Origin of the sequence: Paenibacillus sp. RUD330, from assembly GCF_002243345.2 — a bacterium.
Classification (GTDB): Bacteria; Bacillota; Bacilli; order Paenibacillales; family Paenibacillaceae; genus Paenibacillus_O.
In genome coordinates this window covers 2,004,358-2,059,702 of the sequence record NZ_CP022655.2, presented here as the reverse complement: position 1 = coordinate 2,059,702, position 55,345 = coordinate 2,004,358, and the positions used below count along the sequence as shown (strand labels likewise).

Here is a 55,345-nt window from a genome sequence, read left to right as displayed (position 1 = left end):
CGGCCGCAAGGTCATGCTGCTGCGCTCCGGCTTCGGCATGGCCTTCGTCATCGTGCTCATGGGCTTCGCCAACCATCCCTGGCAGCTGCTCGCCCTGCGCCTGCTGAACGGCACGATATCCGGCATGAATCCCGCCGCCGTGTCTCTGATGGGCTCCAGCGCGCCGCCCGAGCGGATGGGCTTCGCCATGGGCACGCTCCAGTCCGGAGGCATCGCCGGCACCATCCTCGGTCCGCTGATCGGCGGGCTGCTGGCCGACGCTGTCGGCTACCGGCCGATCTTCTACATCACCGGAGCGATGCTGTTCACCGCGACGCTGCTCGTCCTGTTCGTCGTCCGCGAGTCGTTCGACCGTGAAAAGGCGGCCAAGGTCATCCAGCCTTCCGTCCTCCAGGGAATGAAGGAGCTGAGCGGAATTCCCCAGCTGATGGCGCTGTTCACCGTCACCCTGCTCATCCAGTTCGCCTTGATGAGCCCATCGAGCCTCATGCCTCTGTATGTGCAGGAGCTGCCGGGGACCAAAGGCAATCTGGCCTTTCTGGCCGGAATGGTGACCTCCGTCACCGGCCTGTCGAACCTGGTCGCCTCTCCCGTGCTCGGCAGGCTGAGCGACCGGATCGGCCAGACCAAGGTGCTCGCCGTATCGCTGCTGGGAGCTGCCGCCATGTTCATTCCGCAGGCTTTCGCCGGATCCGTCTGGGATCTCTTGATCGTCCGCTTCCTGCTCGGCCTGTTCCTCGGCGGCCTCATCCCATCCGTGAACGCGCTGATCCGGGTATATACGCCCGAGGGCAAGGAAAGCCGGGCTTACAGCCTCAACAGCAGCACGCTGGCGCTCGGCAATATGCTGGGGCCGATCGCCGGCGGCCTGCTCAGCGGAGTGATCGGCATCGAAGGCATCTTCCTGCTCAGCTCCGTGCTGCTGTTCGCCAACGCCTACTGGGTATGGCGGATGCTGCTTAAGCCGGGCAGGAAGCCTGCCCGGCTGGATTGAGCGTTCAGGGACGGCATGCGAGGCCAGTGCCGTCGATTGAAGGCGGCATTCGGCGGCCATATGCGGCCGCGTCGACCACCGCCATGACCGGCACGCCTCTCGCATGCGGGAACGCGCGAGGCGCCGGCGGTCAGCCGAGGCCGAGCGGCCCCGGCTGACCGCCGCGAGCGTTGATTGCGCCTACGGATTGACCCGCACGACCGCCAGCCCGTCATACGCGGGCAGGAGCGTTCCGGTCAGCCTATGATCGGAGGCGACCCGCTCGTTGAACTGCCGCATCGTCAGCACGGAAGGTCCGCTCCGCTGAAGATCCGCGACGCGGCCGCGCAGCAGCGTATTGTCGGCTACGATGACCGCGCCGGGATTCGCCAGCCCGATCGCCGCGTCCAGATAGCGGACATAACCGCCCTTGTCGGCGTCGATGAAGAAGAAGTCGTAGCGCCGCCCTTCGGATGTCAGCCGCTCCAGGCTCTCGCCCGCGTCGCCGACGAGATGGGAGACGCGGCTTCCGAGCCCGGCAGCCTCCAGATTCTCCTTCGCTGTGTCCGCATACTCCTGGAGCAGCTCCAGCGAGGTGAGGCTCCCGTCGCCGCCCAGTCCGCGCGCCAGGCAAATGCCGCTGTACCCGCCCAGCGCTCCGATCTCGAGCATCTCCTTCGCGCCGGACATCTGCACGAGCAGCGTGAGCAGCCTGCCGTAGCCGGTAGGGACGGATATTTCGGGCATTCCTTTCGCGCGGATGCTCTCCAGCACCCGCGCGAGATCCTCGTCGGGGGGAAACAAAGCTTCGATATAAGCTTCCATTTCGTTCATTGGGGCTCAATCCCTTCTGTCGGTGTACTTGCTTGCGTTTATCGCCTATACTTGATTGTATGACGACCTGCGGCCGGATACAAATTCCGCGCGCAGGCAAGAGATGGAGTGAACGATAGATTATGCAGCTTGAACTGATTGCCACTTCGCCCATGGGGCTGGAGGCAGTGGTTGCCAGGGAACTGAAGGATCTTGGCTATACCGATGTCAAAACAGAAAACGGCCGCGTCACCTTCAAGGGCGGCCTGGAGGATATCGCAAGGACGAACCTCTGGCTCCGCACGTCGGACCGGGTGCTCGTCAAGATGGCCGAATTCCGCGCCGTGACCTTCGAGGAGCTGTTCGAAGGCGTGCGCGCGCTGGACTGGCCCGACTGGATCCCGGAGGACGGAGAGTTTCCCGTCAATGGACGGTCCCAGAAATCGCAGCTGTCGAGCGTGCCCGCCTGCCAGTCGATCGTCAAGAAAGCGGTCGTCGAGAGGATGAAGGAGCAGTACGGCACGGAATGGTTCCGCGAGGACGGAGCCCGCTACGTCATCGAAGTGAGCCTTCTGAACGACATGGCGCTCATTACGCTGGATACGACGGGACCGAGCCTGCATAAGCGCGGCTACCGCAAGCTCGTCACGGAAGCCCCGATCAAGGAAACGATGGCGGCGGCGATGGTGCTGCTGTCGCGCTGGAGCCCGGAGCGCCCTCTGTACGATCCGTTCTGCGGTTCCGGGACGATTCCGATCGAGGCGGCCATGATCGGCTGGAATGTCGCTCCGGGCCTGCGCAGATCCTTCAGCAGCGACGCCTGGGACATCATGGGAGAGAGCCGCTGGGACCTCGCCCGCGAGGAAGCCTTCGATTCCGTGAAGGATGACGTGAAGCTGGAAATCGCCGGGTCGGATATCGATCCCGAAGCGATCGAGGTCGCCGAGGCCGCGCTCAAAAAAGCCGGCTTCGCCCGCGAGATCAAGCTCCAGACGATGCCGATCGCGCGCGTGCAGCCTCAAGGGCATTACGGCTGCATCATCACAAATCCGCCTTACGGCGAGCGGCTCGGCACGGAGAAGGAGGCCGACAAGGTCATCCGCCAGCTCGGCTTCATCGACGCCGTCAAGAAGGATTGGTCCGTATTCGCTCTCAGCCCTTCCAAGTCGTTCGAGCAGAGCTACGGCCGCAACGCGGACAAGAAGCGCAAGCTGTACAACGGACGCATCGAATGCCAGCTGTACCAGTACCTGGGGCCGCTCCCTCCGAGGCCTCGGCTTGATGGCGCTCCGACCTCCAGCTCCGCCGAATAACGCAAAGCACCCTCTCCCGTTACGGTTCGGGAAGAGGGTGTTTTTTTGCCCGGAAATAAAAAAAGCCGGCGTGCTGGTCCGGGAAGATGACGCTCCTCCCGGACAGCCGCCGGCATTATTATTTCTTGATGTAGGGCTTCACCTTCTCGATGACCTCGTCCTCGGTCGGAGCCGCGATGTAGCGTCCGTTGATGAAGACGAACGCGCGCTTGCCGCATGGGCCGCAGTAGGACTTGCAGCCGATCTTGATGTCGGCGGCCGGATCGAGCTTCTGCAGCTTCGGAATGATCGTTTTCAGGCGCATGAAGTTGCATTTCTCGCAGACTCGGATGTCGTTCTTCGATGCGGGCCTATCCTCCTGCCGGGCGGGCAGCGTCTCAGTGGTCACCGTGGTTTCCTTTGGCCGGATTCGTGACGACGAATCCTTCTTCCGGGGTGTAGAGATAATCGATCTTCACGCCGTCCAGCAGCTCGACGCCCTTCTCGAGCAGCACGTCGATGTCCTTGTCCGTCGATATCAGCTCATCCTTCTCCGTCGGATCGTCGATGCCGAGCCCGTAGTGGGCATGATCTCCGTGGGAGTGGGTGATGTAGACGCGCAGCTTCTTGCCTTCATGCTCGGGCTTGTCCAGCTCCAGCTTCAGCACCTTCGCGGCATTGCGGGTGATTTTGCAATTCATGGCGGTTCCTCCTGGCTATAAAGTAAAGCTTGCCCGCTGCAGGCGCGGCAAGCTTGTCGACTGCATCTCTCTCATCCAGTAATTCTATCGAAAGACGGCCAAAACATCAAGACGCGCCGTATTTGTTTTCCATTCCTTTGGCGAACCAGCTGGCCGCCATCATCGTCACCGCGATGTCGTCCACGGGCATGAACGGCATGACGTCCGGAAGAACCCAGTACAGTCCGACAGGAATAAGGAACAGCAGCTTATCCGTCAGCTTGACGTTCTTGGAGCGCAGCAGCCGGAATACCCGGACAAACACATGTCTCCAATGGTTGAGCGATAAAAGCTTGCGCAAGGCTCATTCCCCCTATGGTTCTATCTTCCCCGGATCGGGCGCGAGCCAAACCCGGCGAAGGGTTATACGAACCGGCAGCCGCAAAGGTTGCGGATCGGAAGCCGCAGCGTTCCCGGCCGGGAGCAATGCCCGCTTCCCGAGGGGGACGTCTCCGAAGCATGTTCCACCTTTCTTTTATCCGGAATAAAGGGTTTGAACCGCAAGGATGGCGAAGTACACACAGTCGCGACGGAGAAGCAGCTCCGCAGGCGCAGAAATGACATTCCGGCAAAGGATGGCCGAAGCGGAAGGAGCGTATCCGGATGGAAATTCGAACTCCCACGAACGAGGAACGGGAAGAAATCATGAGGCTGTCGCCGCAATCCACCTTCGAAGGCACGATGGGCCGGTCCAAGCCGTCCGAAGCGAAAATGAAGCGGATGGTCGGAGAGCTGCTGGCGAAAGGGTCCCGGTTTTTGATTGCGTCGGAAAACCAGGAGGTACGAGGCTGGATTCTGTTCGGAAAGAGAACGGATGAGTTCTCCGACAAGGAGATCGGCTTCATCTACGAGCTCTTTGTCCTTCCGGAATCCAGGGGACAGTCCATTGCCAGCCGCTTGATGGAGCTGGCTATCGAGCAGATGAGGCAGGAGGACTGCTCCGAAATCCGTCTCAACGCGTACGTGGAAAACCGCCATGCGATCCGGCTGTATGAGCGGTTGGGATTCGCAGCCAGAAACATAACGATGAGCTTGCCATTATAAAAAGCAAAGAGCGGCCCGGATGTCCGGCCGCTCTTTGCTTTTTCGGCTTCATTCAGCAGCCGGCAACAACCGGCCGGCCCCGCTCCATTCAGCCGCCGGCCCGAGAATCGCCGGCGTCCATTCCTCTTGATCGGCAGCCTGCACAAGAAATGGCCGGGCACCCACTCCATCCGGCCGCCGTCAGCGGCCGGCCTCCATTTCATCCCGCCGCCGCAGGCGGCTGCCGACTTCCCCTTTCACCATCGGCAACGGAGCCTAGTCTCTCCCCGTCGCGATCCGAAGCACCTCGTCCAGCAGCACGCTCACGCGGGAGTACATGCCGCTCCACTGCTCCAGCGGCAGGGGATTGGCGCCGAGTCCCGCCTCCACCGTAAATCCCGGCCTGCGGAAGCGCCGGATGAACCAGTCCTTGAATCCGGCATCGCTGTCTGTCAGAGCGACAGGAGCGTAACCGCTGGCGGCGCCGAGCCTTGCCGCCATCTCCTCCGCCCCCGGAGGCTCGAAGCCCCGGTAGTTCCAGTAGATCTCTTCCCCTTGGGTGTGCAGGGCGACGACGATATCGAAGGATTCGCGTTCCGTAAGGGAAGCCACCGTTCGGGCTTCCGGCTCGCTGAGCGGACATTCCCCCGAATAATCCCGCGGCCCGGGGCCTGACACTGCGCGGCGCCGGCGCTCCTCCTCCCAGCCGGCCGGAAACTGGTCGTTCAGGTCGACGCCGCGGATATTCGCCTTCCAGCCGCTGAAATCGAGGCTCCCTCCATTCCATTCCAGCAGCTGGCGTCCGTAAGGATGGCCGTCCGTCACGCCTTCGAGCACGAGCTCCACTCCATCCGGATTGACCATCGGCAGCAGCCATACCGTCGTTTCCGCGGCGAAGCGATCTCCCGAGGCTTCACGTGCCGCCAGCGTCTCCGCGTACTTCATCAGAATGAGGCTTGTGATCCATTCATTGGCATGGAAGGAAGCGTTGATCTGGACGTAGCGCGGCCCGCGTCCGAAGCGCAGCGCCTCGATCGGCTTGCCCATGACGCTCGTGCCGGCAGGCACTCTCGGCAAGCAAGGATAGCGCCTCTTCAGCGCATCCAGATCGGCCGCCAATACAGCCGGTCCGTACAGGCACGGCCGTACAATGTCGTTGTCGGGGACATTCATGGAGGATCCCGCCCTTTTATTGATGATACGTCATTGTATGCGGGAACTTGCCCACCTAACACGCTTCCGCTGACGGCGGAAGCGGATGAGGGCTGAAGCCCGAACAGCCCCCTGCCATGAGGCAAGGGGCCGCGCAGTCCGAACCGGCTTTATCCGATCTTCGGAATCTGCCAGACGACCGGGGTCAGCTCGATCTGCTCGCCGAGCCATTGCTGGGCGATCCGCTTGAACATCTTGGGCTCGCCGCTGCAGAAGAACTGGTGGATCGGCAGCTCGGGCCCGTGCGCAAGCTTGCCCGATTCCTGCAGAATCGTGCTCATCTCGCGGGCCGTCTCGTTGTCGGAGCTGATCAGCTTGACGCCGCTCCCCATCACTTCCTGGATCGTCTCCGACAGGAACGGATAGTGGGTGCAGCCGAGGATGAGCGTGTCGAGCGGAATGTCCTTGAGCTTCTCCATCGAATCCCGGACCGTATCCATCGTCTCCCGGGAGCGGAAGTTGCCCTGCTCCACCAAAGGCACGAAGAGCGGACAAGCCAGGCTCACGACATGGATATTGGGATTGAGCCGCTTGAGCGCGTCCTCGTAGGCGCGGCTGCGGACCGTTCCGACCGTCCCGATGACGCCGACGATGCCGGTCTTCGTCTGGTTGATGGCCGCTCTGGCGCCGGGATTGATGACGCCGACGACCGGAACGTCCACCATGGAGCGGATATCCTCAAGCGCCGCGGCCGTAGCCGTATTGCAGGCGATAATGATCATTTTAGGCTTATACTGCATCAAATAGGAGACGATCTCCCGCGTGAACCGGACGACTTCATCGGAGGGACGCGGTCCGTAGGGCGTTCGTGCGGTATCTCCGAAGTAGATGACCTTCTCGCGGGGCAGCTGTCGCATCACTTCCTTGACAACCGTCAGCCCGCCTACTCCGGAATCTAGGATGGCTATGGGTCTTTGCACGTACACACCGCTTTCCATGAACAAAATGAGGGTCCGTTTTTTGACTATGACAGCATATGAATGCCGTCCTGCAAACGTACCTTCATCTTAGCGGATTAGAGAAGCCTGTTCAAGCCGAGGAGCGGCCGGCCTTGCCGGCTGGGCGCTCTCGGCCGGCCTCGCCGGACGCGGGGAGCCCGGCCGCGTCCGGGACAGCGGCAGGGTGACGGTGAAGACGGCTCCTTCCCCGGAATCGTTGTGCGCCGCAATGGCTCCGCCGTGCATCTCCACGATCTTGCGGCTGATGGACAAGCCGAGGCCGCTGCCGCCGCCGGTCCGGGTCCTCGACTGGTCGGCCTTGTAGAAGCGCTCGAAAATATGGGGCAGGCTGGCGTTCGGAATGCCGGTCCCCGTATCCTTGAAGGTGACGACCGCCTCCTCGCCCGTCTTCCGCAAGGCAATCTGGATGGAACCGCCGTCCGGCGTGAACTTGACGGCGTTATGAAGGAGATTGATCCATACCTGATCGAGCAGATCGGCGTCCGCATCCGTTTCGGCAGGATCCATCTGCGCCTCGACCTCCAGGCTTTTGGCGCTCCACTGGGGCTCGCCGGCCAGGATGATCCGCTGCAGCCGCTTGTCGAGCCGGACCGGCACGGGATGGAAGGGATGCTTGTCGGAATCGAGCGAGGCCAGCTTCAGCATGCTGTCCGACAGCCGCGAGAGGCGCACGCTCTCCTGCTCGATGATATCGAGATAATGCTCCCGCTGAAGGGGAGTCAGCTCGCTGTCCTTGAGGACGCGGGCGAAGCCGCTGATCGACGTGAGCGGAGATTGGATCTCGTGGGAGACGTTGGAGATGAACTCCTGGCGGAGAATCTCCATCTTGTCGAGATCGGCGGCCATGCTGTTGATGCCCTGAACAAGATTTTCCATATAGCCTTCGTTCATCTCCCTCGGCATCTCGATCGACACGCGGAAGTCCCCCTTCGCGATCGCGGCCAACGCATCCAGAATCGCTTGAAAGGCTTCCATCTGCTTTCTGCGCGCGAACCGCCCCCATAGGTACAGGATGCATCCGAACAGGATGAAGCCGGCTCCCGATTTCAACAGCTGGCCGACCAGAGGAGCGGGTTCCCATGCAAGCCACTCGAAAAAATAGAACGATGCCGTCCAGCAAAGCACGAGCAGCACGGCGACTCTCGCCATCGTGAAGGCGATCTTGAGCCTGAACCTGCTCTTCGAGCCCAGCCGCTTCATCGGATCTCCTCAAGCCTGTAGCCGAGCCCGCGGATCGTGCGGATCTCCAGATGCTCCGCCTCGGACAGCCGCTCGCGGAGCCTCCTGATATGCACGTCGACCGTACGCTCGTCTCCCTCGTAATCGAAGCCCCAGATCTGCTCGATCAGCGAGTCGCGGCTGAGCGTCTTGCCCGGGTAGCTGGCGAGCAGGAAGAGCAGCTCGAATTCCTTGAGCGGAAGCGTCGCTTCCTTGCCGCCGATCCGGCATTGGAACGTCTTGCGGTCCAGCTCGAGCTCCCCGATCCGGATCTGCTGGGAAGCCGCGATCCGGTAGCGCTTCAGCAGAGCCTTCACCCGCGCGGTCAGCTCCTGGGAATCGAACGGCTTGACGAGATAATCGTCCGTGCCGAGCTCGAACCCCTTGATCTTGTGCATCGTTTCTCCCTTGGCCGTGAGCATCAGGATCGGCATGCCCTCGTAGCTCTCTCCCAGCCGGCGGCACAGCTCCCACCCGTCCATCTCCGGCATCATGATATCCAGCACGACGAGATCGGCTCGCCTGGAGGACAGCTTGAGCAGAGCCTCCCGGCCGTTGGCCGCTTCTTCCGTCGCATAACCTTCCTTGCGGAGCAGATGGGAGACCAGCTCGCGGATATGGCTGTCGTCGTCGACGACAAGTATATGAGTCATGTCGGTTCCGCCTTTCCAATTGCGCATATAGGCATTTTATCGGTTACATTCCCATTCCGTAAACCTGATTGCACCGCATAAGCGGATGGGCTTATCGTAACCGTTCTATATGAACTGAATATGTACGCGGAACCATGACCGAATTCAAAAACAGATCCCCGCCGTTATCGGGGATCTGTCGCTTCAATGGGGGCTTCATCGCTTCCGGCGCTGGCAAGTGACAAGAAACATTCGATGCCATGCAAGGAGCTTGCGCCTTTGCAGTGCCGGCAGCCTGCGGACTGCCGCCTCCATCAGCGGTATTTCGGGAGCCAGTCGCCATGGGCTTCGATCAAGTCGTCGCATAACGCGATGATGTCGTCCATGGACAATTCCGCCGACGTATGCGGATCCAGCATGGCGGCCTGGTAAATATGCTCCTTGCGCCCGGTCACCGCCGCCTCCAGCGTCAGCAGCTGCGTATTGATGCTTGTCCGGTTCAAAGCGGCCAGCTGCGGCGGCAGATTGCCGACATGCGTAGGCTGGACTCCGCCGCGGTCGACGAGGCAAGGCACCTCCACGCACGCCTCGCTCGGCAGGTTCGGGATCAGGCGGCCCGTGTTCATGACGTTGCCTCCGATCCGGAACGGCACGTCGGTTTCGATGGCTTCAATGATATGGGAGGCATATTCATGCGTCCGCTCATGCGCCAGCTCCTGCTTTCCGAGCAGCTCCTCCCGCAGCCGGTTCCAGTCGGCGATCTGATTCACGCAGCGCCGTGGATATTCATCCAGCGGGATGTTGAAGCGCTCGATCAGCTCCGGATAATTCCTTTTGATGAAATAAGGATGGTATTCCGCGTTATGCTCGGAGGATTCCGTCACGTAATAGCCGAATTTCAGCATCAGTTCGTAGCGGACCATGTCATGATGCTTCTCCTTTTGCCGCTCAGCCGCCCTCCGTCTGATCTCCGGATACAGATCCTCCCCGTCGCGGGTCGCTTCCAGCAGCCATGCCATATGGTTGATGCCGGCGATCTTCGTCTTGACGCCTTCGGCGCTGATTCCGAGGTCCTTGAACAAATGGGGCACGCACACCTGGACGCTGTGGCAGAGGCCGACCGTGTTCACCCCGCCGTAGACGTTCATGTAATTGGTCAGCACCGCCATCGGATTCGTGTAGTTCAGGAACAGCGCGTCCGGGCAAACTTCCCGAATGTCTGCGGCGAAGCCATGCATGACCGGGATCGTCCTCAGGTTGCGGAAAATGCCGCCGATGCCGAGCGTGTCCGCGATCGTCTGGCGCAGACCGTACTTCTTCGGAATCTCGAAGTCCGTTATCGTGCAAGGATCGTATCCGCCCACCTGGATGGCGTTGATGACATATTTGGCTCCGCGCAGAGCTTCCTTCCGATCGGAATAAGCCTTGATCCTGCAGCTGCTTCCGCTCGTCGCCCTGATCGCGCCGAGGAGCTGCTCCGATTCCCTCATCCGCTCGGGATCGATGTCGTACAGAGCCAGCTCGAACGATTGCAGAGCCGGCGTCTTCATGACGTCGCCGAGCACGTTTCGCACGAACACGGTGCTGCCTGCGCCGAGGAAGGTGATCTTATCCATAGGTGCATCCTCCTTGAATACGTTCATTTGTGTGCCGTCCAGCCCAGTCCGCCGCCATTCGCCAGCGGTGCGGGGTTCAGGCCCTCAGCCTCGTCACTATTGTAAAAGAACGCTTTCAGATGCGGTATGGAAGGTTGGAGGCAATGCATGGACATTTGTGGTCGTTTCCGCTACTGTGGAATCAAAAGAAGCTGAGGAGGCTTTCGTCACATGCCGGCCACACCGGACCACTACGAATTCCAGGTAAGCGACAATCCCGGTTCTGTGCCTGCGGCAGAATTGACGGTTCTGTTCAGCGGGCAAGGCAGCCCGATTCCAGGCCACGAGAACGGCCCCGGCATTCACGATTACGTCCTGGTCCATACCGTCACAGGGGGCAAAGGAACGTTCCGCAGCGGAGACCATGCAGCCGAGCTGGCTTCGGGAGACAGCTTCACGATTTTTCCAGGCGTCTTGTTCCATTATACGGCGGACATCGAGAATCCCTGGCAGTACAACTGGGTCGCCTTCAGAGGCCATGCCGCCCTGCAGCTTCTCGCCGAGGCCGGGATCACGCCGGAAAATCCCGCCATTCTCGGCCAAGGAAGCGGCAACGCCGCCGAGCTGTACGCCAGGCTGCGGGCTTCCCTCTCGTCGGGAGGCAGCGCTTCTCTGATGGACATGGAGGCGAGCGGCTGGCTCCGGCTGCTGCTGGCCGAGTTCGCCCGCCTGCAGCCGGATGCCGCTCTGCCTTCGGCCCGCTCCACCGCCGCCGCCCGCCGCCAGGCGGAGCAGGCTGCGCGGTGGCTGCAGACCCATTATGCCGAGGCCGTGTCCATCTCGGCGCTGGCGAAAGCTCTCGGCTACCATCGTTCCCATCTGTCCAAGGTGTTCCGGAGCGTCACCGGCCTCTCTCCCATGCAGTATCTCCAAAATATCCGCCTGCGCCGGGCGATGGCGCTGCTCGGCACGGAGCTGAGCGTCGAGCAGGTCGCGGCGTCCTGCGGATTCTCCGATCCGCTCTATTTCTCCCGGCAGTTCAAGCGCAGCGCCGGCTGCTCGCCCTCCGCCTACCGGGAGCGTCTCGCCGGTCCATAAAAAAACGGGAGCCCCGAAGCGCGATCGCTTCGGGGCTCCCTGTCAGGATGCGAAAAGCCGATGCTGCTTGCCGTCCTGCCGGACGGATAACGGCCTTTTCTTGATCGGGTCCTGCTTCTATACCTGCTGGATCTTGATGAGATTGGTCGCTCCGGAGCGTCCGCTCGGCACGCCGGAGGAGATGACGACATAATCGCCTTCATGCAGCAATCCCGTCTTGCTGCCGTCGACGATTGCGGACTGAAGGAGCTCGTCCGTGCTCGTCGCGCGCTCTCCGAGCACGGGAATGACGCCGCGCAGCAGGCACAGCTTGGCCGTTACGCGAGGATCGGGGGTAATGGCGATGATGGGAGCCTTCGGCCGGTATTTCGATACCATGCGCGCCGTGAATCCGGATTCCGTCGGCGTCAGGATCGCTTTGGCGTCGAGATCGATGGAGGAGCCGACGGCCGCCTGGCTGATCACTTCGGTCGTCGTCGTGGCGTGGAGCGCGCGGCGCGACTGGAATTCAAGCCGGTAATTCAGCATGGATTCCGCCTTGACGGCGATCGAGGCCATGCGGCGCACCGATTCCACCGGATACTTGCCGGCAGCCGTCTCGCCGGAGAGCATGATGCAGTCGGTTCCCTGCTGCACGGCGCCGGCGACGTCGCTCACTTCCGCCCGAGTCGGGCGCGGATTGACCTGCATCGACTCCAGCATATGCGTAGCGACGATGACCGGCTTGCCTGCGATGTTGCACTTCGTGATCATTTCCTCCTGCAGGGCGGGCACGTCCTCGACCGGAATCTCCACGCCGAGATCGCCGCGGGCGACCATGATGCCGTCCGATGCCTCGATGATCGCGTCCAGGTTCTCGACGCCTTCATCATTTTCGATTTTGGAGATGATCTGGATATGTCCGGCGCCGTTCTCTTCGAGAATCTGGCGGATCTCCATGATGTCTTCCGCTTTGCGGACGAACGAGGCCGCGATGATGTCCACGTTCTCGCCGATGCCGAAGTGGATATGCTTGACATCGCGCTCCGTGACGCCCGGCAGGCGGGTGCGGACGCCAGGCAGATTGACGCCTTTGCGAGGCTTGAGCATGCCGCCGCTGACGATCTCGCAGCGGATCTCCGAGCCTCCGGATTCCTTCACTCTCAGCTCGATCAGGCCGTCGTCGATCAGAATCGTGCTGCCTTCATGCACATCCTCCGGCAAGCCGGGGTAGTTGACGGAGATGCGGGACGCATCGCCTTCGAGCTCGACCGTGGTCAGCACCAGCTCGGAGCCCGTCTGCAGGTGGACCGATGGAGCGGAAAGCTTGCCGATCCGAACCTCGGGTCCTTTGATATCCATCAGGATGGGAACAAGCTGTCCGCCGACAGCGGCCGAAGCCTCGCGGACCGAACGGATGCGGGCGGCATGGTCCTCCAGCTCCCCGTGAGCCATGTTGATTCGGGCCACGTTCATGCCGGCCTCCATCATTTGCTTGAGGGTGTCGACCGACTCGCTGGCCGGACCGAGCGTACATACGATTTTCGTTTTGCGCAGCATGATTGAAGTCCTCCTAGGTGTTTGCTTCCTCTATTGTACCTGTTGAAGAGGACCAAAACGACGTCCTATAGTATAATAAAAAACCTATAGTACGATAAAAGGAGCCGACTCATGGCGAAATGGCCTAATAATTGGGATATAAACCGGATTCAAGGAAATTCCGAATCCCTGATCAGCCGTCGATCCGACGACCGGAATGTTCTGCTGCTGGCCAGCTACGGAAAGTTCACGCTCGATATAGACGGGGAGCCGCTCGGAACGGCCCGTGGAGACCTCATCTTCATTCCTGCGGCGGCAGAGGCCAGGTCCATCGCTCTGCCGGGGGTGTTTCACGAGATGTACGTCATCTCGTTCAGCATGGATTCCTCCCCGGCCTCCGGCTTCCCCCTGCCAGGGAGATGGGAGTCGATAAGGCCTGCCGCCTATGATCTGCTGCTCGACCGGATCAAGTCGATGCTCGGCGAAAGCAAGGAGGGACTGCCCTACTCGCGCTTGCTAGGAACGGGGCTGCTGCTGGAGATCATGGCGTTATGGGGAAGAGAGCGGTGCAAGGGGGAAGCCAAGGCAGCCGGAAGCCGCCATATCGAGAAGATGAAAGCTTTCCTGCAGGATCATTATCGGGAGCATGTAACCAAGGTAGAGCTTGGCGAATGCATCGGCCGCACGCCGAATTATGCCGCTTCGCTGTTCCGAAGCGGCACCGGGCAGACCATCAGCGGTTATGTCCATTCCTTGCGGATGAAAACGGCGGTGTACATGCTGCAGGAATCGCTGCTCACCGTGGAAGAAATCGCGGCCTATCTCGGCTATGCCGAGGTGTCCTACTTTCAGCGGGTGTTCAAGCGCTCCTACGGAGAGCCGCCGTCTATGTACGCCAGCCGCATCCGCTAGGATGAGCTGGAGGCTCCTCAGATTTTGCCGGAGCCGTCGTCTTCGGCATCGATCGCGTCAAGGCGCTCATCGAGGATGAAATCCGACACGTCGGAATCGCCGGCAGCCGATGCCGATGCGATGACCGCAAGCTCGCGGTCTTCGCTGCGGTCCCAGAACTTGATTCCGGATGCCAGGGTATCGGCCGTCTGAATCGCTTTTTCCTTCAGCGCCGTCGCTCCGGCAGCCGTCTGCCTTGCCGCAGCGGCAGCCTTGTCGCCGATGATCTCGCCGATTTCTACCGCCGTGTCCGCTGCCTTGACGGCATACTCACCGATGTCGGAGCGCAGCTCGCGGCCCGACTTCGGAGCCAGCAGCAGCGCCGTCACCGATCCGACGACACCTCCTGCAATCGCGCCCCATGCAAATCCATATTTCTTCTTCGCCATCTTAATCGCTCCCTTCCTCGTTAGGGTTCCCATTGTTCCGTCCGGAACATGCAGAGATGCCAAGCTTTTCGCGGCGGCTGCGCCAAAACATCCATCCTTCGAGCGCGACTTCGGCGATGCCGATCGCCTGATCGATCTGCTGACGGTATTTGCCGGCCGCCTGCTCCACGCGTACTGCGGCCGATTCGGCCGTGTCCGCAGCCGCATGGGCGATCTTGCGCGCCGCGATCTGCGCATGGTTCGCTGCGTCCTGCAGCTTGAGAGCGGATTCCAGCACCGGACCGAGCAGCATCAGCTGCCGCCTCGCTTCCTCGGCCGCCTCTCTTGCGGGCCGCAGAGCATGGCGCGCATCGCTCAGAAGCCCGTCAAGCTGCTCCAGCGATTTGTTTCCTGACGACTGGGCTTCTTCCATCCACGCTTTCAGACGGCGAAGCACCACGACGAACTGCCATGCGGCCGCAGCGGCCGCGATCGCCGCCACGGCGGCGCCCAGCGCCGCGATCCAAGCTGCCATGCCTCCACCTCCTGCATGTTCCGGTTCCGGGCGGGAGCCCATTGCCTGAGATCAGTAGATGCGGCGTGGGCTTGGCTTGACACTTCGATCTCAAAATAAAAAAGCCGCCCCTCGGAGGGCGGCTTGGAACTTGCAGTCGCGATGTGTCATTGTTCCTTGGCGAGATAGATCTCCACCTGATCCCGGAAGCTTGCCAGCCAGCCGGGCAGCTGGGGCGTGAAAGGATGCAGCTCGCTCCGCGGCCAGTCATAATATTCCTGGACGAGCTTGCGCCGCAGCGACGCCAGCTCCGACAGGCTGCGGGCAAGCCCGGCATCGATGACCTCCTCGCCGCCGATGATCTCGACGATATCCTCGTAGCTGCTCGCGTCCCTCATGATATAGCCGTCGATGAGGCAGCTGCCTACGTCCGTCACGGTCTCGATCGCCAGATGGAGAGCTCTCTCCTGGGCAAGCCCCTGAAGCAGGGTTCCTTGCCAGCCGGACGCCAGCTCCTTGAGCGCCTGCTCAAGCTCCGGCATGGCGCCGAGCCTGAGACGGATGTCTTGCACGTTGACGTAATACATGAAGCGCCTCCGTTATCGGTTATTCTTTTTTCTGCCGCGCCGCTTCAGCCAGACAATCATGATGATGCTGCTGACGATGACGACGAACAGATAGACGATCATCTGGTAAAAATCTTCCCCAAGCGATTCTTCCTGCATACTTACGCACCTTCCTTTGGAAGCCGGAGCTCCTCCTGCTTGTTGGTTCAGCCTATGTAGTCCACGCTCACGGAAGATTCGCGGGCCTCGTTCATGTGCTCGATGACCTTCTGGTGGACCGGATGCACCTGGTATTCTCCAAGAGCTTCCAGGGAATCGAACTTGGTCACGAGAGCGATATCGTACGAACGCTCGGAATGGACGACATCAACGCCTACCTCCAGATGCCGGAGCACCTCGATGCGGCCTTCCATGTCCCGAAGGACCGAGGCCGTGCGCTCCACGCTGTCTGCGCTGCGGTCTTTGAGGCGGAAGAACACGATATGGGTCAGCATAGTAGTGAAAACGCTCCCTCTTGATCAGGAATCGGCGCGGAACTTGCGTCATCTGCATGTCCCGAGCCCTTTTGACCCATAATAACTCAAGCCGCAGCATTCGGCAATGCCAGCAGAAGGGAGCAAGAACAGGTGCGTTATCCCGTCACGATCACCGCGGTCCTGATCAGCCTTGCCCTATGCCTTTTCAGCTCGACGGGGTATGATCCCCATAACTTCTTCTTTTTCATGTTCAGTCCTGTCGCCTGGATCTCGGATGTATTCTACGACATCCACGCCACGTCGGTCTGGATCATGTACGTGCTTACGATCGCCTGTTATGCGGCCATCGGGTACGCCTGCGACCGGATCATCCAAGCCGAGCGCCGCAAAAGGAACGCCTGAGCCAGCCGGAAAAGCCCTGGCGGACACCTGCTTCGAGCAGATGTCCGCCAGGGCTTTTCCGTTCGCCGCCTGGTCCGGGCTCAGGCCGGCTGCAGCCGGCCGTTCTCCAGCTTCAGCACGCGGTCGCAAAACTCCAGCACCCGCTCGTCATGCGTGACCATGACGCCCGCTTTCCGCTGCTCCTTCACGCCGTCCCGGAGCATGCGGACGACATCGCGGCCTCGTTCGGCATCCAGGCTCGCCGTCGGCTCGTCGGCATAGATGACCGACGGATCGTTCATCCATGCCCTCGCGACGGCCGCGCGCTGCCGCTCGCCTCCGGACAGCTTCTCGGGGTAGTATCTCCGGCGATGGCCAAGCCCGAGCCGCTCCAGCAGCTCCCTCGCCCGTTCCGATGCCGCGGCGGCCGGAGTTCCGGACAGCTTCGCGACGAGCAGCAGCTGCTCCTCGACGCGCAGATACGGAATCAGGTTCGCGGACTGAAACACGAAGCCGAGCTTGTTGAGCCGCAGATCCGCCAGCTGTCCGGCGTCCATGCCGCCGAGCGGCTGCCCGTCTACGCTCACCTCTCCCGCGGTCGGAGACAGCAGCGCTCCGGCGATCGAGAGGAAGGTGCTTTTGCCGGAGCCGGAAGGGCCGGTCACGGCGACCAGCTCCCCCTCTCCGACTTCCAGCGACAAGCCGTCCAAAATCGTAACGCTCGATTCGCCGTCCTGAAACGTCTGGGTCACATTTTCCATGATCAATCTCGGTTTCATCATGCCGACCTCCCTATCGCATCCAGCGCGTCGGTGCGCGCCACCTTGATGACTGACAACAACGACCCGACTATCGATGTGAGCAGAAACAAGCCGCAGGTGAAGGCCGTCGTGCCGGCATCGAGCTGGAAAGGAACCGTGGCGGGCATCGCTGCGCGCATGCCCCAGATGAGCAGCAGGCTCCCCGTCAGGCTAGCCGCGGCCAGAAGGAGCACCTGCCAGAGGACGCTTGCCGACAAATAGCCGGTTCTGGAGCCGATCGCCTTCAGGATTCCGAATTGGCTCGTCTTCTGGATGGTCATGACATAAAAGAACACCGCCAGGACGAATGCCGAGATGACGAACAGGAATGCGATCATCATGACCAGCGTGCCCTGCTCCTCGGAATAACCGGGAATCGCCTGGATGATCTGCTTCTTGGCGAGCAGCTCCGTGCCCGGCAGCTTGCCCTGCAGCGCTTCCGCATCGGCCTGGCTGCCGCGGAACGCAATCGCGTTGTAGCCGCTTTCTCGTCCGGACTGCTGCAGCTGGCTCCACTCCGCCGGACTGACGAACGCCGCCGGCGTATGGCTGTAGGATTCATCCTTCACGAAGCCGGCGACGGTCCAGCTGCGGCCCGTCACCGTGTCGGTAAGCTTCGTCCCGAGCCCGACTCCCGATTCCGCCAGCTTCCGGTCCACGACGATGGCGCCAGCGGTCCCTGCGGCCGGCTTCGTCCCCTCGACAACCGGCGGCGCCAGCCATCCTTCCGGCTGCACGGACATGAGCGCGGCATCCAGCTTGGCTCCCGTCGCCTCGTTCTGGAGCGAAGCCATGCGCACGCCAAGCAGCTGAACCGCTTCCTCCCCGGCTGCCTTCTTGGCCGCTGCCGCCTGCTCCGGCGTTATCGCCGAGCGGGCGAGCCGGCTGTCCGAGCCTTGCTGGACAATAAAGTAATCGGCCTTCATATTCACGACCGAGGATGCGTTCGCATAGGACAATCCTTGCGCCAGCCCGGTCACGAACAGCACCAGGAAAGATACGAGCAGCATGATCGTCGTGATCAGCGCGTACTTCAGCTTGGAATGCCTGATTTCCCGCAAAGCCAAAAACATGAACATCTCCTCCTTCTCATGCCTTCAGCTTAGAGATGCTGCGTGAACGGAGCGTGAACCGGAGATTACAAGCGGCCGCACGGCTCCTGCCGGAGCACCGGGAGCAGAGGCGCCTCGCCTCCACGGAAGAACGATCGAATCCGCGCCGGAGGCTCGGCATGCTGCACATCGAAGGCATCCCGGAGCGATCGCGAAAACAGCTGTAACGCAAAAAAAAAGCGTCTCTCCTCAAAAGGAGAAACGCTTTTCCGATGCAGATGCTACTCGACGACGAGCTCGGATACCATGTCCGCATGTCCGGTTCCGCACATGACGGAACAGTGCATTTTGTAACGGCCCGGCTTGTCGAAGGTGACTTCCTGCTCCATCTTGTCGCCTTGCAGGTCGATGCCGAAGTCCTCGATGGCCAGACCGTGCATGCCGCTCTTGTTGTGCAGGACGAGCTTGTACTTCTGGCCGGCCTTGACTTTGTATTCCTTCTGGTCGAACACGAAGTCCTGAGACGCGGTTACCTTCAGCAGCTCGACCCCCTCGGGCAGTCCAGCGCTCTCGTCTTTCGGCGGCAGCGGAAGTCCGAGCGTCAGCATGTACAGTCCCAGCAGGGCTGCGATAATCAGCATTGTAGACATTAAGTATTTCATGCGTTCCTTGCTCCCCTTCATGCTTAGATGAGATGCCCATATTTGACCATGACTGCTTCTATAATACCTAAGAATAGGAAATGATCACAAGCTTTAACCGTTTTCAATTTTATTTTATCCCGAAATGTTTGACAGATTCATGAACATTCCGTGGCGATCATGAATCTTTTTTGCGGAAGATTTCAATGAACGCCTTGATCCTTCCCGGCAGCGGCAAGCCGACCCGGCCGTAATTTTCCGTGATGGACAGCAGCTCGTTGCCCGTATAGAAGAAGATCGTCGCCGTCATGACGGCGTTGCCTCCCATAAGCTCGTCGATCCGATGCGCGATGAGGATGACGAGCAGCGTCAGTCCCTTGCGGGCCAGCCCCCACCAGCCGACGAGACTGCTCAGACGCCTGCCTTCGCGCAGCGAGGCCGCCATTCCGGAAATGTAATCGACCGCCATGCAGACGAGCAGCAGCGTCAGCGATTGATGCCAGGCGCCGAACGCAAATCCTATCATGGAGCCGATGATCGCGACAAGCGAACCCGTGGACGCATCTTTCATCCCCGTTACCCCCTCTATCAGCATTTGATAGATTATCCTATGCCGATAGAAGGAGAATGCGATGGTTGTCCGCCTTTTACGCGACAGCCAGGTTCAGGTGAGGTCGAATTTGCCGGTGTGGACCAGGTCGAAATGAACGAAGACCTTCAGCTGCTCGGAGAGCGGATGCCATTCACCGCTATGGGCCAGCTGCTTCCAGAGCTTGTTGTGGTTCCGGTAGAGCACCTCCTCGAGCTGTAGGATGTCGACCTTCTTGCTGCAGCCGATCCTGTAGGTCCGTTCGATCTCGGCCTTGACCTTCTGCTCGACCTCCCGGGTTATTTCCCGCTCCGTCATCGGTCCGGTCAGCTCGATCAGATGCCCCTTCACATTCACATCCAGCTTGATCTCGGGAATGGCTCCTCCCTTGACGAGATGATAGGAAGGCTTGGAGTAGGTCATATTGACCGTGGCGATGTTCTCCTGCTTGCGGCCGTTCTCGTCCGCCTTCATTCCGGTGTAGATATAATGCTGGTGAAAAGTCGGATCGATCCATCGCATGCCGCTGATTTCGTCCACAGACAGGAACGGCTTCGCCTTTTTCATATAGAAGGGGATGACGCCGTCGTACCGCTGGACCATCATCTTCGACTTCGATTCGTTCCAATCGGTCTCGTCGATGCCGATGACGGGCAGCACGGCCGTAAATCCGGGCTCGTCAAGCGCCTTGACCAGCTCCTGCATCGTAACGGGACGGATCAGGCTGTTCTGCTTGAACTGCGCCCGCGGATTGTACATGATGCTCATGAGCGGCGAGCGGCCGAAAAAGGTGTTCGTATTGAACAGCTTCTCGAACGGCTCCCGCGTGGCGAACACGAGCGATGTGTACCGGGATGCCCTTTGCCGGTTGTTGGCATCCAGGATATCGTCCACATGCGACAGCGCCCGCTCCTGCACGACAAGCACCTTCATATGGTCGAGATTCACCTCGAACTGCGCAGACCTCTGCAGATCGCCGAGCGCCATCAGCATCGTTTTCCCCGTCCCTGTTCCCAGCCATATGCTCGATCCGCTCGAACTGCCCGAGTCCTGGGATTTGGCGACGCTGCTGAACTGCATCAGCTGCACAGTCATAGTATAGTTCCCGTCCGCATAATCAATGCCCATGGCGGACACATAACCTTGATCGGTCAGGTCGACCTCGTCCCAGCATCCCGCAATCAGCATGGACAATGCGGCAAGCATGCCGAGCAACAGCCTGGCTCTCATCAGTATTGGCCTCCTTTTCTCCTCCGCTTGACCCATGGCAGCTGCAGGAACGCCTGCGGCATGAGCCTGAACCTCATCGACGCCAGCGGAGCCATATAAGGTCTTCCGAACGATTCAAGCGAGCACAGGTGGATGACGATGGCGAACATCGAGAGGAAAAAGCCGAGCATGCCCATGAACGAGACCATCACCAGCACCAGGAGCCTCAGCACCGTGACCGTCCCGTTGAGGGTCTGGTTGACGAGGACAAACGTCGAGACCGCCGTCACCGCCGCGATGACAAGCATCGTAGGCGAAGTGAGCCCCGCGTCGATGGCGGCATTTCCGACGATCAGGCCTCCGACGACCGACACGGTCTGCCCGACCGCCCGCGGCAGCCGTACGCCGGCTTCCCGGAACAGCTCGAACATGAGCAGCATGAGGAACATTTCCATCGTCGTCGAGACCGGCAGGCCGTTCCGGGATGTGGAGATGGTCGCGAGCAGATTGAACGGAATCTGGTCGGTATTGAACGAGCAGAGCGCGATCCAGAAGCCCGGCAGGAAGATGCTGAAAAACAGCCCGACGAAGCGCAGCATTCTCTCCAGGGACACATAAAAGTACGGCATGTGCAGATCCTCGGGAGACTTGATGAGGAAAGCCAGGTCGGTCGGTCCCATGATGACGGCGGGATTGCCGTTGACGATGACGATGAACCGCCCCGACAGGAGCGAGGAGGCGGCATAGTCGGGGCGGCCCGTATACGTCACCAAAGGGAACAGGGTGAAGCGCTTGTCCGACATCAGGGATTCGATCTGGGTGCTGCTGTCGATGGACACGACGTTCTCCGCGATTTCCCGCAGCCTGCGCTTCGCTTCGGCGACCATCTCCTCGTCCGCGAGGCTGGCCATGTACATGAAGGCGACCTCGGTTCCCGATCTGGAGCCGATCGTCATGATCTCGCACTGCAGGTCCGGCGTCTTGAGGCGGCGCCTGACCAGGCTGACGTTCACATTGATGCTCTCCACGAAGCCGTCCCGCGGACCTTTGAGCGACACCTCCATGACGGATTCGTCGGGCTGCCGCTCCGTAATATTTCCGATAAAGGAGGCGTAGATTCGGTCCCCTTCCGGCAGTACGATCAGGACCGCGCCGCTGAACAGCATTTCAAAAATGTTCTGGCCCGCATCCGACTCGTCGCTGATCATCATGAGGCTGGTGTCGGACCCGTCCAGCAGCCTTCCTCCATCTTGCTGGAGGGCAGGCAGCAGAGACTGCTGGAGCAAGGACGTATCCACCATCTGGGTGCAGTAGAACAAGGTCGCCGGACAGTGCTCGCCGCTCTCGAGAATGAAGCTGGTCTCGATATGGACGACATCCTGGCAGCCTTGAAGCTTCTCATGCAGCCGCTCCAGCGTCCATCTCGAGTCGGAAGCTCCGGTGGTCCCGTCTTCGGCAGCCGATGAGGACGTCCTGCTGCGAGTGGTGGCGTTATTCTGGGTCTGCTGGCTCATTGGGGTCCTCCATTCCCCTCCGCCGGCACTCCTGCCGCAGAGGATTTCTTGTGGCGGCTGCGGGAATCCAATACCGCCAGCAGCCAGATGACCATGCTGATGGCGACGACGGCCGCCCCCGCGATGGGAAAGTAGTACGTCATGATTTTGCGGTACATCACCATATTGTCGCTGATGATCTGGGACAAGGGGACGAACAGGACCAGGATGAAGATCGCGAACCCCCACTTCTTTCCTTTCGAGCGCAGGGAAATCAGATCGGCGATGAGGAACAGCGACAGCGACAGCCGGATCATCGCTCCGGATATCCATTGGTAGATCGCGAAGAAGTCCAGATGCTCGATGAATTTGCCGATCTGGACGAGCCTCCACTGGGAAAAGGCCGGGTATCTCATCTTTTCGGCTTCGACCGGCCCGAACTGGGTGATCGCTCCCGTCAGCGGCCCCAGCGTCAGCAGCGACAGGATCGTGATCAGCACGACCAGATGGATCCATTTGAATTTCTTCTTCAGATGATGCTGATAGAGGACCAGCGTGTAGAACTCCACCAGCGCGCAGACGGTGAGCAGCGATCCGTACCAGACAGGGGTCCAGCCATGCTCCAGATGCGGCTTCAGAAAGGAATAGTCCTTATGGGGCAGATTCGCCGTCATGACGAAGTCTCCGAGAAGCACGACGAAGGGTAGGAGGATGGCGGAGGCATAGGCGATCGTCCTGAGGCCCGTGCCTACGGCGTACATGACGATGATGATGATGGCGCTCGTGATGATCCAGGTCGGCGTCTTGGGCAGATAGGTCGTCTTCGACCACGAGATCGTATCGACGAGAGTATTCAGCGCGATCCCGAACAGCATCAGCGCAAGCGGCAGCTTGAGCGTCCAGGAGCCGGCTCGGCCGAGCATCCTCTCCAGCATGGACTTCACGGATCCGTTCAGCCGCTTCATCGTGCCGTATACGGGAAAGCTGATCCACAGGATGGCTATGCCCCATCCGATTAGCGGGCACATCCAGCTGTCCCGCTTGGCAACATGCAGAATAAGAGGGACGATGAGGACATGGTTGACCAGCCCGACGGACAGGATTTGGATCATGACAGCCGGAAGAAGGCCGAACAGATTGGTTTTTTTCATTTCCGCACCTCTTTCGAGGATAGATTATCCCTCTGGCGGAAACTTTATCCATCCTGACCCGGACCGCGCTCAAGCCCTTGACTCCGCCGCTTCCCTCCCCGTGCCTGCGGCTCCCCTGGAAAAACGAAAACAGCCGCCCTTCATGACGCTCAGCCGCATCCGGCCGGAGCATCATCGAAGGGCGGCTGCAGCCGATGTCAGTCGATGTAGATCATTTTGCGGGTCATGCCCCCGTCGACCGTCACATTGGTTCCCGTGACGAAATCGTTGTCCGGGTCGGTCAGGTAGAAGCAGGCACGGACGACATCCTCCGGACGTCCTACCCGTCCTGCCGGATGCTGCTTGTGGTCGGCTTCGCTCAGCTTGGCCGTGCTGCCGGTCTCGATCCAGCCCGGGCTGACGGAGTTGACCCGGATGCCCTCCCCGCCCAGCGACAGCGCCAAAGCGTGGGTCAGCGACAGGATCCCTCCCTTGGAGGCGGCATAGGCTTCGGAGGAAGGCTCCGACATGAATGCGCGCGTGGAGGCCATATTGACGATGGAGCCTCCCCCGCCGTTCTCCTTCATCAGGAGGGCCGCTGCGCGGCTGCAGAGGAAGGTGCCCCGCAGATTGCTGTTCAGCACCTCGTCCCAGTCCTCCACCTCCAGCTCCCAGATGGACTTGAAGGCGCTGATGCCGGCATTGTTGATCAGGATGTCCGCTCTTCCGCAACGCTCCTTGATGCCTGCGAACAATGCGGCGATGTCCTCAGGCTTGCCGAGGTCGGCCGTCCATGCCGAGCAGCTTCCCCCGCTTGCCTGGATCAGAGACGCGGTTTCATCGGCGCCAGCCCGATTCCGGTCGACAAGCACGGCATCCGCGCCTTCCGCAGCGTATCCGAGCGCGACGGCCCGTCCGATTCCGGAGCCGGCACCGGTCACGACGACCGTCTTTCCTTTGAATCTCACCTGCATCCTCCCCTTTCGGCGTTCCTGCCTGCCTATCATACTTTACCTTGGGGAGCCTCCGTCAAACCTGCCAAAAAGCCGGACCCGGCTTCCGCCCGGTCCGGCTCCCTTCACGCCCGGCGCTTGCCCGCTCAGCCTGTCGAAGGGCTGTTCGGCACATGGCCTTTCTGGTTCCGGTTCTCGTTCGTGGAAGCGGCAAGGTTGTTCTCGGCTTCCTTGCTCCGCTCCGCGTATCCCTTCTGCTTGTCTTCGAACGAATGCTTTTTGTTGCGCGACATGGCTGATGCCTCCTTTCTCGCCTGGACCTGCGCCCGCTCCGCTGGCAGGAGCCCGACAGCGGCACGGCCTGCAGACAGCCGGACCGGCAGGCGGCCAGCCAGGCAGCGAAGCCTGCTTAGAATGCCCCTGCTTGACGGAAGTCATGACGGCCTCAGCCCTTTTGTTTCCCTTTTGGCGCCAAACTCGTTAAAATATAGACCGTATTCATTATCGGCACAGAGAGGAAGCGTTCCATGATCATCAAACCAAGAACCCGCGGCTTCATCTGCACGACAGCCCATCCGGAAGGCTGCGCCAAGCAGGTCCAGGAGCAGATCGACTACATAAAAAGCCAGCCGAGATGGGAAGGGCCGAAGCGAGTGCTCGTGCTTGGCGCCTCGACCGGCTACGGCCTGTCCGCCCGCATCGCCGCCGCCTTCGGAGCCGGCGCCGACACGATCGGCGTCTTCCGCCCTAGCGCCGCTACCGACAAGCGCACCGCGTCCGCCGGCTGGTACAATTCCGCCGCATTCGAGCGCGAGGCGGCCGCAGCGGGCCTGAAGTCCATCAGCGTGACGGGCGACGCCTTCACCGACGAGACCAAGGACCGCGTCCTTGACGTCGTCGCCAAGGAATTCGGCCAGGTCGATCTCGTCGTCTACAGCGTCGCGGCTCCCCGCCGTACCGATCCCGATACGGGGGAGACGTTCAACTCGGTCCTGAAGCCGATCGGCGCCCCGTACAGCAACAAGACCGTCAACTTCCACACCGGCGAAGTGACCGATGTGACGATCGAGCCGGCCGAAGGCGACGACATCGCCCAGACTGTAGCCGTCATGGGCGGAGCCGACTGGCAGCGCTGGATCGACCGGCTTCAGGGTGCCGGCCTGCTTGCCGAAGGAGCCGCGACGATCGCCTATTCCTACATCGGCTCCGAAATAACGCAAGCCATCTACCGCGACGGCACGATCGGCCAGGCCAAGGACGACCTGGAAGCAACGGCGCTGCGCCTCGGCGACCAGCTCTCCCCGATCGGAGGACGCGCTTACGTATCCGTCAGCAAGGCGCTCGTGACGCAGTCGAGCTCGGCGATACCCGTCGTTCCCCTCTATGTCTCGGCTCTCTACAAGATCATGAAGGAGAAAGGGCTGCACGAGAATACGATCCAGCAGTCCCACCGCCTGTTCGCCGACCGCCTCTACCATCCGGCCGGCACGCCGGTCGACGAGAAGGGCCGCATCCGCATCGACGACTGGGAGCTGCGAGCCGATGTGCAGGAGGAAGTCGATGCCGTCTGGAACCGTGTCGACACGGATTCCATCTACAGCCTGACGGATCTCGAAGGCTACCGCCGCGAATTTTTCCAGCTGTTCGGATTCGAGACGGAAGGCGTCGATTACGACCGGGAGGTCGACCCTCAGGTCGAGATTCCAGGCGCCCGATAAGAACAAAAAAACGCCTGCGAAGGCGTTTTTTTGTTCTTTCAGGACCGGGCATGGGAATCCTCGTCTTCCAGGACGAAGACGCTGATCTCCCCGAACAGACGGCCCGACAGGTCGTGGATATCTCCCGCCTGGCCGGCGATTCCCCGGATCGCCTCATGCTGCTCCGTGCTCAAGGCGCTCATGCGCTCCACTCCAGCTGCGGTCTGTCCGGCTATGGCGGCGACGCTGCGCACCGCATCGGCCAGCTCCTCGTTGCTGCTGCGCGTGCGCTGCACCTGGCCGTGGACATGATGGATGCGGGTGCCGATGCCTTCCATGGAACGGCTGATGGATTCAAAGGCGTCGAGCGTGACCGCGACCTGCCCTTCCTGCTCGTCAAGTCCGCGCTTCGTCTCCAGCATCGACTCCCGGAAGCTCGCCATCCCTTCCTGCAGCCTTTCGATCAAGCCGCCGATATGGAAGGTCGACTGCTTCGTCTGGGATGCCAGCTGGCGGACCTCCTCCGCGATGACGGCGAAGCCTCTGCCATGGACGCCGGCTTGAGCCGCTTCGATGGAGGCGTTCAAGGCCAGAATTTGCGTCTGCGCCGATATTTGCGCGATCAGCCGCGTGACGCCGGTAATCTCCTCCGACTGGCGGCTCAGCGTATCGAGCTGCCTGTACATGCCCTCGATCGATTCGCCGGAGCGCTTCGCCGAGCCGCCCAGCTCTCCCATCGCCGACAGCCCGCTGCCGATATCGGCTCCGGACTGCTCCCTTGCCGACATGACGGCGTCCATCGCCTCCAGCATCTCATCGAGCTCATGCTCCAGCCGTCCGATAAGCAGGGCGCTGTGCTCCGACAATCCGGACTGCTGCTGCGCCCCGGCGGATATCTCACCGATGGAGACGAGAATGTCCTCGTTGGCTTTGGCCGTCACGCCGGCAGAGGAGCGGAAGGACTCGGAGTAGTCCGTCATCGAGGCGGCCACTCCGCGCGTCTGGCCCAGCATGCTCCGCACCTTGGACACCATGTCGTCGAAGTGCCGGCTGAGCTCGCCCAGCTCGTCCCGCCTGCGGGAATCGATCCGCACGCGCAGATCTCCCGCCGCCAGCGCCGCGACCGCCTTCTGCAGCCGGCTGACCGAGGAGGCGAACGAGCGGATCAGGAAGAAGGCGACCACAACCGTGAACAGAAGGACGATGCCGAGTCCGTACAGGGCGGCGTCCGAGGTTTGGCTGAGCAGCTCGAAAGACCGCTCCTGGGCCGACCGCGCGTTCCGGTCTGCCGCCGCTCCCAGCCGCGAGGTGATGTCGAGCATGTTCTGGCTTTCCGCCGACGCTTTCGTATGGAGCTGATCGACCTTGTCGAGGACGGCGAGCGGATCCATGTCGGGATCGTCGAGAGCCTCGACCATGCCGGCGAAATCCTTCTCGTATTCGCCGACCTTTCTTCTCAGATTGGCGAGATCCTCCGCAGCCGTCCCCCCTTCCGGAAACGACAGCTTGTCCAGCTCCTTGCGCAGGGCGGCGCTCATCGTCCCGAACGGCTTGGCCGTATCCGTGTCGCTCGTCTGCTTCAGCTGGCTCTCGGCCGCGTTCATTTCCTGCAGGAACTGATTGATCTTGGCCGTCGTGATCCGCTTCTCCATCTCCGTCTTCAGCTGCGTCATGGAATTTCTGACGCCGCCCTGCATGCCGTCCTGATATAGGACAGCCGCCAGGAAAAAGAGGGCAATAAAGAGGAAGCTTGCCGCCAGCTTCATTTTCATGGACCTTGCCACCGCGCTAATCTTCTTCATCTCGTCAGCCCCCGCATGATGCCAATTTATGCTAGTTCAGCCTCTATCCTAGCAGAGGAAAGTTAACGAACATGAGGATTTTCATTAACTCCCTGTTAACGTTGGGACTTCCGGAGAAGGACTTCAGTCCTGCCCCGATTGATTTTTTATCCTCCTTATTTTGTATTGACAACCTCCTCCGCTCGATTTATAGTGGGAAACGAACTAATACTGATAATCATTATCAATTAAAAAGGGGAGTTCATCTTTGAAAAAGCTTCTAGTTCCTGCCCTGCTGGCCTTGGTCCTTCTTCTGAGCGCTTGCGGCAGCACAACCTCGGACAATGCCGGCAGCGCCAATACAGGCAGCGCCAACTCCGGAGCCGCGCAGAACACAGCCTCCGGAACGGAAAACACCGCCGAGCCGGCAGCGACAGGAACGATTACATATCAATCGGAGAACGGTCCCGTCGAAGTGCCCGCCAATCCGCAGCGGGTCGTCGTCCTCGCCTCCTACACAGGCAACGTGATTGCGCTCGGCGTCAACCTGGTCGGCGTGGAGAGCTGGTCCAAGGACAATCCCCGCTTCAAGGACAAGATCGCCGGCGCTGAAGAAGTCAGCACCGAAAACCTGGAGAAGATCGTGGAGCTGAACCCCGATCTCATCATCGCGGCGTCTACGGACAAGAACATCGACAAGCTCAAGGAGATCGCTCCGACCGTCACGTTCACCTACAACAAGGTCGACTACCTGACCCAGCATCTGGAGATCGGCAAGCTGCTGAACAAGGAGAAGGAAGCCCAGGCCTGGATCGACGACTTCAAAGCGCGCTCCAAGGCTGCCGGCGAAGAGATCCGCGCGAAGATCGGAGAGGACGCGACCGTCTCGGTCACCGAGAACTTCGACAAGCAGATCTACGTATTCGGAGACGCATGGGGACGCGGAACGGAGATCCTCTACCAGGAAATGAAGCTGAAGATGCCGCAAAAGGTCGTCGACAATGCGCTCAAGGAAGGCTATTACGCCTTGTCGATCGAGGTGCTTCCGGAATTCGCCGGCGACTATATGATCATCAGCAAAAACCCGGACACGGACAACTCCTACCAGGAATCCGAGACGTACAAAAACATTCCGGCCGTCAAAAACAACCGGGTCTTCGAAGCCAACGCCAAGGAATTCTACTTCAACGACCCGATTTCGCTCGAATACCAGCTTGAATTCTTCAAGCAGCATTTTCTCGGAAGCTAATCCATGCCGGAAGGAACTCTATCTGGAGTTCCTTTCCTCTATTTCGGGTAAAGGGATGATCATCGATGTCCAGTCCAATCCGCCGCAGGCTTCCCTTCGGGTATAAGCTCGCCGCCTCCCTGCTAGTCCTTGCCGCCGCCTTCCTCGCCTCGATGCTGCTCGGAGCGGCCGACATCGGCTTCCGCGAAGTGTGGCTGGCCATGACCTCCAGCGAAACGAGCAAAAATATATTGCTCATCCGCGAATTCCGCCTTCCCCGCGAGCTGGCCGCGCTTGCCGTCGGAGCCGCGCTCGCCGTATCCGGCGCCGTCATGCAGGGCATGACCCGCAATCCGCTCGCGGATCCGGGCCTGCTGGGACTGACGGCCGGAGCCAACGCGATGCTGGCCATCACGATCGCCTTGTTCCCTCAGGCCGGCTACTTCGGCATCATGCTGAGCTGCTTCGCCGGAGCCTCCTTCGGCGCGCTCGTCGTCTTCGGAATCGGAGCCGTGCAGAAGGGCGGCTTCTCGCCTCTGCGCATCGTGCTTGCGGGAGCGGCCGTGTCGGCGCTTCTCTACGCGGTCGCCGAAGCTGTCGGCCTTTATTTCAAAATCTCGCAGCAAGTGTCCCTGTGGAACTCCGGCGGCGTCATCGGCACGACCTGGAAGCAGCTGGGCGCCATTACTCCTTTCATCGCCGCCGGCATCCTGCTGGCGCTGCTGTTCTCCAGGCATCTGACGATCATGAGCCTGAATGAAGACGTGGCGACCGGGCTCGGCCAGAACATCGCCCGGATCAAAATGCTGCTGTATGTCGTCGTCATCATCCTGGCCGGCGCGTCGGTCGCCCTCGTAGGCAACCTGGCGTTCCTCGGGCTGCTCGTGCCGCATATCGCGAGAAAGATCGTCGGACCCGACTACCGGTTCGTCATCCCGGTATCGGCAGTCGGAGGAGGAGCGCTGATGCTGGTCGCCGATACGCTCGGCCGCACGATCAACGCTCCGTACGAGACCTCGATCACGGCTATCGTCGCCATGATCGGCCTGCCGTTCTTCCTCTGGATCGTGAAGAAAGGAGGGCGTGCCTTCCAATGATCGCCCCTTCGATTATCCGCCGGCAGCGCATCATCGTCGCTGTCCTGATCGCGCTCGCCGCAGCCGTCATGTTCATCAGCGCCGGATGGGGCTACTCCAGCCTCGGCTACAAGCGCCTGCTTCCGGTGCTGTTCGGCCACGGAACCGGCAAGGAGGATCTGATCCTCTCGATCCGTCTCCCGAGAATCTTCATTACGTTCCTGGCCGGCATGGGCCTCGCCCTCTCCGGCGCCATCCTGCAGCGGGTGACCCGCAACGATCTGGCCGATCCCGGCATTATCGGCATCAATACCGGCGCCGGCCTCGGCGTCGCGCTCTTCTTCCTGTTCGCTCCCATCGAGCCCGGCTCGTTCGTGTACCTGATCACGTTCGTCTCCTTCGCCAGCGCGATGGCCACGGCCCTGCTCATCTACCTGTTCTCCTACCGAAGAGGAGAAGGCCTCCAGCCCGTCCGGCTCGTGCTGGTCGGGGTCGGATTTTCCCTGTCCCTCTCCGGCATCATGGTCGTGATCATCTCCTCCGCCACGCGAGAGAAGGTGGACTTCATCGCCAAATGGCTCGCGGGCAGCATCTGGGGAACCGACTGGATCTTCATCTGGGCTCTCCTGCCTTGGCTCGTCATCCTGATTCCGTTCACCCTCTACAAGGCCAACCAGCTCAATCTGCTGGAGCTCAGCGAGCCGGTAGCCGTCGGCATCGGCCTGCCCGTGAACCGCGAGCGGGTCAAGCTGCTCATCGCCGCCGTCGCCTTGGCGGCCTCCTCGGTCGCCGTCACCGGCGGCATCTCCTTCATCGGACTGATGGCGCCGCATATCGCCAAGACGCTTGTCGGGCCGCGCAACCAGCTGTCGCTGCCGATCGCCATCCTCACCGGCGGCGTGCTGCTGATGGCTGCCGACATGATCGGCCGCAACATGGCCGATCCGGCCGGCATCCCGGCCGGAACCGTGGCCGCGTTCATCGGAGCCCCTTACTTCATCTATCTTCTGCTCAAAAAAGCCTGATCCATGAAAAAACGGGACGGTCCCCATGGACCGTCCCGACCGCGAAGCCGCCCGGGACCATCCAGGCGGCTTCAGTTGTTGTTTCCTGCATATTGCCTCATCAGGTCATCCCACTGATCCGCCGGCTGAAGGACGGCATCTCCGTGGCAAACCTCCAGCTTGGCCGGACGCAGCTCCTTGATGATGGCGCTGCTGACCATCGCCTCTTCCGGATACGGCGTGAACCTGGCCTTGAGAACCTTCCCCTTCCGCGAGTTGAACAAGTCTCCCGCCAGCAGGACATCGTCGCCTTCATGATAATAAACGACATGGCCGGGCGAGTGGCCGGGAGTGAAATAAGGCTTCAAGCCTCCGATGGGCGCCAGTCCTCCCGACGCCTCTTCGGCCAGGGCCGTCAGCGTGCCTTTAGGGACGCTCGCCGAGGCCTTGTCCTTCTTCGGATAGGGTGTACGCCCTTCGGCATAAGGAATTTCCCGGTCATGGGCGTATACGGGAACCTGCCTCGCTTCGAGAAGCTTCTTGAGCGAGCCGACATGGTCGGAATGGCCATGCGTCAGCACAATCTGCTGCAGCGGGCCCGCCTGGAGCCGGTCCAGCAGGCGCGAGATGTTCTTCGCCATCCACGGCACGCCAGCATCCACCAAGGTCACCCCGTCCTTGCCGACGACCGCCCATACATGGAACGGGATGACCATCCAGGCTTTCAAGCTCCAGATATGCTCCGATACTTGCTTTACGTTCATGTCGCGGATCTCTCCTTCATCGGTTGGTACAGCTTGTAATAGACCCATGCCGCATTCAGCAGCAGCAAGGCGCCTGTTAGGAGAAAAACGCAGCGGATGCCGAGCCATGCCGCGACTTGACCGCCCAGCACCGAGCCGGCGAATACGCCCAGGTAGCCGGCGGACATCGAGAACCCGAACATCCGGCCCGTCAAGGATGCCGGCGTGATTTTTTTCAAGAGGACGTTGACGGACGGAGTCAGTCCCGCCGCAGTCAAGCCGAGCAGAAACCGCAGTCCCATCAGCTCCCAGGGGCTGCTGACGAACGCCTGCGGGATGAAGATGAGACCGGCGGCGGCAAGCGCAGCCAGAATGACCTTATGCGCGCCGATTCGGTCGGACAGCTTGCCGAGCCTGGGAGCGGCGAAAATCGTCGCCACTCCCGACGCCGAGAACGTGATGCCGGCAATCAGGGCGATATGCCGGCTGCCTTGAGCGAGCTGCGCGATGTAGAGGGTGATGATCGGCTCCGCCGAATACAGAGCTGCGGTCAAAATGAAAAAGGTGACGAACAAGGTGAGCGTCAGGCTTTTTTCCGGGACGGCGCCCCATATCCCTTTCGTGCCCGCCTTCTTGCTCTCGTCCCGGACAAAGGTTTCCTTGACGAAAAAAACGGTCATGAAGAAAGCGGCAAGCATCAGCGCGCCGGTAATGAAAAAGACGTAACGCAGCCCGAAAGACTGCGCCATGAAACCGCCGATCATCGGTCCGAGAAGGCCTCCGGATACATTGGCGGTGGAAAGCGTTCCGAGCGCCCAGCCCGCATGCTCCCGATCCGTCTGCGCCGCGATCAAGGCGGTGCAGGCCGTGCTGAAGCCGGTAATGATCCCCTGCAGCAGCCGCAGGCCGATCAGGACCGGCACATTCGTCGCGAAGCCCATGCAGAAGATGACGACGGCCATGCCGAGGCTGGCCCGCAGCAGCATCGGCTTGCGGCCTACCTTGTCCGCAGCGGCTCCCCATATCGGCGAAAAGACGGCGGAGAGAATAAAGGTGATTCCGAAGGCCAATCCCGACAAGCGGGCAACCGAGCCTGAATCCGCGACCCCCATATGCTGAATGTACAGCGGCAGGATCGGCGCGATCTGGCTCATGCCCACGCCGGTGACGAACATTCCGAACCAGCAGAAGATCATATTTCGTTTCCATAACGGCATGGCCAAAACTTCCTTTCCGTCCCGTCCGCCTATTGCCGGAGAGATTGCTCCCATTCCGAGACGGTCATGACATCGGCCTGCTTCGGAAACACCTTCTCCAGAAGAACGCGGTGTACTTCCGGGTCTCCGTCGAGCGTCGCATCCGACAGCACCTTGAGCCCGAAATCCATGTCCGACGCTTCCCGCAGCGTCGACAGCACGACGCCGCCCGTAGCGATTCCGCTGAGCACCAGCGTATCGATGCCGCGGGAGCGGAGGATGACCTCCAGGCTGCTTCCGGCGAAGGCGCTCACGCGATGCTTGGTGACGACCGCCTCGCCCGGCAGAGGCTGGACCGATTCGTGGATCTGCGAGAACGGATCGGCTTCGCCCAGATGGTCCGCACCCGCGAAGGCCGAAAAGCGCTTGTTGCGCAAATCGATCTCCGGCGTTCCGCTGCGGAAGGCGAGCCGGACGAAAATAACCGGAATCCCATGGCTGCGGGCCGCCGCTATCGCCAGCTGAAAAGGCTCCAGCACTTCCGGCCGGCCGGCGAAGCGCGACACGATGCCGTTCTGCATGTCCATGACCAGAAGCGCGGCGGCTGAGGATGGCTGCTGCATGTTTACTGCACCTCTTTCGTTGGTTATGATGGAAAGGAAACATTAAACGGAGAGCTCTCCTTTTCATGTTAAGCGGAGACATCTCCGCTTGTCAATGGAATCCCTTTGGCTGGAATGACCGGAATGAGGATGTGATCGGAAATGAAGGAAGACAAGCCCCGCTCGGAAAGGCGCGACGCCGCCGAAAACCGGGTGCGGATATTGGATGCGGCCCAGCGCCTGTTCGACGGGAACGGGGTCGACAATGTCAGCATGAACCAGATCGCCATCGAAGCGGGAATCGGCCCCGGAACGCTGTACCGCCGTTACCGCAACAAGAGCGAGCTGTGCCTCGACCTCATCAAGGACACGGTGGTGCTCTTGTTTGAGGAAATGGATGCCTTCCTGGAGCTTCATGCCTCCGCTCCTCCAAGGGAGCGGCTTCAAGGGCTTCTCGCTATTTTTTTGCGGTTCAGGGAAAAGAAGGTCCAGTTTCTCGCGGGCGTGGAAAATCCCGCTTCCTCCAGCAGAGGCTTTCAAGCGAGAGCCGCGAGCCCTCTCTATGAGGAGCTTCATGCGCTGCTGGTCAAGCTGCTCGATGAAATGGCGGCCGCAGGGCAGCATCGGCCGGACAGCATCTTCACCGCCGATCTGCTGCTGACCGCCATGAGCAGCGAGTTCTATCTGTTCCAAAAGAAGACGAGGGGCATGTCCTCGGAAACGTTCCTGGACCAGCTGTTCCTGTCGTTTCTAGGATCCGATGCCCGGCGAACACAAGCTCCGCCGGAATGAATTCCGCTTCTGAACGCAGTTGAAGAAAGCCATCATAAAAAAACCTGGAAAGGAATCCTTCGCCTTGTCATCCTCTTCCGCATCATCGCCGCAGCCCGTCAACGATCGGCTGATCATGACGGTCTGGACCTGCGGCCTCTTCGTCGTCATCATGAACACCACGATGTTCAATGTGTCGATGCCGAGCATTATCCGGGATCTTCATATCACCGCCGATCTCGCCTCCTGGATCATCTCCGGCTACTCCATCGGTTATGCCCTCTCGACCGTGATCTACAGCCGGCTCTCGGATTCCGTGCCGCTCCGGCGGCTGCTCGTCATCGGCCTGACCGTGCTGGGCATCGCCTCGGTGACCGGATTGTTCGCGCGCAGCTTCGCGGTCCTGCTCGCCGCCAGGCTGCTGCAATCGGCCGGAGCGGGCGTCATGGCCGGCCTCGGCCTGATCATCGCCGGACGATATGTCCCGGCCAGCCGCAGAGGCAGCGCCATTGCGATGATCTCGGCAGGAAGCGCCATGGCCTTCGGGATGGGTCCCATCGTAGGCGGCCTGATCACCGAGTACTGGGGCTGGAACGGCTTGTTCGGCTTCACCTGCCTCGTGCTGCTCGTCATGCCGTTCCTGCTCCGGCTGCTGCCGAAGGAGGCGCCGCCGTCCAGCGGCTTCGACACGGCCGGGGCGGCGCTTACCGTCGTCAACGCGCTCTCGCTGCTGCTCGCGATTACAAAGCTGTCGCCATGGTGGCTCGCCGTCAGCCTGCTGTCCCTCGCCGCCCATGTCCGGCATATCCGCCGCAGCAAGGCCCCATTCCTGAATTCCGGACTGCTGAGAAACCGGCGTTACCGCAAGCTGCTGGCCGTCGGCTGGTGCGTGCTCGTCATGAACCTCGGCAATCTGTTCCTGATGCCGCTCGCCCTGGCCGACCTGTACGGGCGCTCTCCGCTGGCGATCGGCCTCGCGATCGCTCCGGGAGCGGTCCTGTCCGCCATTCTGACGCCGTTCGTCGGCCGCTGGATCGACCGCTTCGGGAACCGGCCGTTCCTGCTCGCCGGGCATGGCGTGCTCGCCGGCGTGCTGCTCGCCCAGATGCTCGGCCTGCCCCATTCGGCCGCCTTCATCCTGTGCGGATATATGCTCTTCTCGCCCGCCATATCGGCCTCGACCGCATCGCTGAACAACGAGACGTCGCAGCTGCTGCCGAAGGAATCCCTCGGCTCGGGAATGGGCTTCATGCAGCTGATGCAATTTTTCGGAGGCTCGGTCTCCACCGCCGTATGCGGCCTGCTGCTTCATCATTATTCCGCTCTGCCCGCTGCCGACAGCTACTCCAGGGTTTATGCCGTCCTGCTGGGAGTCAGCCTCATTTCGTCGGGCGTGCTCGCCTGGTACTGCCTATCGTCCAGGCAGCCGCGCGGCGGAGAAGGCGCAGCCGGAGCCGTGTGACGGATTCGCCGGAAGGGGAACAAGCCCGGGAGCGATCCCGGGCTTGGCTTCCTTTGGTCGCAAGGCAAAGCCTCATGGAGAGCCTGGCCGCATCGTTTGGCTCCTGGGGGCCGTCATGATATAATTTTCTTGTATCCGTTCAAGTTTTTAAACCTTTGGACTATAGATAAGAGGAGGAGATTCCCATGGGCAAGCTGGCGCTTCAGCATCTGCGGGAATGCCTTCCCGTCTTTCAGACGCTGGGAGATTCCAACCGTCAGGAAATTCTGATGCTGCTGCATGAGCATGGAACCTTGACCGTGAACGAGCTGACCGACAAGCTCCGTCTGTCGAGGCCCGCCGTCTCCCACCATCTGAAGCTGCTCCTGCAGGCCGGCCTCGTCGCCTGCGAGCAGCGGGGCACGCAGCGCCGCTACTCCATCACCCTTGAAGCTTCCGTCGCTTTGCTGAAGAAGCTTCTCGCCGCATTGGAAGAAGACTGCTTGTAATTTATTTTCGAGGAGGAAGCTGGATGAATACCGTCACTCCCCCGGATGCCGAAGCCGTTCTTCAAGAGCATCGCCGTTACTTCGCCACCGGAGCCACTCTTCCGATCGCCTACCGCATCGAACAGCTGAACCGGCTTGGCGATGCGATACGCCGGTACGAGCAGCGCCTGAGCGAGGCTCTCTACCTGGATCTGCACAAAAGCGAAACCGAAGCCTACATGTCCGAGATCGGGTACACGCTCAGCAGCCTGCGCCTCATGACGCGCAAGCTCAAGCGCTGGGCGAAGCCCGAACGGACCGGCACTCCGATATTCCAAATGCCGGCCAGCAGCCGCATCCACCGGGAACCGTACGGCACCGTGCTCATCATCGGCCCGTTCAACTACCCGTTCCAGCTGCTGATCGAGCCGCTGCTCGGCGCGATCGCCGCCGGCAACTGCGCCGTGCTCAAGCCTTCCGAGAATACGCCCCATGTGTCGGCGGTCATCGCGGAGCTCATCCGCGACACCTTCGACCCTTCCTATATCCGCCTGATCGAAGGGGAGAAGGAAACGACGGCCGCTCTGACAGCGGCTCCGTTCGATTACATCTTCTTCACGGGCAGCGTGCCCGTCGGCCGCATCGTCATGGAGGCCGCGGCGAAAAACCTCGTTCCCGTGACGCTGGAGCTCGGCGGCAAAAGCCCCGTCATCGTCGAGCGTACGGCCGACCTGAAAACGGCCGCGCAGCGGATTGCCTGGGGCAAGCTGATGAACGCCGGCCAGACCTGCATCGCTCCGGACTACCTGCTCGTGGACAAATCGGTCAAGCAGGAGCTGGTGGACCGGCTGAAGGAAGCCTTCATCCGCTTCTACGGCGAGGATGCCTCTGCCAGCCCGGACTTCGGCCGAATCGTCAACACCCGCCAGTTCGACAGGCTTGCCGGCGTGCTGGAGAAGGATAAGGAAAGCATCCTGCACGGCGGGAGAATGGACCGCGACCGGCTCTATATCGAGCCGACGCTGCTGGAGGCCGACTTCCGCCGCTCGGCCTCCATGCAGGAGGAGCTGTTCGGTCCTCTGCTTCCCATCCTCGAGTACGAGAGCCTGGACGAAGCGGTCCGCCTCGTCAACAGCCGTCCCAAGCCGCTGGCGCTCTACCTGTTCACCTCCAGCAAGCAGGCGGAAGAGGAAGTGCTGGCCCGCGTGCCGTTCGGCGGAGGCAGCGTCAATGACACGATCTCCCATATCGTCAATCCCGAGCTTCCGTTCGGAGGCGTCGGCAATTCCGGAATCGGCGCTTACCACGGGCGCCACAGCTACGAGCTGTTCTCCCACAAGAAGAGCGTCATGAAGCGCAGCACGAAAATCAATTCCAGCTTCCTGTATCCGCCTTATGGAGATAAGCTGAAGTGGATCAGAAAGATATTGAAGTAGCGCCGCCTCGCAGAAGCCTCCGGTCCTCTCCGTTTCCCAACCTGTCGATGAGACAGGTTTTTTTTGCTGCGCGCCGAGGAAGGCAATTCGCTTCCCGACCTGTCCAACTGAGCTCCGCTTCAGCTACAATAAGGATATCGAGGAATAAATTACGCTTGGAATCATGCGCTTGCACAAAGGATGGTCGCGATGAACAGACTCAAAAAAATCCTTATCATCGAGGATGAAAAGGATATTTCCCGCATCCTGCGGGATTATTTGACTCGCAGCGGTTATGAAGCCGCTGTGGCCGCAACCGGCCGGGACGGCTTGAAGATCATCGAGCTGCTGCAGCCGGATTATGTCATTCTCGATCTCATGCTCCCGGATATGGAGGGCATCGAGCTGTGCCGAGAGATCCGCGGACGGAGCGAGGTGCCGATTCTGATCCTGAGCGCCCGGGCCAGCGACACGGACAAGGTGCTCGGCCTTGGCTTCGGCGCCGATGACTATATGACGAAGCCGTTCTCGCTAAGCGAACTGCTGGCGCGCATCAATGCTTACTTCCGCCGGCATGACCGCGCGGCAGCGCCTGTCCATGATCCGGACCGGCTGCGCTTCGGCAGTCTGGAGCTGGACCGCAAAGCCTATACCGCTGCGGCAGACGGGCAAGAGATCGCCTTGTCCGCCAAGGAATTCGAGCTTCTCTTCCACCTGGCCAGCCACAAAAACCAGGTGTTCTCGAGAGCCCAGCTGCTGGACGCGCTCTGGGGACATGCCGCCTACGGCGATGAGAATTCGGTCACCGTCTATATCCGAAGGCTGCGGGAAAAGCTCGAGGCCGACCCGTCCAATCCCGTCTATCTCAAGACGGTATGGGGCGTCGGCTATAAATTCAGCGTCGACTGACAAAATGCGTCTGGGGATGAAAAATGTCATTTAGCAGCGGTTTCAATCGATGGATGGCAGCTGTCCTGCTGCCGCTGCTCCTGCTTGCCGGGAGCAGCGTTTATTTGTTGGCGAAGGATTTGTCCGCCGGCAGGGAGCCTTCTCCCGGCCATGTCATGAATCAGGTGCGGCTGGCGGTCAATCCGCTTATGCTCTATCTCGGTCAGAACCATGATAGGAGCGGCTCGGAGGAGGTGCAGGCCGAGCTGAAAAGGCTGGCCGCCGCCAGTAAGGTGGATCTGGCCTACGCCCGATTGGACGGGGCGGTCGCCTTCCGCTCTTCCGATTCCCTCCTTCAGGGAGTGGACAACGCCAATCGCGACGTTCAATACGACCTCTATTCCGCGAAGCAGGAGAACGGTCTCTTCAAGATCGCTTTCCCAGTCATGGACGAGATCTCGCAGACGCAGGTCGGAAACGCCATCTACTTCCTGGCGAAGGACAGGCTCGCGGAGCCGGAGTCCTCGCTTCGCCCTGCCCTTTGGATGCTTGTCCTGGCGGTCTCCTTCCTCTCCATCGTCAGCCTGCTCTTCTACATGAGAGGGAACATACACCGGCGGCTGCTTGCTCCCCTCGTTCGGCTTAAGCGCCATGCGGAAGAAATCCGGAAAGGAAACTACGCCGAGACGGCAGCCTATCCGGGAGCAGGCGAGATGGGCGATCTCTATGCGATGTTTGACGGGATGCGGATGGAGCTCCTGCATTCGAGCATCCAGAAGAACAAGCAGGATCAGGCGCAAAAGGAACTCATCGCAACGATTTCCCACGAGATCAAAACGCCGATCACAACGATAAAAGCCTATGCGGACGCCATTCTCGAGGACGTCTGCCCCGATTCGGAGACGATGCTCGACTATGTCGGCGTCATGCGCGCCCATATCGACAGAATGGCCCGGCTGACGGAGGATCTCCTCCTTCATGCCCTGCGCTCCCTGGGCCGGATCGCCGTGGAGCCCAGGGAGCAGTACAGCCGCGAGGTGCTCCGCCGAATGCTGATGCCTATCGGCCATTACGTGCGGACAAGCGGCCTGGTTTATGCCGAGCCGGAGGAACTGCCCAATGTGCTGATCGGGATCGATGCTGTCCGCATCGAGCAGGTCATTTCCAATCTCGTCTTCAATTCCATCAAGAACTCCTCTCCCGGAGACACGATTCGCGTGGATGCGGGACTGGAGTCAGGCAAGCTGAAAATCACCGTGTCCGACACGGGCAGAGGCATTCTGCCCCAGGACATGCCCTTTGTTCTGGAGCGTTATTATCGAGGACAAGCCCCTGCCGGGAGCGGCACTATCGCCCAGACAGGGACCGGAATCGGCCTCTCCATCTGCAAGACGATCGTCGAGGCCCACGGCGGCTCCATCTCCTTCGCCAGCAAGCAGGGACAAGGAACGTCCTTTTCCTTCACGCTGCCCTTGTCGTGATCGGCCCTGTAATAATTCCGCAATAAGTTGATAAGCTTTCTAAAAGATCTGGGAGGTACACTCCTGACATCGACAATCCGGGAGTGATGCTTCGTGGCCAAGAATACGATCCTGCGCGCCAAAAACCTCAGCAAAACCTATCAGACCGGCAAGGAGCCCTATCATGCCATCCGCAATGTGGATTTGGACATCTACGAAGGGGATTTCACCGTCATCATGGGCAATTCGGGCTCAGGCAAGTCCACCTTGCTCTATCTGCTCAGCGGACTCGACCAGGTATCGGCAGGCGAGGTGCATTTCCGCGACAGGCGCATCGACCAATACAGCGAAAAGGAGCTTTCCGAATTTCGGGCGGCGACGGTCGGTTATGTCTACCAGGGCATCAACCTGGTTCCCGACTTATCCATCCGCGACAATATCGCTCTGCCCGGCTATATCGCGGGCCGCAAGAAGAGCGCCGTAAAAGCGAAAGCGGATGAGCTGATGCAGGCGATGGAATTCGACGGGCAGTGCAGCCGGCTTCCCTCGCAAACGTCCGGCGGCCAGCAGCAGCGCGCGGCGATAGCGCGGGCATTGATCAATTCGCCGGACATCATCTTCGCGGATGAGCCGACCGGCAGCCTGAACATCGAGCAAGGCAACGCCGTGCTTGATATTCTGACCCGGATCAACCAGGCCGGGCAATCGGTGGTCATGGTCACGCATGACATCAAAGCCGCCTGCAGAGCCGACCGCTTGATTCTGATCCGGGATGGAAAGGTCGGCGGCATCCTCGAGTTCGATAAATACGATGGCCGCGACACCGGGGACAAGGAATCCATCCTCTTCGCTTTCGTTACAGGGAAGGGGTGATCTCGATGGCTGCGATCTGGCTGCTGTGCCGCTCCCGCCTCAAGAACAGCAAAACGCAAAACCTGTTCGTCGCCCTGCTCATCCTGCTGTCCACCCTGCTGGTCACGACGGCTGCGATCGTCATGGCCAACACAGGCCGCTCGTTCACCGACATGCACGACAAGACCAATGGATCGCATCAGCTCCTATTGCTGGAGAAAGGACTGCATGATCCGCAGTTCGTCCATCAGTGGTGGGAGGCGCAGCAAGGCGTCGAAACCTCCCGGCTGCTGCGCTTCCGGACCCTTTCCGGAATCACCTTCAACGGCCATGACGCTCCCAATCTGTATCTGTACATGATGGATACGCCCGAACCGCCCCTGCGCGTCGACTCTCTTGTTTTCGCGCAGGGCGTCCAGCGCGATTCTCCGGAGAGGGGAACGGTATGGATTCCTACCTCGATGGCCAATTCGTACGGAATTTCGGTCGGAGACAACATCTCCTTCCACACCGGATCGGGGCAGGTGCGGCAGCAGGTTGCCGCCGTCGTGATCGACGTCCCTTTTGGAGCGCCGTTCACCAATACGGCCCGCATATGGATGAACAGCGAGGATTACCGGGACTCGATGACGCCTCTCCCCGGCGCGGACAGCAGCATGATCGGGCTGCGGTTCGATGACTACAGCAGCCAAGCCGGCTATTGGGACCGCTTTGGGCAGGCGCTTGGCGGACCTTTCCTGGAAACCAGAATGGAGTTCGAGGCCATCTCCTCCTTTTACCTGATCATCAACCAGATCATCGGCTTCATCATGATTTTCCTCGGGCTCGTCATGATGCTGATCGCGCTGATCACGATCGGCTTCACCCTATCCGACGCCATTCTCGCCCACTACCGAACGATAGGCGTGATCAAGTCGCTCGGCCTGACCTCCCGCAGCACGGTTCTCGCCTATGTATGCCAATACGGCCTGCTGGCCTGCCTGGGCATCCTTCCGGGACTCGCTCTAAGCATCCTGCTGTCCAGAGCGATCCTGAACCTGTCCGTGTCCTCCTTGAAGACGGGAAACGAGGAGCTGGCTGTTCATGGAATCGGCACGGCCATGCTCGTCGGACTGTCCGTCTTCGCCATGATTGTCCTGTTCGCGGCCCGGCAGGCCGGAAAGACCCGCTCCATCCAGCCTGCCCAGGCGATCCGGCACGGCATGTCCGAAACGGAGAGCAGACGGGCCGCTGCGATGAACGCGGCTGCCGCGAGCCGGCTTGAATTCGGAAGGCTGCCTGTGTTCGCGGTCATCGGCTTGAGAAACCTGATCAAGAACCGGAAAGGGTCCGCTCTCATGCTGGCGCTGACGATGGCAGCCTCCTCCGTGCTCGTGCTCGGGTATGTCCTGCTGAACAGCATTATCCACGTTCAGCAGACGACAGCGAAGTGGGGCTACGACTCCGCCAATGTCGCGGCGATTGTCGTCAATAAAGCCACGTTCTCCCGCAGCGATTTCGAGCGCGCCCTGTCTGCCGATCCCCGCATCAAAAACGCGGGCTGGCAGGGAAACCGGACCGCTGTCGTGAACCCGGAGCCTGCCGCCCGCGGCGGAGCGGCCGGCAGACAGCCTTTGAGCCTTTATTTGAACGTCTTGGACGGCAGCTATGAACAGATGGGCTTCGGAACCTTGAACGGGCGCAATCCCCGAGAGAGCAATGAAATCGCCTTGGGCGTCAACGTAGCCAAGACGCTGGACAAGGAGCCGGGCGACCTCGTGGACATCTACATCGAGGGCAGAAAGCAATCGCTGCTCATCACCGGCGTCTATCAGTCGATCGCCAACTCCTCGTATTCGGCTCGGGTTACGATCGAGGCCGTCCGGGCCGCAAGTCCGTCCTTCAACGATATGGACGTGTCCCTGATCAACGTCAAGGACATCTCAACGGCTGAAGCCGTAGCGGACGGCCTGGACGCAGCCTTCAAGGGCTCCGCCTCCGTCGTGACCCAGAAAACGCTGCTGGATTCCGTCTTCAAGGAAGCCGCCGACATCCTTGTCTATCCCATAAGCCTGCTCGGAGCGCTGTTTGTCCTTGCGGCCTTCATCATTATTTACAGCAGCTGCCGCATCCATATACGAAGAGAGGGCAAAACCTTCGGCATCTACAAATCCATCGGAATGACCTCGACCCGGATCCGGATGTCCGTCGCGCTCGGCATAACGGCACTTGCGCTTCTGGGATCGCTGCTCGGCATCCTCATCGGCGTATATGCGCTGCCCCTCCTGCTGGAGAACGTTCTCGCCGGCTACGGCATCGTGAAGCTGCCGGTCGTTCTCCATTGGGGAGGAATTCCGGCCTTTGCGTCCATTCCTGTCGCCGCCGCCTTCGCAGGTTCCTGGGCATCGTCCAGAGCCATCCGGACAACCTCTCCGCGCATTCTGACGGCGGAATAGCGGCCTGCCCCTCTATATACCCATGAAAATACCCCCCTCGGGAATCAATCGGATATTTCCGATTTCATTCCAAGGGGGGCATTTCTGCGAAGCGCTTGTAATCCGTCTCATCTAGGCATTGTCCCGTACGGCTTGTGCGAAGCTCGGTTATCTGGCCGTGGCGCCGCCGTTGATGACGGACTCGCTCCCGTGGAGAAGGCGGATTCGCTCTTCTTCCGTCAGACAGCCGTGTAGCCGCCGTCGACGAGCAGGCTTGCTCCCGTGACGAAGGAAGCGTCGTCGCTGGCGAGGAACAGGACGGCAGCGGCGACCTCCTCCGGCTTGCCGAGCCTGCCCATCGGATGCAGCCCGACGAGATGATCGTTGACCGCCTCGCTGCGGCCTCCGATCAGCGGCGTGTCGATATAGCCCGGGCAGACCGCGTTCACGCGGATTCCCTTGCCGGCGTAGTCGGCGGCCATCGACTGGGTCAGCAGCTTGACGCCGCCCTTGGCTGCGGCATAAGCGGTCACTCCCGCCTTGCCGACATGGCTGTGGATCGAGCCGCAGTTGACGATGGCTCCTTCGCCCTGCTTCAGCATTTGCTGAAGAGCGTATTTGTCGCACAGAAAGACGCCCGACAGGTTGATGTCGATCGTTTTTTGCCAGGCGTCGGCTGCCAGCTTGTCCGCAGGCGCGTCATGGGCGATGCCGGCGTTCGCGAACAAGATGTCCAGTCGGCCGAACCTGGCGACCGTCTGCTCCACCATCGCCTGCACCTGAACTTCCTTGGTCACGTCGGTGCGGACGAACAGTCCCGCTTCGAGGCTGTCCGCCACAGCTTGTCCGTGTTCGGAGAAATCCGCGATGACCACCCTGGCTCCTTCCGCTGCGAATCTGCGCGCGGTCGCTTCTCCGATGCCGCTCGCTCCGCCCGTTACGACTACGACCTTATCCTTGAACCTCATGCTGTCTTCCTCCTCATGTGCTGGTCTTGGTTTGCCTTTCTCTCTCCTGTCATTACCCTTTGCCGCCCTTATTAATTCAGTACTAAAGGATATTTCAGAACCGGCTTCCTAGTTTGGTTTATCCTGCCAGATCTCATGCAAAAAGGACGGCATGCCGCAGGCAGCCGCCTTTTTCCGCGTTTCCGCGTTTTCGCATTTTTTCCGTTGTTCCCGTTTTCCCATTGTTCCCGTTTTCCGATTGTCCCGTGTTCCCATTGTTCCCGTTTTCCCGTTGTTCCCGTTGTTCCCGTTTCCCGTTGTTCGCGTTTTCCCGTTGTTCCCGTTTTTCGCGTTTTCCGCTGCCCGCGTTTCACCCTTCCGCTGCATTCTACCCTTTCGTCCCGCCCTGCAGGCCGAAGCCCTTGGACATGAAGCGCTGGGACAGCACGTACAGCACGATGGACGGCATGGCGTACATGACCGAGAAGGCGGCCAGCTTGCCGTAATCCGCCATTCCATACTGGCCGAAGAACTGGTACAGCTTGAGCGAGGCCGGAAAGTTGCCCGGCGACTGCAGCAGGATGTACGGCACGAAGAAATTCCCCCAGCTGCCGGAGAAGGTGAAGATCGCGACGGTGCAAATGCCCGGCACCATGAGCGGCGCCACGACCTTGCGGATGCCGGCGAACACGGAAGCGCCGTCTACCCAAGCCGCCTCTTCGAGATCCGCCGGAACGGCATCGAGGAAGTTCTTGAGCATCCAGATGCCGTACGGCATCGAAGAGGCTACGTAGAACAGCACGACGCCGAACGCGTTGTCGTAGAGCTTGAGGCTCAGGAACAGCTGATACACGGGCACCATGACCGCCGTAATCGGCAGCGAGGTCATGAACAGCACCGTCAGCATGAACGGCTTCTTGTATTTGAGCTGATACCGGGAGAGCGGGTAAGCCGCCAGCAGAGCCAGCAGCACGACGATCACGGCCTGGCCGAGCGACATCAGCAGTCCGATCGCGAACGCGCGCTGGTTGCCGCTGTCCGACAGCACGGACGCGTAATTCCCTCCGGTCAGGCGGCTTGGCATCTTCAGCGTCTGCATCGCATTGGGATCCACGGACGCGACCAGCACCCACATAAGGGGCAGGACAAAGCAAAGGCCGATGACGGCCAGGATGGCATAGGGAACCATCCGGCCCGCATGCTTGCGTTTCATCCTCTTCATAGGGCGGATTCTCCTTAAGACTTCATCGAACGGATGTAGAACAGGCTCAGCACGATTCCGATCAGCAGGAGCAGCAGCGAGATGGCGGTCCCGTATCCGAGCTGATAATTGACGAAGGCCTGATTGTACATGAAGATCGGCAGCGTCGTCGTCGCCGTGCCGGGTCCGCCTCCGGTCATCGCGTAGATGAGGCCGAACACTCCGAGCGTCTGCAGCGTCACGAGCATCATGTTCGTCATGATGGAATCCTTGATGTACGGAATCGTAATCCGGATCAGAATCTGCCATCTCGAAGCGCCGTCCACGACGGCAGCCTCCTCGATCTCGTTCGGCACATCGTCCAGCGCCGCCTGGAACACAAGCATAGAGAAGGCCGTGCCATGCCAGATGTTCGCCAGGATGACCGTGAACATGGGCATCGTGTACAGCCAGGCGACGCCTTTCGCTCCGACAAATCCGAGAATGGCGTTGAGCGTCCCTTCGTCGCCGAAAAAGCTGTACAGGCATAAGGCGCATACGATCTCCGGCGTCACCCATCCCGCCAGCACGACCGTGCCGATGATGCGCCGGAACGTCTTGTTCCTGCGCTTCATCAGCAGCGCGATCAGAAAGCCGAGCGCCTGCTGTCCGATGACCGCCGATCCCAGCAGAAAAACGATCGTGTTCCAGATGCCCGTCCTCACCGCGGGATCCTTGAACATATGCGTGTAATTGTCGATGCCGATGAACTTCAGCTCCTTCGCCGATTCCCCGGTCAGCGCGAGATTCGTGAAGGAGTAGAAGAAGGTCAGCAGGATCGGATAGATGAAGAAGAGCAGCATGATGGCGACGGACGGAAGCAGAAAGTAGATCCACGTCCGGTTCTTGCGCGTCCTGCCCGGCCCGGCGGCCGCTATGGAGCTCATGGTCGATCCCTCCTATCGGATATTCCGCGCGCAGGCGCTCCGCTTCCCGATTCACGTGATGCAGATGCCCCGGACCGTCATTCGATCCGGGGCCGCGGCCTTGCCGCTATTTCTCCATCGTATGGTCGGCCCCCACGATTCTCGATACGTCCTGCGCGTACTTGCTGGCCGCGTCCGCCGGCGGCGTGCCGGTCGCGACCGATTCCACCATCGTCTGGATCTGGGTGGACACCTCCGGATATTTATCCTGGGCAGGGCGGAACTCCGCATTTTTGAGGTAATCGGTGGCGATCTCGTTGAACGGCATCTTCGTGTAGGCCGGATCCTTGGAGACGTCCGCCCGGACGGTGATGTTGCCTGAAGCGATGACCAGCTTGGCGGTGTTCTCTTTATTCAGAGCGTACTTGATGAATGCCCACGCCGCGTCCTTATGCTTGGCGTTGCTCGGGATCGAGAGCGCCCAGCCGCCGGCCAGCGTGATGGAGCCCGGCGCCTGGCCTTTGCTCGTCGGCATCGGGGCGAAGCCGAGCACATCCTTGTATTCCGGCCATGGAGCGGCTCCGCCGTCCAGGTAGTTGCCTGGAATCCACGAGCCGTCCAGCGAGATGGCGAGCTTGCCCTTGGGCAGGTATTCACGCGTCGCCGTATTGCCCGCTTGCCCGTTCAGCACCTTGGAGAGCGGCGGGCCCAGCTTCTCCTTGCTGACCGTTTCGATGAAGGAGAGCGCGTCGTCGATTCCCTGGCTCTTGGTGATCCATTTGCCGCTCGCGTCGTCGTAGAGCCTCTCCCCGGTTCCGTAGAGCAGCATCTCGTAGGTCTGCATCGAGGTCGCCTCGCCCGTCGCCTTGCCCATGTTCATCCAGATCGGCACGACATCCGGCTCCTTGGCCTTGATCGCTCTGGCCGCGTCCAGCACCTCATCCCAGGTTTTCGGCTTCCAGTCCTCCGGCAGGCCCGCTTTCTTGAACAGCTCCTTGTTGTACCAGAGTCCCCTGGAATCCGTGTTGTAAGGAACCCCGTACACCTTGCCGTCGCTGGCCGTCACGCCTTTTTTCATCGCCTCGATGAAGGAGCCGTTGCTCCAGTCCTCCCAGCCCTTCAGCCTCTCGTCCAGCGGCTCCAGATAACCCGCCGCGGCGTCAGAGTTGAGAATGAACGTATCCTCGGTCACGATGTCGGGGGCGGTGTCCTTGGACTTCAGCGCGAGCGCGATCTTCGCGAAATAATCCCCCTCCGACGCCTGGATCGGAGTCGGCTTGATCTCGATGCTTTTGTCCGGAAACGTCGATGCGACCTCCTTGATCCACTTGTACAGAACGCCCTTCTCTCCGATGCCGTCATCCCTGTACGTAATGGTTACCGTCGTCTTGCCGGAACCGGCCTTGCCGCCGTCTCCGGACTGGCTGCTGCAGCCTATCGCCATCACCGTGCACATGACGGCTGCTCCCGCAGCCATCAGCCTCCGATTGCCTGGCCTCATGGAATCCCCTCCCGATATCCGCTTCACCAATGGATGCGCTTACAAAATGCCAATACCAACATACGGCCGCACTTGGCTCTTTAGTACGTTCAGGCTCATGTTGTCGCGATCTCGCACTCCGGCCGCCTGAAATGTCGCGAACCAGCAGGCCTCCGGCCAAGATCATAAGATCCGACATAACCAAGGTGGATTCAGACCTTGCAACCGCTCCCAGATCCGGTAAATTAATGGTAAAGGAATTGAACATAGAGAGGTGAACGACCCATGCCCGCAGCTTCGCCGCTTATTCTCCAGGCTTCCCGCATCACCCGCACCTTCGGCAGGGGCAAGAGCTCCGTCGCCGTGCTCAAGGGCATCGATCTCGCGCTTCCCGCAGGCAAGCTGGTCGCGCTCAAGGGAAGATCCGGATCCGGCAAGACGACCCTGATCAATCTGCTCGGAGCGCTGGATACGCCGACCGAAGGCATCATCGAGCTCGGCGGCCGCGACCTGACGAAGCTGACCGGCCGCCAGCGGGATGAGCTCCGGCGGACCGAGATCGGCCTCATCTTCCAGTCCTTCGCCCTCGTGCCGCTCATGACCGCCTACGAGAACGTCGAGTTCATGCTCCGGGTAGCGGGAGTGCCCGCCAAGGAACGCGAGGCGGCCGCCATCGCCGCTCTCGAGCAGGTCGGCCTCGCGGAGCGCATGCATCACCGTCCGTTCGAGCTGTCGGGAGGCGAGCAGCAGCGCACCGCCATCGCCAGGGCGATCGCCCGCAGGCCCGCGCTCGTGCTGGCCGACGAACCGACGGCCGAGCTCGACAGCCGCACCGGGCTTACGATCATGAAGGCCTTTCGAGAGCTTGTCCAGCAAGGCCTGACCGTCGTGCTTACCACCCACGACCCCGCCATCATGGAGGTTGCCGATCTCGTATTCGAATTGGAGGATGGCCACATTGCCGAAGTCCGTTAGCTTGTCCGCTGCAGCCGCGCTTCTCGTCCTGTCTCTGGCCGCATCGGGCTGCTCCCTCCTTCCGCGCGAGGAAGCGGAGCTGAAGCCGCCGCTAGTCAAGCCCGCATCGGAAAATTACCGGACGGCCGAAGCCGCCAAAGGCACCGTCCAGAAAGAAGTCAGCGGCACCGGAGCCTTCGAATCCTTGAGCACCGACCGGGCTCAGCTGTCGGGCCAAGGAGGCCGGCTGGAGAAGATCGAGGTCCAGGCCGGAGACCGCGTCCAAGCCGGAGATGTGCTCGCCCGGCTGCTTGTGGACGGCCTCGACCTGCAGGTGAAGGAGCAGGAGCTTGCCGCAGAGCGCGCTTCGTATGCCTTGAAGCTGATGCCCTCATCCGACAAGGAAGGGCGCAGGCTGGCAGGCCTGCAGCTGGATATCGAAAGGCTCAAATACGCGAGATTGAAGGAGCGGCTGGAGCATACCGTCATCCGCTCCAAGCTCAGCGGCGTCGTCACGTTTGCCGATTCGCTCCAGGAAGGAGATCCCGTCGCGCCCTACCAGACGCTGGCCGTCGTCTCGGATCCGTCCAGGCTGCGGCTCGCAATGGGATTCGATTCCGGAGGAGACCTCGGCGGCGTCAAGCTCGGCTCGCCGGCCGAAGTGAAGATCGGGGACAACACCTATGCCGCCAAAGTCGTGCAGACGCCGGATTCGGCTCCGCAGACGCCGAACAAGGCGCTGGCGGACAAATACGCCTCCACCCTGTACCTGAGCGTCCAGGGCTTGCCCGGCAATGTGGAGATCGGCACGCAGGCAAGCATCCTCATCATCACCGAGCAGCGCAAAAATACGCTCGTCATTCCGAAGAGCGGCCTGCGGACTTACCAGGGACGGACGTTCGTCCGGCTGCTGGAGGACGGCAAGCGGCTGCGGGAAGCCGATGTCGAAGCCGGCATCTCCAGCTCCACCGACGTCGAGATTTTGAAAGGCCTGAAGGAGGGGCAGGTCATTGTCCTGCAATAACCGCTCTCTCACCCCGCTCATAGAGGAGGCCTGGACATGGCCCTGCTGACGATGATCTTCCGCAAGCTGGCGAACAACAGATGGCTGGCCGCCAGCTTGCTTCTCGGCATGGTGCTGACGACCGGCCTCGTCAGCACCATGCCGGTCTACTCCGACGCCATCCTCTCCCGCATGCTCGTGAAGGACCTGGAGAGGCGGCAGCAGGATTCGGGCGTGCATTCCGGCACCTATTTCTCCAAAATCACCTTGATGGACATGAAGGCGGATAAGAAGCTCCAGGCCGTCTCCAGCCTGGACCGCTTCATGAATGACGAGGCTGTCCCCGGCTTCGGACTGCCGCTCAAGCAGGCTGCGACCGAGCTGCAGACCGAACAGCTCGTGCTGGAGGTGGAAGGCTCCGCCGCCGATCCCAAGCAGCTCAAGCCTACCGGAGCCATCCGCTCCGTCAGCGGCATCCAGGATCATATCCGCCTGATCGACGGCCGGCTGCCTTCACCGCAGCCGGATGCGGACGGCGCCTATGAGGTCATGGTCAACCAGCGGACGCTTCAGGAGCTCGACTTCGTGCTCGGCCGGATCGTCAGGCTTGATGACGACAGCCGCAACCTGCATCTGCGCCTTAAGCCCGTCGGCAGCTTCGGCGTCCAGCAGGAAGGCGACCTCTTCTTCCGCGACCCGTCGCTCGATGATTACAACCGCGTCTTCGTCATGGATGAAGGCTTGTTCGCCAAGGAGATGCTGGCTGCCCGCAAGGCTCCCCTATTCTCCGCCAGCTGGTATTTCGTGCTGGACTACACGAAGATGACGCTGCGCGGTATCGAGCCTTTCCTGAGCACCGATCAGGCGATCCGGAGCGCTGCAGGCAAGCTCGTCCCGGTCAGCCAAACCAAGTTCGACGTCCCGGCCGCAGCGGCGATCGACAGCTATGGAGAGCGGTCGCAGCGCCTCGCGACGCTGATGTGGTCCCTCGACATCCCGGTGCTGATCATGCTGGCATTCTATATGTACATGGTGTCCGAACTCATCGCCGGCAGGCAGAAGAACGAGATCGCCGTCCTGCGCAGCCGCGGCGCTTCGAGGCTGCAGATCATCTCTGCGTTCGCCGCCGAAGGGCTGATGATAGCCGGAGCCGCCTTCGCGGCCGGACCGTACCTCGCAGCCGGATTGACGGAGCTGCTCGGCGCATCGAGCGGCTTCCTGCAATTCGTCCAACGCTCCAGGCTTCCCGTCCATGTCGGCGCCGAGGCGTTCGCCTATTCGGGAGCGGCGGCCGCCATCGCCTTCGCCATGACGCTGCTGCCCGTCATCCGCGCCACTCGCTTCACGATCGTCGGCCACAAGCAGTCTCTGGCAAGAGCCGGCCGGACGCCTTTATGGCGCAAAGCATTCGTGGACATCATCCTGCTCGGCGTTTCCTTCTACGGCCTCTATACGTTCCGGGAACGGCTGCACAGCCTGAAGACGCTCGGACTCGGCTCGGAAGACCTGCGGATCGATCCGCTCCAGTTCGTCGTGCCCGCGCTGTTCATGATCGGAGCCGGCCTGCTGCTGCTGCGCCTCTATCCGCTGCTGCTCGCCGCCGTCTACAGGCTCGGACGCCGCTGGTGGCCGCCGTCCTGGTACGCTTCCCTGATCCAGGTGGGCCGCTCTCTCGTCCAGTACCAGTTCCTCATGCTCTTCCTCATCCTGACCATCGCCTCCGGCGTGTTCAGCGCGGGGGCGGCCAGAACGATCAACAACAACCGCGAGGAACAGATCCGGTATCGCAACGGAGCGGATTTCGTCCTCTCCGGCCCCTGGCAGTCCGATGTGCCGGCGGACGCTTCGGCTTACTCGCCTGGCGGCGGAGAAGCCAAGGCTGCCGGGGCCGATTCGCCCGTCGTCCATTACACGGAGCCTCCCTTCGACGCCTACCCGGCCCTGCCCGGAGTCGAGCACGCGGCGAAGGTGTTCATCAAGAAGGATGCCGCCTTCACTGCAGGCGGAAGCGGCGGCACCGCCGAGCTCATGGGCATCGATAGTGATGATTTCGGAGCGACGGCCTGGTTCGGCGACTCCATCCTCCGTTATCCGCTGGCCGATTATCTCAATCTGATCGCCCCGGATCCGCGCGCGGTTCTGATCTCGCAGACGCTGGCCGAAGACAAGAAGGTGAAGCCCGGCGACACGATCTGGGCCGGCTGGGACAAGATCGATCCGCAGCCGTTCGTCGTATACGGCATCCTGCCTTTCTTTCCGTCCTTCAATCCCAATCCGGGAGCGGCAGGCGGGTTGCAGGCCTCTCAAGACTCCGTCTCAGGCAGCATGCCGATGCTCATCGTCGGCCATCTGTCTCGCATTCAGTTCCAGCTCGCGCTCGAGCCCTATCAGGTTTGGCTGAAGATGAAGCCCGGCGCCTCCACGGCGCGGCTCTACGAGGGCATTTCCCATGCCGGCCTGAACTTGACCAGCATCGTCAATACAAGAGATGAGCTCGCGCGAGCCAAAAACGATCCCTTCTTCATGGCGCTCAACGGCATCCTGACGCTGGGATTCCTGATCTCGATTCTCGTCGCCTTCGCCGGGTTCATGCTGTACTGGATTCTGACGTTGAAAGGGCGTACGCTTCAAAACGGCGTTTTGCGCGCCGTCGGCCTGTCGCTGCGCCAGCTGATCGGCATGCTCGCCCTGGAGCAGCTGCTCACTTCGGGAACGGCCGTCCTGATCGGCATGGCCGCAGGCTACTCGGCGAGCCGCTTGTTCGTCCCCCATTTCCAGCTGGCATTCGACCCGGCGGCTCTCGTCCCGCCATTCCGGGTCATCCTTGCCGCCGGCGATTTCGCCAAGCTGTACGGGATGGTCGGCATGACGCTGCTGATCGGCTTGGCCGTGCTCGGGATCATGCTGTCCAGAAGCCGGATCCATCAAGCGCTCAAGCTCGGGGAGGACTGATTCGATATGATTCATTGCGAAGGGCTGGTCAAAATCTATAAGGCCGCCGGGCTGGAGGTATTCGCCCTGCAGGGCCTCGATCTCGAGGTCGAGGCCGGCGAGCTGATGGCCATCATCGGCAACAGCGGCAGCGGGAAGTCGACTCTGCTCAATATGCTGGGCGGACTGGACCGCCCCTCGGCCGGCAAGCTGGTCGTGAACGGGCGCGACATGCTCAAGATGAGCGAGCGTGATCTCGTCGCCTACAAGCGCAGCAGCGTCGGCTTCGTCTGGCAGAACAATGCCCGCAACCTGATCCCCTACCTCACCGCTCAGGAAAATGTCGAGCTGCCTCTCCTGCTCGGCGGGAAGCCGCGCCGCGAACGCGCGCTGGAGCTGCTGGAGGCGGTCGGTCTCGGCCATCGGCGCGGCAGCAAGCTGCACCAGCTGTCCGGCGGCGAGCAGCAGCGGGTCGCCGTCGCGATCGCGCTGGCAGGCGGACCGAGGCTGCTGCTCGCGGATGAGCCGACGGGGTCGCTCGATTCCCGGATGTCGGACCAGATTCTCGACTTGTTCCGCGACTTGAACCGGACGACGGGAATCACGATTGTCATCGTCACCCATGATCCGCTGCTCGCCCGGAAGGTGGAGAGGGTCGTCGCGATCCGCGACGGCAAAACCTCCTCTGAAATGATCCGCCGCAAATCCTATGCCGAGGAGCTGCTGGAGCTGGAGCAAGGCATTGCTCCCGGCGCGCGGGACGAAGCCGATTCGCATGTCGAATACGCCGTCCTCGACAAAGCCGGACGGCTGCAGGTTCCGGCCTCCTACCTGGAGTCCATCGGTGCCAAGGACCGCAACAAGGTCAAGCTGGAGCTGGCGGACGGCGCTATCCGGCTGACAGCTCCGGATGAAAGGAACTAGCCTTGCGTTTGAGCGGCATTCCCCAATAGGCAGTTCCGGCTTCTTCAACATCACGGCAGGCTGGACCGGCGCGGCGCGCTTGCATGTCACCCTGCCGGGAAAAAAGCGGCAATCAAAAAGAGCCCCTCCCGATGGAGTCGCTCTTGATAGGTGCATCTATGGATGAATGACAAGCTGACATCTGCGGATGAATGGATGGGTGGATGGATGCTGACTTCCGTTCATTGACGCTCCTTCACCAGTCCCGGCAGCGCGAACTGCAGAGCCGCCATGCCGAACAGCACCGCCGCCATGAACGACGGCCGCATATCGGCCGCGCACAGGAGCAGCAGCGCGATCGATACGGCACGACCGGCGTTGAGGAACAGCTCCCGCATGATGACCGACTCGACGCGCAGCTGCCCCTTGAGCGGCAGCTGGCCGATCAGCCGGTAATAATACGAGGTCAGCGTGTTGACCGCGAGCGGGTTGAACACCGAGAACAGGATCATGAAGGCGGCGACGGACCACAGCTTCACGTCCAGCAGCAGGAGCGCCGCCCCGAGCGTGACTCCGATCGAGGAGATGAGCAGGTAGAGGCGCACATGCTCCTGCTGGGCGGAGCGGGAAATGACATACCCGGTAGCGACCGTCAAGGCGGAGAACAGCACGCCGAGATAGCCGACCCAGTCCTCGCGGCCGACGGTGCGGAACAGCAGGATGTTGGGAAGGAACAGCATGATTCCCTGGAACAGGCCGAAGACGAAGAAGCTGTACAGCGCTCTGCGCCATCTCCTGTGCTTGGACATCAGCAAGCCCATCAGATTCAGATAATAGGTGCGGTGGCGCATAGTTTGCATCGGAATCCGGAAGCTGATGACGGCCGCGGCCGCGAACATGACAAAGGCCAGCGCAAAAATAAGGATATACCCTTGCAGCCCTTCGCTGCGGCGGATGATGAGGCCCGCCAGCGCCGGACCGGCAAGGCCGGCGGAATTGAAGGCGATCATGTTGATCGCCAGATACCGGATCCGGTTCGTTTCCGTAGACACGTCGTATTGAAGCACGAGATAGCCGACCCAATAGAAGCCGGACGATATTCCGTTCAACAGCGCGAACAGGACATAATATTCCGCTACCCGCTCCTGGGCGACGACGACAAGCAGGTAAAACAGGGCGATCATGACGATGCCCAGCCTGTATGCGGCCATCCGATCCTTGCGCTTGGCCAGCCAGCCGCCCGCGGCGAACGCCGCCGGGGTGATCGCGAAGCAGATGATGTTGTACAGCCCGTTGATCGCGAGGTCCTCGGTCAGCCTCCACAAGTACAGGTTGAGAAACAAGCCCGACATCGATGCCCCGAACTGGAAGCAGCTATGGATGATCAGCGAGGTGACCGCATCCCGGCTCAGCTTCCTTTCCGGCGGAACGGCCGCTCCCCGTCCTATCTTCCCTTTTGCCCATTGAAGCACTGAATCCATTCCCCTCTGCGGCGTTTAAAAATAACTTTTTGTTTTGGCTTGAACCGCGCCGAAAATAGACGGCTCTTCCGAGCAAAGCCGGAAGGCCAGCTGGAACGAATTCTATTATACGTCAATTCTCAGGGAATGGAATGCAAGACGGCGCCATCCTTGAATGCGCCGTCGATCAGCGTTCATTGCCATGCTTGAAATGTCCGGTTGCTTTGGCAAGCAGCAGCTGGATTTCGAAATCTCCCGCCGTTTGGGCGGCCGCAATGAATTTCTCGGCTTTTTTGCCGGCCAGCGTCG

Annotated in this window: 56 protein-coding genes (2 of these 56 running past the window's edge); 22 read left to right on the top strand and 34 right to left on the bottom strand. The window is 60.9% G+C overall.

What is annotated here, in order from left to right; translation table 11 throughout:
* Positions 1 to 994, top strand: the 3' portion of a protein-coding gene (locus CIC07_RS09210) for an MFS transporter (RefSeq protein ID WP_076358184.1). Its footprint begins 221 nt before the window's first position; the window shows 994 of its 1,215 coding nt (coding positions 222-1,215); its start codon lies beyond the left edge, outside the window; the stop codon is at positions 992 to 994.
* Between the two features lie 180 nt (positions 995 to 1,174).
* On the opposite strand, the gene CIC07_RS09205 is transcribed toward CIC07_RS09210, so the two are convergent.
* On the bottom strand, positions 1,175 to 1,807 hold the full coding sequence (locus CIC07_RS09205) for an O-methyltransferase (RefSeq protein WP_076358185.1): 633 nt from the start codon (positions 1,805 to 1,807) through the stop codon (positions 1,175 to 1,177).
* 122 nt (positions 1,808 to 1,929) lie between these two features.
* Here CIC07_RS09205 and CIC07_RS09200 point away from each other — a divergent pair, with 122 nt between their 5' ends.
* A complete protein-coding gene (locus CIC07_RS09200; protein WP_083688365.1) occupies positions 1,930 to 3,099 on the top strand; it encodes a THUMP domain-containing class I SAM-dependent RNA methyltransferase in 1,170 nt (389 codons plus the stop codon).
* A gap of 118 nt (positions 3,100 to 3,217) precedes the next feature.
* Here the strand turns inward: CIC07_RS09200 and CIC07_RS09195 are convergent, their stop codons facing one another.
* The 3 genes from CIC07_RS09195 to CIC07_RS09185 form a co-directional block, all read right to left on the bottom strand.
* A complete protein-coding gene (locus CIC07_RS09195; RefSeq protein WP_048748316.1) occupies positions 3,218 to 3,403 on the bottom strand; it encodes a DUF1450 domain-containing protein in 186 nt (61 codons plus the stop codon).
* Positions 3,404 to 3,476: 73 nt separating this feature from the next.
* Complete coding sequence (locus CIC07_RS09190) at positions 3,477 to 3,779, bottom strand: iron-sulfur cluster assembly accessory protein (protein WP_076358187.1); 303 nt, start codon at positions 3,777 to 3,779, stop codon at positions 3,477 to 3,479.
* Positions 3,780 to 3,885: 106 nt separating this feature from the next.
* Positions 3,886 to 4,119 (bottom strand): hypothetical protein, encoded by a 234-nt coding sequence (locus CIC07_RS09185; protein ID WP_021880731.1) that lies wholly within the window; start codon positions 4,117 to 4,119, stop codon positions 3,886 to 3,888.
* A 302-nt stretch (positions 4,120 to 4,421) separates the two neighbouring features.
* On the opposite strand from CIC07_RS09185, the gene CIC07_RS09180 reads away from it, so the two are divergent.
* Positions 4,422 to 4,862: a GNAT family N-acetyltransferase gene (locus CIC07_RS09180; RefSeq protein WP_076358188.1), complete on the top strand. Its 441-nt coding sequence runs from the start codon at positions 4,422 to 4,424 to the stop codon at positions 4,860 to 4,862.
* Between the two features lie 255 nt (positions 4,863 to 5,117).
* On the opposite strand, the gene CIC07_RS09175 is transcribed toward CIC07_RS09180, so the two are convergent.
* The 5 genes from CIC07_RS09175 to melA form a co-directional block, all read right to left on the bottom strand.
* Complete coding sequence (locus tag CIC07_RS09175; RefSeq protein ID WP_076358189.1) at positions 5,118 to 6,014, bottom strand: M14 family metallopeptidase; 897 nt, start codon at positions 6,012 to 6,014, stop codon at positions 5,118 to 5,120.
* Positions 6,015 to 6,163: 149 nt separating this feature from the next.
* Positions 6,164 to 6,973 (bottom strand): glutamate racemase, encoded by an 810-nt coding sequence (gene racE, locus CIC07_RS09170; RefSeq protein ID WP_277345207.1) that lies wholly within the window; start codon positions 6,971 to 6,973, stop codon positions 6,164 to 6,166.
* Between the two features lie 87 nt (positions 6,974 to 7,060).
* Positions 7,061 to 8,212 carry a sensor histidine kinase gene (locus tag CIC07_RS09165; protein ID WP_076358190.1) on the bottom strand — a complete coding sequence of 384 codons (1,152 nt, stop codon included), beginning with the start codon at positions 8,210 to 8,212 and terminating at the stop codon, positions 7,061 to 7,063.
* On the bottom strand, positions 8,209 to 8,883 hold the full coding sequence (locus CIC07_RS09160) for a response regulator transcription factor (protein WP_076358191.1): 675 nt from the start codon (positions 8,881 to 8,883) through the stop codon (positions 8,209 to 8,211). Before CIC07_RS09160 ends, CIC07_RS09165 begins: the two co-directional genes overlap by 4 nt.
* A gap of 293 nt (positions 8,884 to 9,176) precedes the next feature.
* A complete protein-coding gene (gene melA / locus CIC07_RS09155) occupies positions 9,177 to 10,478 on the bottom strand; it encodes an alpha-glucosidase/alpha-galactosidase (protein WP_076358192.1) in 1,302 nt (433 codons plus the stop codon).
* A gap of 210 nt (positions 10,479 to 10,688) precedes the next feature.
* On the opposite strand from melA, the gene CIC07_RS09150 reads away from it, so the two are divergent.
* On the top strand, positions 10,689 to 11,555 hold the full coding sequence (locus tag CIC07_RS09150) for an AraC family transcriptional regulator (protein WP_076358193.1): 867 nt from the start codon (positions 10,689 to 10,691) through the stop codon (positions 11,553 to 11,555).
* 117 nt (positions 11,556 to 11,672) lie between these two features.
* On the opposite strand, the gene pyk is transcribed toward CIC07_RS09150, so the two are convergent.
* Positions 11,673 to 13,091: a pyruvate kinase gene (gene pyk, locus CIC07_RS09145; protein ID WP_076358518.1), complete on the bottom strand. Its 1,419-nt coding sequence runs from the start codon at positions 13,089 to 13,091 to the stop codon at positions 11,673 to 11,675.
* A 114-nt stretch (positions 13,092 to 13,205) separates the two neighbouring features.
* Here pyk and CIC07_RS09140 point away from each other — a divergent pair, with 114 nt between their 5' ends.
* Positions 13,206 to 13,985, top strand: coding sequence for a helix-turn-helix domain-containing protein (locus tag CIC07_RS09140; protein ID WP_076358194.1), 780 nt, complete (start codon positions 13,206 to 13,208; stop codon positions 13,983 to 13,985).
* Positions 13,986 to 14,002: 17 nt separating this feature from the next.
* On the opposite strand, the gene CIC07_RS09135 is transcribed toward CIC07_RS09140, so the two are convergent.
* The 5 genes from CIC07_RS09135 to CIC07_RS09120 all read right to left on the bottom strand — a co-directional run bounded on the left by CIC07_RS09135 (position 14,003) and on the right by CIC07_RS09120 (position 15,966).
* Positions 14,003 to 14,413 carry a YtxH domain-containing protein gene (locus tag CIC07_RS09135; protein ID WP_076358195.1) on the bottom strand — a complete coding sequence of 137 codons (411 nt, stop codon included), beginning with the start codon at positions 14,411 to 14,413 and terminating at the stop codon, positions 14,003 to 14,005.
* A gap of 1 nt (position 14,414) precedes the next feature.
* On the bottom strand, positions 14,415 to 14,927 hold the full coding sequence (locus CIC07_RS09130; RefSeq protein ID WP_076358196.1) for a hypothetical protein: 513 nt from the start codon (positions 14,925 to 14,927) through the stop codon (positions 14,415 to 14,417).
* Positions 14,928 to 15,073: 146 nt separating this feature from the next.
* On the bottom strand, positions 15,074 to 15,493 hold the full coding sequence (locus CIC07_RS09125; protein ID WP_076358197.1) for a DUF86 domain-containing protein: 420 nt from the start codon (positions 15,491 to 15,493) through the stop codon (positions 15,074 to 15,076).
* 12 nt (positions 15,494 to 15,505) lie between these two features.
* Positions 15,506 to 15,631 carry a hypothetical protein gene (locus tag CIC07_RS25660; RefSeq protein ID WP_021880370.1) on the bottom strand — a complete coding sequence of 42 codons (126 nt, stop codon included), beginning with the start codon at positions 15,629 to 15,631 and terminating at the stop codon, positions 15,506 to 15,508.
* 47 nt (positions 15,632 to 15,678) lie between these two features.
* Positions 15,679 to 15,966, bottom strand: a complete 288-nt coding sequence (locus tag CIC07_RS09120; RefSeq protein ID WP_076358198.1) for a Dabb family protein — start codon at positions 15,964 to 15,966, stop codon at positions 15,679 to 15,681.
* Between the two features lie 132 nt (positions 15,967 to 16,098).
* Between CIC07_RS09120 and CIC07_RS09115 the strand changes: the two genes are divergently transcribed.
* Positions 16,099 to 16,350, top strand: coding sequence for a hypothetical protein (locus CIC07_RS09115; RefSeq protein ID WP_076358199.1), 252 nt, complete (start codon positions 16,099 to 16,101; stop codon positions 16,348 to 16,350).
* A gap of 80 nt (positions 16,351 to 16,430) precedes the next feature.
* On the opposite strand, the gene CIC07_RS09110 is transcribed toward CIC07_RS09115, so the two are convergent.
* The 9 genes from CIC07_RS09110 to CIC07_RS09070 form a co-directional block, all read right to left on the bottom strand.
* On the bottom strand, positions 16,431 to 17,111 hold the full coding sequence (locus CIC07_RS09110; RefSeq protein WP_076358200.1) for an ABC transporter ATP-binding protein: 681 nt from the start codon (positions 17,109 to 17,111) through the stop codon (positions 16,431 to 16,433).
* Positions 17,108 to 18,202, bottom strand: a complete 1,095-nt coding sequence (locus CIC07_RS09105; RefSeq protein WP_076358201.1) for an ABC transporter permease — start codon at positions 18,200 to 18,202, stop codon at positions 17,108 to 17,110. The genes CIC07_RS09110 and CIC07_RS09105 overlap by 4 nt, the downstream gene beginning before the upstream one ends.
* A 260-nt stretch (positions 18,203 to 18,462) precedes the next feature.
* Complete coding sequence (locus tag CIC07_RS09100) at positions 18,463 to 18,843, bottom strand: cupredoxin domain-containing protein (protein ID WP_076358202.1); 381 nt, start codon at positions 18,841 to 18,843, stop codon at positions 18,463 to 18,465.
* A 157-nt stretch (positions 18,844 to 19,000) separates the two neighbouring features.
* Positions 19,001 to 19,393, bottom strand: coding sequence for a phage holin family protein (locus CIC07_RS09095; RefSeq protein WP_076358203.1), 393 nt, complete (start codon positions 19,391 to 19,393; stop codon positions 19,001 to 19,003).
* A gap of 93 nt (positions 19,394 to 19,486) precedes the next feature.
* Positions 19,487 to 20,641 carry a Ger(x)C family spore germination protein gene (locus CIC07_RS09090; protein ID WP_076358204.1) on the bottom strand — a complete coding sequence of 385 codons (1,155 nt, stop codon included), beginning with the start codon at positions 20,639 to 20,641 and terminating at the stop codon, positions 19,487 to 19,489.
* Positions 20,641 to 22,134: a spore germination protein gene (locus tag CIC07_RS09085; protein WP_083688371.1), complete on the bottom strand. Its 1,494-nt coding sequence runs from the start codon at positions 22,132 to 22,134 to the stop codon at positions 20,641 to 20,643. Before CIC07_RS09085 ends, CIC07_RS09090 begins: the two co-directional genes overlap by 1 nt.
* Positions 22,131 to 23,264, bottom strand: coding sequence for a GerAB/ArcD/ProY family transporter (locus CIC07_RS09080; RefSeq protein WP_076358205.1), 1,134 nt, complete (start codon positions 23,262 to 23,264; stop codon positions 22,131 to 22,133). Before CIC07_RS09080 ends, CIC07_RS09085 begins: the two co-directional genes overlap by 4 nt.
* A 197-nt stretch (positions 23,265 to 23,461) precedes the next feature.
* Complete coding sequence (locus tag CIC07_RS09075) at positions 23,462 to 24,217, bottom strand: SDR family NAD(P)-dependent oxidoreductase (RefSeq protein WP_076358206.1); 756 nt, start codon at positions 24,215 to 24,217, stop codon at positions 23,462 to 23,464.
* Between the two features lie 125 nt (positions 24,218 to 24,342).
* Positions 24,343 to 24,489: a hypothetical protein gene (locus CIC07_RS09070; RefSeq protein ID WP_164762954.1), complete on the bottom strand. Its 147-nt coding sequence runs from the start codon at positions 24,487 to 24,489 to the stop codon at positions 24,343 to 24,345.
* 234 nt (positions 24,490 to 24,723) lie between these two features.
* Between CIC07_RS09070 and fabV the strand changes: the two genes are divergently transcribed.
* The gene (gene fabV, locus CIC07_RS09065; protein WP_076358207.1) at positions 24,724 to 25,914 is read left to right on the top strand and encodes an enoyl-ACP reductase FabV; all 1,191 of its coding nucleotides are present in this window, start codon (positions 24,724 to 24,726) and stop codon (positions 25,912 to 25,914) included.
* 38 nt (positions 25,915 to 25,952) lie between these two features.
* Here the strand turns inward: fabV and CIC07_RS09060 are convergent, their stop codons facing one another.
* The gene (locus CIC07_RS09060) at positions 25,953 to 27,695 is read right to left on the bottom strand and encodes a methyl-accepting chemotaxis protein (RefSeq protein ID WP_076358208.1); all 1,743 of its coding nucleotides are present in this window, start codon (positions 27,693 to 27,695) and stop codon (positions 25,953 to 25,955) included.
* 247 nt (positions 27,696 to 27,942) lie between these two features.
* Between CIC07_RS09060 and CIC07_RS09055 the strand changes: the two genes are divergently transcribed.
* From CIC07_RS09055 to CIC07_RS09045, 3 genes are all read left to right on the top strand, one after another.
* Positions 27,943 to 28,923 (top strand): iron-hydroxamate ABC transporter substrate-binding protein, encoded by a 981-nt coding sequence (locus tag CIC07_RS09055; RefSeq protein ID WP_076358209.1) that lies wholly within the window; start codon positions 27,943 to 27,945, stop codon positions 28,921 to 28,923.
* A 65-nt stretch (positions 28,924 to 28,988) separates the two neighbouring features.
* Positions 28,989 to 29,999 (top strand): FecCD family ABC transporter permease, encoded by a 1,011-nt coding sequence (locus CIC07_RS09050; protein ID WP_076358210.1) that lies wholly within the window; start codon positions 28,989 to 28,991, stop codon positions 29,997 to 29,999.
* On the top strand, positions 29,996 to 31,003 hold the full coding sequence (locus tag CIC07_RS09045) for a FecCD family ABC transporter permease (RefSeq protein ID WP_076358211.1): 1,008 nt from the start codon (positions 29,996 to 29,998) through the stop codon (positions 31,001 to 31,003). The genes CIC07_RS09050 and CIC07_RS09045 overlap by 4 nt, the downstream gene beginning before the upstream one ends.
* Before the next feature lie 71 nt (positions 31,004 to 31,074).
* On the opposite strand, the gene CIC07_RS09040 is transcribed toward CIC07_RS09045, so the two are convergent.
* From CIC07_RS09040 to CIC07_RS09030, 3 genes are read right to left on the bottom strand one after another with little or no spacing between them, the layout of a single operon-like run.
* The gene (locus CIC07_RS09040) at positions 31,075 to 31,746 is read right to left on the bottom strand and encodes an MBL fold metallo-hydrolase (protein WP_076358212.1); all 672 of its coding nucleotides are present in this window, start codon (positions 31,744 to 31,746) and stop codon (positions 31,075 to 31,077) included.
* Positions 31,743 to 32,942: a multidrug efflux MFS transporter gene (locus CIC07_RS09035; RefSeq protein ID WP_076358213.1), complete on the bottom strand. Its 1,200-nt coding sequence runs from the start codon at positions 32,940 to 32,942 to the stop codon at positions 31,743 to 31,745. The genes CIC07_RS09040 and CIC07_RS09035 overlap by 4 nt, the downstream gene beginning before the upstream one ends.
* A 29-nt stretch (positions 32,943 to 32,971) precedes the next feature.
* Positions 32,972 to 33,544: a cysteine hydrolase family protein gene (locus CIC07_RS09030; RefSeq protein ID WP_076358214.1), complete on the bottom strand. Its 573-nt coding sequence runs from the start codon at positions 33,542 to 33,544 to the stop codon at positions 32,972 to 32,974.
* Positions 33,545 to 33,685: 141 nt separating this feature from the next.
* On the opposite strand from CIC07_RS09030, the gene CIC07_RS09025 reads away from it, so the two are divergent.
* The 8 genes from CIC07_RS09025 (at position 33,686) to CIC07_RS08990 (ending at position 43,273) form a co-directional block, all read left to right on the top strand.
* Positions 33,686 to 34,315, top strand: coding sequence for a TetR/AcrR family transcriptional regulator (locus CIC07_RS09025; protein ID WP_076358215.1), 630 nt, complete (start codon positions 33,686 to 33,688; stop codon positions 34,313 to 34,315).
* A 64-nt stretch (positions 34,316 to 34,379) separates the two neighbouring features.
* Complete coding sequence (locus CIC07_RS09020; protein ID WP_076358216.1) at positions 34,380 to 35,756, top strand: MFS transporter; 1,377 nt, start codon at positions 34,380 to 34,382, stop codon at positions 35,754 to 35,756.
* A gap of 185 nt (positions 35,757 to 35,941) precedes the next feature.
* A complete protein-coding gene (locus tag CIC07_RS09015) occupies positions 35,942 to 36,244 on the top strand; it encodes an ArsR/SmtB family transcription factor (RefSeq protein ID WP_076358217.1) in 303 nt (100 codons plus the stop codon).
* A 23-nt stretch (positions 36,245 to 36,267) separates the two neighbouring features.
* Positions 36,268 to 37,659 (top strand): aldehyde dehydrogenase, encoded by a 1,392-nt coding sequence (locus tag CIC07_RS09010; protein ID WP_076358218.1) that lies wholly within the window; start codon positions 36,268 to 36,270, stop codon positions 37,657 to 37,659.
* 189 nt (positions 37,660 to 37,848) lie between these two features.
* Positions 37,849 to 38,547, top strand: a complete 699-nt coding sequence (locus tag CIC07_RS09005; RefSeq protein WP_076358219.1) for a response regulator transcription factor — start codon at positions 37,849 to 37,851, stop codon at positions 38,545 to 38,547.
* Between the two features lie 23 nt (positions 38,548 to 38,570).
* The gene (locus CIC07_RS09000; RefSeq protein WP_076358220.1) at positions 38,571 to 40,007 is read left to right on the top strand and encodes a sensor histidine kinase; all 1,437 of its coding nucleotides are present in this window, start codon (positions 38,571 to 38,573) and stop codon (positions 40,005 to 40,007) included.
* Between the two features lie 93 nt (positions 40,008 to 40,100).
* Positions 40,101 to 40,859, top strand: a complete 759-nt coding sequence (locus CIC07_RS08995; protein WP_076358221.1) for an ABC transporter ATP-binding protein — start codon at positions 40,101 to 40,103, stop codon at positions 40,857 to 40,859.
* A 5-nt stretch (positions 40,860 to 40,864) separates the two neighbouring features.
* Positions 40,865 to 43,273: an ABC transporter permease gene (locus CIC07_RS08990; protein ID WP_076358222.1), complete on the top strand. Its 2,409-nt coding sequence runs from the start codon at positions 40,865 to 40,867 to the stop codon at positions 43,271 to 43,273.
* A gap of 218 nt (positions 43,274 to 43,491) precedes the next feature.
* On the opposite strand, the gene CIC07_RS08985 is transcribed toward CIC07_RS08990, so the two are convergent.
* From CIC07_RS08985 to CIC07_RS08970, 4 genes are all read right to left on the bottom strand, one after another.
* On the bottom strand, positions 43,492 to 44,220 hold the full coding sequence (locus tag CIC07_RS08985) for an SDR family NAD(P)-dependent oxidoreductase (RefSeq protein WP_076358223.1): 729 nt from the start codon (positions 44,218 to 44,220) through the stop codon (positions 43,492 to 43,494).
* Positions 44,221 to 44,587: 367 nt separating this feature from the next.
* The gene (locus CIC07_RS08980; protein ID WP_442953355.1) at positions 44,588 to 45,412 is read right to left on the bottom strand and encodes a carbohydrate ABC transporter permease; all 825 of its coding nucleotides are present in this window, start codon (positions 45,410 to 45,412) and stop codon (positions 44,588 to 44,590) included.
* A 23-nt stretch (positions 45,413 to 45,435) separates the two neighbouring features.
* The gene (locus CIC07_RS08975; RefSeq protein ID WP_076358226.1) at positions 45,436 to 46,326 is read right to left on the bottom strand and encodes a carbohydrate ABC transporter permease; all 891 of its coding nucleotides are present in this window, start codon (positions 46,324 to 46,326) and stop codon (positions 45,436 to 45,438) included.
* Positions 46,327 to 46,432: 106 nt separating this feature from the next.
* On the bottom strand, positions 46,433 to 47,761 hold the full coding sequence (locus CIC07_RS08970) for an ABC transporter substrate-binding protein (protein ID WP_442953354.1): 1,329 nt from the start codon (positions 47,759 to 47,761) through the stop codon (positions 46,433 to 46,435).
* Positions 47,762 to 48,070: 309 nt separating this feature from the next.
* On the opposite strand from CIC07_RS08970, the gene CIC07_RS08965 reads away from it, so the two are divergent.
* From CIC07_RS08965 to CIC07_RS08950, 4 genes are read left to right on the top strand one after another with little or no spacing between them, the layout of a single operon-like run.
* On the top strand, positions 48,071 to 48,760 hold the full coding sequence (locus CIC07_RS08965; protein WP_076358228.1) for an ABC transporter ATP-binding protein: 690 nt from the start codon (positions 48,071 to 48,073) through the stop codon (positions 48,758 to 48,760).
* Positions 48,744 to 49,763, top strand: a complete 1,020-nt coding sequence (locus tag CIC07_RS08960) for an efflux RND transporter periplasmic adaptor subunit (protein ID WP_157741883.1) — start codon at positions 48,744 to 48,746, stop codon at positions 49,761 to 49,763. The genes CIC07_RS08965 and CIC07_RS08960 overlap by 17 nt, the downstream gene beginning before the upstream one ends.
* Positions 49,764 to 49,799: 36 nt before the next feature.
* Positions 49,800 to 52,694 carry an ABC transporter permease gene (locus tag CIC07_RS08955; protein ID WP_076358230.1) on the top strand — a complete coding sequence of 965 codons (2,895 nt, stop codon included), beginning with the start codon at positions 49,800 to 49,802 and terminating at the stop codon, positions 52,692 to 52,694.
* A 6-nt stretch (positions 52,695 to 52,700) separates the two neighbouring features.
* On the top strand, positions 52,701 to 53,597 hold the full coding sequence (locus CIC07_RS08950) for an ABC transporter ATP-binding protein (protein ID WP_076358231.1): 897 nt from the start codon (positions 52,701 to 52,703) through the stop codon (positions 53,595 to 53,597).
* 221 nt (positions 53,598 to 53,818) lie between these two features.
* On the opposite strand, the gene CIC07_RS08945 is transcribed toward CIC07_RS08950, so the two are convergent.
* Together CIC07_RS08945 and CIC07_RS08940 are read right to left on the bottom strand one after the other, a co-directional pair.
* Positions 53,819 to 55,057, bottom strand: coding sequence for an MFS transporter (locus tag CIC07_RS08945; RefSeq protein WP_076358232.1), 1,239 nt, complete (start codon positions 55,055 to 55,057; stop codon positions 53,819 to 53,821).
* A gap of 166 nt (positions 55,058 to 55,223) precedes the next feature.
* Positions 55,224 to 55,345 carry the 3' portion of a hypothetical protein gene (locus CIC07_RS08940; protein ID WP_076358233.1) on the bottom strand. Its footprint extends 100 nt past the window's final position, so 122 of the gene's 222 nt are visible here — the last part of the coding sequence; the start codon falls outside the window, past its right edge — the gene reads right to left on this strand; it ends in the stop codon at positions 55,224 to 55,226.

What these genes read in the sequence shown, in the direction of transcription:
- CIC07_RS09125 (WP_076358197.1), bottom strand. Translation starts at nt 15,493, where the DNA reads ATGTATTACGTCAACGTGCAAGACATCCGTCTCAGGCTCGGCGCCATG.
- CIC07_RS09105 (WP_076358201.1), bottom strand. Translation starts at nt 18,202, where the DNA reads ATGTTTTTGGCTTTGCGGGAAATCAGGCATTCCAAGCTGAAGTACGCG.
- CIC07_RS09005 (WP_076358219.1), top strand. Translation starts at nt 37,849, where the DNA reads ATGAACAGACTCAAAAAAATCCTTATCATCGAGGATGAAAAGGATATT.
- CIC07_RS09130 (WP_076358196.1), bottom strand. Translation starts at nt 14,927, where the DNA reads ATGGCAGCTTGGATCGCGGCGCTGGGCGCCGCCGTGGCGGCGATCGCG.
- CIC07_RS09080 (WP_076358205.1), bottom strand. Translation starts at nt 23,264, where the DNA reads ATGAAAAAAACCAATCTGTTCGGCCTTCTTCCGGCTGTCATGATCCAA.
- CIC07_RS09110 (WP_076358200.1), bottom strand. Translation starts at nt 17,111, where the DNA reads ATGATGAAACCGAGATTGATCATGGAAAATGTGACCCAGACGTTTCAG.
- CIC07_RS09120 (WP_076358198.1), bottom strand. Translation starts at nt 15,966, where the DNA reads ATGCTGACCCATATCGTGTTCTTCCGCCTCAAAGACCGCAGCGCAGAC.
- CIC07_RS08955 (WP_076358230.1), top strand. Translation starts at nt 49,800, where the DNA reads ATGGCCCTGCTGACGATGATCTTCCGCAAGCTGGCGAACAACAGATGG.
- CIC07_RS08980 (WP_442953355.1), bottom strand. Translation starts at nt 45,412, where the DNA reads ATGAAACGCAAGCATGCGGGCCGGATGGTTCCCTATGCCATCCTGGCC.
- CIC07_RS09050 (WP_076358210.1), top strand. Translation starts at nt 28,989, where the DNA reads ATGTCCAGTCCAATCCGCCGCAGGCTTCCCTTCGGGTATAAGCTCGCC.
- CIC07_RS09070 (WP_164762954.1), bottom strand. Translation starts at nt 24,489, where the DNA reads ATGTCGCGCAACAAAAAGCATTCGTTCGAAGACAAGCAGAAGGGATAC.
- melA (WP_076358192.1), bottom strand. Translation starts at nt 10,478, where the DNA reads ATGGATAAGATCACCTTCCTCGGCGCAGGCAGCACCGTGTTCGTGCGA.
- CIC07_RS09075 (WP_076358206.1), bottom strand. Translation starts at nt 24,217, where the DNA reads ATGCAGGTGAGATTCAAAGGAAAGACGGTCGTCGTGACCGGTGCCGGC.
- CIC07_RS09025 (WP_076358215.1), top strand. Translation starts at nt 33,686, where the DNA reads ATGAAGGAAGACAAGCCCCGCTCGGAAAGGCGCGACGCCGCCGAAAAC.
- CIC07_RS09140 (WP_076358194.1), top strand. Translation starts at nt 13,206, where the DNA reads ATGGCGAAATGGCCTAATAATTGGGATATAAACCGGATTCAAGGAAAT.
- CIC07_RS09045 (WP_076358211.1), top strand. Translation starts at nt 29,996, where the DNA reads ATGATCGCCCCTTCGATTATCCGCCGGCAGCGCATCATCGTCGCTGTC.
- CIC07_RS09165 (WP_076358190.1), bottom strand. Translation starts at nt 8,212, where the DNA reads ATGAAGCGGCTGGGCTCGAAGAGCAGGTTCAGGCTCAAGATCGCCTTC.
- CIC07_RS09205 (WP_076358185.1), bottom strand. Translation starts at nt 1,807, where the DNA reads ATGAACGAAATGGAAGCTTATATCGAAGCTTTGTTTCCCCCCGACGAG.
- CIC07_RS08965 (WP_076358228.1), top strand. Translation starts at nt 48,071, where the DNA reads ATGCCCGCAGCTTCGCCGCTTATTCTCCAGGCTTCCCGCATCACCCGC.
- CIC07_RS09180 (WP_076358188.1), top strand. Translation starts at nt 4,422, where the DNA reads ATGGAAATTCGAACTCCCACGAACGAGGAACGGGAAGAAATCATGAGG.
- CIC07_RS09000 (WP_076358220.1), top strand. Translation starts at nt 38,571, where the DNA reads ATGTCATTTAGCAGCGGTTTCAATCGATGGATGGCAGCTGTCCTGCTG.
- CIC07_RS08990 (WP_076358222.1), top strand. Translation starts at nt 40,865, where the DNA reads ATGGCTGCGATCTGGCTGCTGTGCCGCTCCCGCCTCAAGAACAGCAAA.
- CIC07_RS09085 (WP_083688371.1), bottom strand. Translation starts at nt 22,134, where the DNA reads ATGAGCCAGCAGACCCAGAATAACGCCACCACTCGCAGCAGGACGTCC.
- CIC07_RS09010 (WP_076358218.1), top strand. Translation starts at nt 36,268, where the DNA reads ATGAATACCGTCACTCCCCCGGATGCCGAAGCCGTTCTTCAAGAGCAT.
- CIC07_RS09100 (WP_076358202.1), bottom strand. Translation starts at nt 18,843, where the DNA reads ATGAAATACTTAATGTCTACAATGCTGATTATCGCAGCCCTGCTGGGA.
- CIC07_RS08975 (WP_076358226.1), bottom strand. Translation starts at nt 46,326, where the DNA reads ATGAGCTCCATAGCGGCCGCCGGGCCGGGCAGGACGCGCAAGAACCGG.
- CIC07_RS09035 (WP_076358213.1), bottom strand. Translation starts at nt 32,942, where the DNA reads ATGCCGTTATGGAAACGAAATATGATCTTCTGCTGGTTCGGAATGTTC.
- CIC07_RS09060 (WP_076358208.1), bottom strand. Translation starts at nt 27,695, where the DNA reads ATGAAGAAGATTAGCGCGGTGGCAAGGTCCATGAAAATGAAGCTGGCG.
- CIC07_RS09095 (WP_076358203.1), bottom strand. Translation starts at nt 19,393, where the DNA reads ATGAAAGATGCGTCCACGGGTTCGCTTGTCGCGATCATCGGCTCCATG.
- CIC07_RS08985 (WP_076358223.1), bottom strand. Translation starts at nt 44,220, where the DNA reads ATGAGGTTCAAGGATAAGGTCGTAGTCGTAACGGGCGGAGCGAGCGGC.
- CIC07_RS09135 (WP_076358195.1), bottom strand. Translation starts at nt 14,413, where the DNA reads ATGGCGAAGAAGAAATATGGATTTGCATGGGGCGCGATTGCAGGAGGT.
- CIC07_RS08945 (WP_076358232.1), bottom strand. Translation starts at nt 55,057, where the DNA reads ATGGATTCAGTGCTTCAATGGGCAAAAGGGAAGATAGGACGGGGAGCG.
- CIC07_RS09160 (WP_076358191.1), bottom strand. Translation starts at nt 8,883, where the DNA reads ATGACTCATATACTTGTCGTCGACGACGACAGCCATATCCGCGAGCTG.
- fabV (WP_076358207.1), top strand. Translation starts at nt 24,724, where the DNA reads ATGATCATCAAACCAAGAACCCGCGGCTTCATCTGCACGACAGCCCAT.
- CIC07_RS25660 (WP_021880370.1), bottom strand. Translation starts at nt 15,631, where the DNA reads ATGCAGGAAGAATCGCTTGGGGAAGATTTTTACCAGATGATCGTCTAT.
- CIC07_RS09030 (WP_076358214.1), bottom strand. Translation starts at nt 33,544, where the DNA reads ATGCAGCAGCCATCCTCAGCCGCCGCGCTTCTGGTCATGGACATGCAG.
- CIC07_RS09175 (WP_076358189.1), bottom strand. Translation starts at nt 6,014, where the DNA reads ATGAATGTCCCCGACAACGACATTGTACGGCCGTGCCTGTACGGACCG.
- CIC07_RS09090 (WP_076358204.1), bottom strand. Translation starts at nt 20,641, where the DNA reads ATGAGAGCCAGGCTGTTGCTCGGCATGCTTGCCGCATTGTCCATGCTG.
- CIC07_RS08950 (WP_076358231.1), top strand. Translation starts at nt 52,701, where the DNA reads ATGATTCATTGCGAAGGGCTGGTCAAAATCTATAAGGCCGCCGGGCTG.
- CIC07_RS08970 (WP_442953354.1), bottom strand. Translation starts at nt 47,761, where the DNA reads ATGTGCACGGTGATGGCGATAGGCTGCAGCAGCCAGTCCGGAGACGGC.
- CIC07_RS09040 (WP_076358212.1), bottom strand. Translation starts at nt 31,746, where the DNA reads ATGAACGTAAAGCAAGTATCGGAGCATATCTGGAGCTTGAAAGCCTGG.
- CIC07_RS09195 (WP_048748316.1), bottom strand. Translation starts at nt 3,403, where the DNA reads ATGCGCCTGAAAACGATCATTCCGAAGCTGCAGAAGCTCGATCCGGCC.
- CIC07_RS09200 (WP_083688365.1), top strand. Translation starts at nt 1,930, where the DNA reads ATGCAGCTTGAACTGATTGCCACTTCGCCCATGGGGCTGGAGGCAGTG.
- CIC07_RS09190 (WP_076358187.1), bottom strand. Translation starts at nt 3,779, where the DNA reads ATGAATTGCAAAATCACCCGCAATGCCGCGAAGGTGCTGAAGCTGGAG.
- CIC07_RS09150 (WP_076358193.1), top strand. Translation starts at nt 10,689, where the DNA reads ATGCCGGCCACACCGGACCACTACGAATTCCAGGTAAGCGACAATCCC.
- CIC07_RS09015 (WP_076358217.1), top strand. Translation starts at nt 35,942, where the DNA reads ATGGGCAAGCTGGCGCTTCAGCATCTGCGGGAATGCCTTCCCGTCTTT.